Source organism: Rhizobium sp. NLR8a, assembly GCF_019685235.1.
Classification (GTDB): Bacteria; Pseudomonadota; Alphaproteobacteria; order Rhizobiales; family Rhizobiaceae; genus Rhizobium.
On the sequence record NZ_JABDWI010000003.1, the window covers coordinates 276,653 to 331,511 of the forward strand.

General features: G+C 62.2%; 58 protein-coding genes, 1 other RNA gene and 1 pseudogene (2 of these 60 cut by a window edge). 26 read left to right on the forward strand and 34 right to left on the reverse strand.

Features of this window, described 5'->3' with window-relative positions; genetic code table 11:
• From HJC04_RS07140 to HJC04_RS07165, 6 genes are all read right to left on the reverse strand, one after another.
• Positions 1-971, reverse strand: the 5' portion of a protein-coding gene (locus tag HJC04_RS07140) for an FGGY-family carbohydrate kinase (RefSeq protein WP_221145469.1). The gene continues 661 nt to the left of window position 1, outside the view; 971 of the gene's 1,632 nt are visible here — the first part of the coding sequence; the start codon lies at positions 969-971; its stop codon lies off the left edge, out of view.
• Between the two features lie 166 nt (positions 972-1,137).
• A complete protein-coding gene (locus HJC04_RS07145; RefSeq protein WP_210630728.1) occupies positions 1,138-1,854 on the reverse strand; it encodes an HAD family phosphatase in 717 nt (238 codons plus the stop codon).
• 3 nt (positions 1,855-1,857) lie between these two features.
• Entirely contained in the window at positions 1,858-2,586 is a 729-nt protein-coding gene (locus tag HJC04_RS07150; RefSeq protein ID WP_221145470.1) for a glycerophosphodiester phosphodiesterase family protein, read from the reverse strand.
• 27 nt (positions 2,587-2,613) lie between these two features.
• The gene (locus tag HJC04_RS07155) at positions 2,614-3,534 is read right to left on the reverse strand and encodes an ABC transporter permease subunit (protein WP_210630724.1); all 921 of its coding nucleotides are present in this window, start codon (positions 3,532-3,534) and stop codon (positions 2,614-2,616) included.
• A gap of 2 nt (positions 3,535-3,536) precedes the next feature.
• A complete protein-coding gene (locus HJC04_RS07160; protein ID WP_221145667.1) occupies positions 3,537-4,502 on the reverse strand; it encodes an ABC transporter permease subunit in 966 nt (321 codons plus the stop codon).
• Between the two features lie 13 nt (positions 4,503-4,515).
• A complete protein-coding gene (locus HJC04_RS07165; protein ID WP_210630722.1) occupies positions 4,516-5,874 on the reverse strand; it encodes an extracellular solute-binding protein in 1,359 nt (452 codons plus the stop codon).
• A 150-nt stretch (positions 5,875-6,024) separates the two neighbouring features.
• Here HJC04_RS07165 and ugpC point away from each other — a divergent pair, with 150 nt between their 5' ends.
• Together ugpC and HJC04_RS07175 are read left to right on the forward strand one after the other, a co-directional pair.
• On the forward strand, positions 6,025-7,059 hold the full coding sequence (ugpC, locus tag HJC04_RS07170; RefSeq protein WP_221145472.1) for a sn-glycerol-3-phosphate ABC transporter ATP-binding protein UgpC: 1,035 nt from the start codon (positions 6,025-6,027) through the stop codon (positions 7,057-7,059).
• Positions 7,060-7,150: 91 nt separating this feature from the next.
• Positions 7,151-8,155 carry a sugar-binding transcriptional regulator gene (locus tag HJC04_RS07175; RefSeq protein ID WP_221145474.1) on the forward strand — a complete coding sequence of 335 codons (1,005 nt, stop codon included), beginning with the start codon at positions 7,151-7,153 and terminating at the stop codon, positions 8,153-8,155.
• Between the two features lie 31 nt (positions 8,156-8,186).
• Here the strand turns inward: HJC04_RS07175 and HJC04_RS07180 are convergent, their stop codons facing one another.
• From HJC04_RS07180 to HJC04_RS07190, 3 genes are all read right to left on the reverse strand, one after another.
• A complete protein-coding gene (locus HJC04_RS07180; RefSeq protein ID WP_210630717.1) occupies positions 8,187-9,869 on the reverse strand; it encodes a hypothetical protein in 1,683 nt (560 codons plus the stop codon).
• Entirely contained in the window at positions 9,869-10,927 is a 1,059-nt protein-coding gene (locus HJC04_RS07185; RefSeq protein WP_210630715.1) for a glycosyltransferase family 2 protein, read from the reverse strand. Before HJC04_RS07185 ends, HJC04_RS07180 begins: the two co-directional genes overlap by 1 nt.
• Positions 10,928-11,027: 100 nt before the next feature.
• Positions 11,028-11,936, reverse strand: a complete 909-nt coding sequence (locus tag HJC04_RS07190) for an AraC family transcriptional regulator (protein ID WP_210630714.1) — start codon at positions 11,934-11,936, stop codon at positions 11,028-11,030.
• Positions 11,937-12,138: 202 nt separating this feature from the next.
• Here HJC04_RS07190 and HJC04_RS07195 point away from each other — a divergent pair, with 202 nt between their 5' ends.
• Positions 12,139-13,185, forward strand: coding sequence for an NAD(P)-dependent alcohol dehydrogenase (locus HJC04_RS07195; RefSeq protein ID WP_221145476.1), 1,047 nt, complete (start codon positions 12,139-12,141; stop codon positions 13,183-13,185).
• 112 nt (positions 13,186-13,297) lie between these two features.
• Here the strand turns inward: HJC04_RS07195 and HJC04_RS31645 are convergent, their stop codons facing one another.
• From HJC04_RS31645 to HJC04_RS07215, 5 genes are all read right to left on the reverse strand, one after another.
• Entirely contained in the window at positions 13,298-13,591 is a 294-nt protein-coding gene (locus HJC04_RS31645; protein ID WP_282615061.1) for a LysE family translocator, read from the reverse strand.
• The gene (locus HJC04_RS32075) at positions 13,474-13,905 is read right to left on the reverse strand and encodes a LysE family translocator (protein WP_282615032.1); all 432 of its coding nucleotides are present in this window, start codon (positions 13,903-13,905) and stop codon (positions 13,474-13,476) included. Before HJC04_RS32075 ends, HJC04_RS31645 begins: the two co-directional genes overlap by 118 nt.
• Complete coding sequence (locus HJC04_RS07205) at positions 13,833-15,098, reverse strand: NAD(P)/FAD-dependent oxidoreductase (RefSeq protein ID WP_210631593.1); 1,266 nt, start codon at positions 15,096-15,098, stop codon at positions 13,833-13,835. The genes HJC04_RS32075 and HJC04_RS07205 overlap by 73 nt, the downstream gene beginning before the upstream one ends.
• Positions 15,099-15,276: 178 nt before the next feature.
• Positions 15,277-15,816, reverse strand: coding sequence for a BA14K family protein (locus HJC04_RS07210; RefSeq protein ID WP_210630710.1), 540 nt, complete (start codon positions 15,814-15,816; stop codon positions 15,277-15,279).
• 173 nt (positions 15,817-15,989) lie between these two features.
• Complete coding sequence (locus HJC04_RS07215) at positions 15,990-16,454, reverse strand: Lrp/AsnC family transcriptional regulator (protein WP_210630708.1); 465 nt, start codon at positions 16,452-16,454, stop codon at positions 15,990-15,992.
• 155 nt (positions 16,455-16,609) lie between these two features.
• Between HJC04_RS07215 and HJC04_RS07220 the strand changes: the two genes are divergently transcribed.
• From HJC04_RS07220 to HJC04_RS07235, 4 genes are all read left to right on the forward strand, one after another.
• Positions 16,610-17,329: an aspartate/glutamate racemase family protein gene (locus HJC04_RS07220; RefSeq protein WP_221145477.1), complete on the forward strand. Its 720-nt coding sequence runs from the start codon at positions 16,610-16,612 to the stop codon at positions 17,327-17,329.
• Positions 17,330-17,567: 238 nt separating this feature from the next.
• The gene (locus HJC04_RS07225; protein ID WP_221145478.1) at positions 17,568-18,485 is read left to right on the forward strand and encodes a helix-turn-helix domain-containing GNAT family N-acetyltransferase; all 918 of its coding nucleotides are present in this window, start codon (positions 17,568-17,570) and stop codon (positions 18,483-18,485) included.
• A 61-nt stretch (positions 18,486-18,546) separates the two neighbouring features.
• Complete coding sequence (locus tag HJC04_RS07230; RefSeq protein ID WP_221145479.1) at positions 18,547-19,170, forward strand: TetR/AcrR family transcriptional regulator; 624 nt, start codon at positions 18,547-18,549, stop codon at positions 19,168-19,170.
• A gap of 108 nt (positions 19,171-19,278) precedes the next feature.
• Positions 19,279-20,493, forward strand: coding sequence for an MFS transporter (locus HJC04_RS07235; RefSeq protein WP_221145480.1), 1,215 nt, complete (start codon positions 19,279-19,281; stop codon positions 20,491-20,493).
• Positions 20,494-20,592: 99 nt separating this feature from the next.
• Here HJC04_RS07235 and HJC04_RS07240 read toward each other — a convergent pair whose 3' ends face one another.
• Entirely contained in the window at positions 20,593-21,009 is a 417-nt protein-coding gene (locus tag HJC04_RS07240; protein ID WP_210630699.1) for a helix-turn-helix domain-containing protein, read from the reverse strand.
• A 122-nt stretch (positions 21,010-21,131) separates the two neighbouring features.
• Between HJC04_RS07240 and HJC04_RS07245 the strand changes: the two genes are divergently transcribed.
• Entirely contained in the window at positions 21,132-22,037 is a 906-nt protein-coding gene (locus tag HJC04_RS07245; protein WP_221145481.1) for an SDR family oxidoreductase, read from the forward strand.
• A gap of 350 nt (positions 22,038-22,387) precedes the next feature.
• On the opposite strand, the gene HJC04_RS07250 is transcribed toward HJC04_RS07245, so the two are convergent.
• A complete protein-coding gene (locus HJC04_RS07250) occupies positions 22,388-23,140 on the reverse strand; it encodes a pyridoxine 5'-phosphate synthase (protein WP_210630696.1) in 753 nt (250 codons plus the stop codon).
• 431 nt (positions 23,141-23,571) lie between these two features.
• Between HJC04_RS07250 and HJC04_RS07255 the strand changes: the two genes are divergently transcribed.
• Positions 23,572-24,264, forward strand: coding sequence for a MerR family transcriptional regulator (locus tag HJC04_RS07255; RefSeq protein WP_221145482.1), 693 nt, complete (start codon positions 23,572-23,574; stop codon positions 24,262-24,264).
• Positions 24,265-24,317: 53 nt separating this feature from the next.
• Here the strand turns inward: HJC04_RS07255 and HJC04_RS07260 are convergent, their stop codons facing one another.
• Positions 24,318-25,445, reverse strand: coding sequence for an ATP-dependent RecD-like DNA helicase (locus HJC04_RS07260; protein ID WP_210630692.1), 1,128 nt, complete (start codon positions 25,443-25,445; stop codon positions 24,318-24,320).
• A gap of 84 nt (positions 25,446-25,529) precedes the next feature.
• Complete coding sequence (locus HJC04_RS07265; protein ID WP_221145483.1) at positions 25,530-26,456, reverse strand: LysR family transcriptional regulator; 927 nt, start codon at positions 26,454-26,456, stop codon at positions 25,530-25,532.
• Positions 26,457-26,587: 131 nt separating this feature from the next.
• On the opposite strand from HJC04_RS07265, the gene HJC04_RS07270 reads away from it, so the two are divergent.
• The 4 genes from HJC04_RS07270 to HJC04_RS07285 all read left to right on the forward strand — a co-directional run bounded on the left by HJC04_RS07270 (position 26,588) and on the right by HJC04_RS07285 (position 29,949).
• The gene (locus tag HJC04_RS07270; RefSeq protein ID WP_085778718.1) at positions 26,588-27,067 is read left to right on the forward strand and encodes a carboxymuconolactone decarboxylase family protein; all 480 of its coding nucleotides are present in this window, start codon (positions 26,588-26,590) and stop codon (positions 27,065-27,067) included.
• 66 nt (positions 27,068-27,133) lie between these two features.
• Positions 27,134-27,889, forward strand: a complete 756-nt coding sequence (locus HJC04_RS07275) for an SDR family oxidoreductase (protein ID WP_210630687.1) — start codon at positions 27,134-27,136, stop codon at positions 27,887-27,889.
• 66 nt (positions 27,890-27,955) lie between these two features.
• Positions 27,956-28,372, forward strand: a complete 417-nt coding sequence (locus tag HJC04_RS07280) for a cupin domain-containing protein (protein WP_210630685.1) — start codon at positions 27,956-27,958, stop codon at positions 28,370-28,372.
• Positions 28,373-28,467: 95 nt separating this feature from the next.
• Positions 28,468-29,949: a cyclic nucleotide-binding domain-containing protein gene (locus tag HJC04_RS07285; RefSeq protein WP_221145484.1), complete on the forward strand. Its 1,482-nt coding sequence runs from the start codon at positions 28,468-28,470 to the stop codon at positions 29,947-29,949.
• Here the strand turns inward: HJC04_RS07285 and HJC04_RS07290 are convergent, their stop codons facing one another.
• The gene (locus tag HJC04_RS07290; protein ID WP_210630681.1) at positions 29,950-30,438 is read right to left on the reverse strand and encodes an Rrf2 family transcriptional regulator; all 489 of its coding nucleotides are present in this window, start codon (positions 30,436-30,438) and stop codon (positions 29,950-29,952) included. It abuts the gene before it with no gap.
• A gap of 236 nt (positions 30,439-30,674) precedes the next feature.
• Between HJC04_RS07290 and HJC04_RS07295 the strand changes: the two genes are divergently transcribed.
• Genes HJC04_RS07295 through HJC04_RS07305 form a run of 3 tightly spaced genes read left to right on the forward strand, consistent with a single transcriptional unit; the run spans position 30,675 to position 32,381 of the window.
• Positions 30,675-31,055 (forward strand): hypothetical protein, encoded by a 381-nt coding sequence (locus HJC04_RS07295; RefSeq protein WP_221145485.1) that lies wholly within the window; start codon positions 30,675-30,677, stop codon positions 31,053-31,055.
• A 31-nt stretch (positions 31,056-31,086) separates the two neighbouring features.
• Positions 31,087-31,602, forward strand: a complete 516-nt coding sequence (locus HJC04_RS07300; protein ID WP_210630677.1) for an RNA polymerase sigma factor — start codon at positions 31,087-31,089, stop codon at positions 31,600-31,602.
• Entirely contained in the window at positions 31,599-32,381 is a 783-nt protein-coding gene (locus HJC04_RS07305) for an anti-sigma factor (protein WP_210630676.1), read from the forward strand. Before HJC04_RS07300 ends, HJC04_RS07305 begins: the two co-directional genes overlap by 4 nt.
• Before the next feature lie 3 nt (positions 32,382-32,384).
• Here HJC04_RS07305 and HJC04_RS07310 read toward each other — a convergent pair whose 3' ends face one another.
• From HJC04_RS07310 to nthA, 3 genes are read right to left on the reverse strand one after another with little or no spacing between them, the layout of a single operon-like run.
• Entirely contained in the window at positions 32,385-32,756 is a 372-nt protein-coding gene (locus HJC04_RS07310; protein WP_210630674.1) for a nitrile hydratase accessory protein, read from the reverse strand.
• Positions 32,743-33,402 carry a nitrile hydratase subunit beta gene (gene nthB / locus HJC04_RS07315; protein ID WP_221145486.1) on the reverse strand — a complete coding sequence of 220 codons (660 nt, stop codon included), beginning with the start codon at positions 33,400-33,402 and terminating at the stop codon, positions 32,743-32,745. The genes HJC04_RS07310 and nthB overlap by 14 nt, the downstream gene beginning before the upstream one ends.
• On the reverse strand, positions 33,399-34,046 hold the full coding sequence (nthA, locus tag HJC04_RS07320; protein ID WP_210630672.1) for a nitrile hydratase subunit alpha: 648 nt from the start codon (positions 34,044-34,046) through the stop codon (positions 33,399-33,401). Before nthA ends, nthB begins: the two co-directional genes overlap by 4 nt.
• 208 nt (positions 34,047-34,254) lie before the next feature.
• Between nthA and HJC04_RS07325 the strand changes: the two genes are divergently transcribed.
• Together HJC04_RS07325 and HJC04_RS07330 are read left to right on the forward strand one after the other, a co-directional pair.
• Entirely contained in the window at positions 34,255-35,526 is a 1,272-nt protein-coding gene (locus HJC04_RS07325; protein WP_210630671.1) for an SDR family oxidoreductase, read from the forward strand.
• Positions 35,526-36,002 carry a DUF2269 domain-containing protein gene (locus HJC04_RS07330; RefSeq protein ID WP_221145487.1) on the forward strand — a complete coding sequence of 159 codons (477 nt, stop codon included), beginning with the start codon at positions 35,526-35,528 and terminating at the stop codon, positions 36,000-36,002. The genes HJC04_RS07325 and HJC04_RS07330 overlap by 1 nt, the downstream gene beginning before the upstream one ends.
• Here HJC04_RS07330 and HJC04_RS07335 read toward each other — a convergent pair.
• Positions 35,994-36,576, reverse strand: a pseudogene (locus HJC04_RS07335) (LysE family translocator). The gene HJC04_RS07330 and the pseudogene HJC04_RS07335 overlap by 9 nt on opposite strands.
• 79 nt (positions 36,577-36,655) lie before the next feature.
• Between HJC04_RS07335 and HJC04_RS07340 the strand changes: the two are divergent.
• Positions 36,656-37,504, forward strand: coding sequence for an aldo/keto reductase (locus HJC04_RS07340; RefSeq protein ID WP_210630669.1), 849 nt, complete (start codon positions 36,656-36,658; stop codon positions 37,502-37,504).
• Between the two features lie 195 nt (positions 37,505-37,699).
• Here the strand turns inward: HJC04_RS07340 and ilvN are convergent, their stop codons facing one another.
• Both ilvN and HJC04_RS07350 read right to left on the reverse strand, forming a co-directional pair.
• Positions 37,700-38,272 carry an acetolactate synthase small subunit gene (gene ilvN / locus HJC04_RS07345; protein WP_210630667.1) on the reverse strand — a complete coding sequence of 191 codons (573 nt, stop codon included), beginning with the start codon at positions 38,270-38,272 and terminating at the stop codon, positions 37,700-37,702.
• An 80-nt stretch (positions 38,273-38,352) separates the two neighbouring features.
• On the reverse strand, positions 38,353-40,143 hold the full coding sequence (locus HJC04_RS07350) for an acetolactate synthase 3 large subunit (RefSeq protein WP_221145489.1): 1,791 nt from the start codon (positions 40,141-40,143) through the stop codon (positions 38,353-38,355).
• 323 nt (positions 40,144-40,466) lie between these two features.
• Between HJC04_RS07350 and HJC04_RS07355 the strand changes: the two genes are divergently transcribed.
• Complete coding sequence (locus HJC04_RS07355) at positions 40,467-42,491, forward strand: ATP-binding protein (protein WP_221145491.1); 2,025 nt, start codon at positions 40,467-40,469, stop codon at positions 42,489-42,491.
• Here HJC04_RS07355 and HJC04_RS07360 read toward each other — a convergent pair.
• A complete protein-coding gene (locus HJC04_RS07360; RefSeq protein WP_221145668.1) occupies positions 42,476-43,390 on the reverse strand; it encodes a dihydrodipicolinate synthase family protein in 915 nt (304 codons plus the stop codon). The two genes, HJC04_RS07355 and HJC04_RS07360, sit on opposite strands and share 16 nt — an antisense overlap.
• An 18-nt stretch (positions 43,391-43,408) precedes the next feature.
• Positions 43,409-44,023, reverse strand: a complete 615-nt coding sequence (locus HJC04_RS07365) for a LysE family translocator (protein ID WP_221145500.1) — start codon at positions 44,021-44,023, stop codon at positions 43,409-43,411.
• Positions 44,024-44,118: 95 nt separating this feature from the next.
• Between HJC04_RS07365 and HJC04_RS07370 the strand changes: the two genes are divergently transcribed.
• Positions 44,119-45,582, forward strand: coding sequence for a PLP-dependent aminotransferase family protein (locus HJC04_RS07370; RefSeq protein WP_221145502.1), 1,464 nt, complete (start codon positions 44,119-44,121; stop codon positions 45,580-45,582).
• Positions 45,583-45,630: 48 nt separating this feature from the next.
• Here the strand turns inward: HJC04_RS07370 and miaA are convergent, their stop codons facing one another.
• On the reverse strand, positions 45,631-46,527 hold the full coding sequence (gene miaA / locus HJC04_RS07375) for a tRNA (adenosine(37)-N6)-dimethylallyltransferase MiaA (RefSeq protein WP_221145504.1): 897 nt from the start codon (positions 46,525-46,527) through the stop codon (positions 45,631-45,633).
• Here miaA and serB point away from each other — a divergent pair.
• Entirely contained in the window at positions 46,526-47,416 is an 891-nt protein-coding gene (gene serB / locus HJC04_RS07380; protein ID WP_210630661.1) for a phosphoserine phosphatase SerB, read from the forward strand. The genes miaA and serB overlap by 2 nt on opposite strands.
• A gap of 129 nt (positions 47,417-47,545) precedes the next feature.
• On the opposite strand, the gene HJC04_RS07385 is transcribed toward serB, so the two are convergent.
• The 5 genes from HJC04_RS07385 to HJC04_RS07405 all read right to left on the reverse strand — a co-directional run bounded on the left by HJC04_RS07385 (position 47,546) and on the right by HJC04_RS07405 (position 52,994).
• Positions 47,546-49,264: a DegQ family serine endoprotease gene (locus tag HJC04_RS07385; protein WP_221145506.1), complete on the reverse strand. Its 1,719-nt coding sequence runs from the start codon at positions 49,262-49,264 to the stop codon at positions 47,546-47,548.
• 200 nt (positions 49,265-49,464) lie between these two features.
• A complete protein-coding gene (gene hflC / locus HJC04_RS07390) occupies positions 49,465-50,424 on the reverse strand; it encodes a protease modulator HflC (protein WP_221145509.1) in 960 nt (319 codons plus the stop codon).
• Between the two features lie 5 nt (positions 50,425-50,429).
• Positions 50,430-51,518 (reverse strand): FtsH protease activity modulator HflK, encoded by a 1,089-nt coding sequence (gene hflK / locus HJC04_RS07395; protein WP_210630657.1) that lies wholly within the window; start codon positions 51,516-51,518, stop codon positions 50,430-50,432.
• Positions 51,519-51,667: 149 nt separating this feature from the next.
• Complete coding sequence (locus HJC04_RS07400) at positions 51,668-52,186, reverse strand: dihydrofolate reductase (protein WP_210630655.1); 519 nt, start codon at positions 52,184-52,186, stop codon at positions 51,668-51,670.
• Positions 52,187-52,199: 13 nt separating this feature from the next.
• Entirely contained in the window at positions 52,200-52,994 is a 795-nt protein-coding gene (locus HJC04_RS07405) for a thymidylate synthase (RefSeq protein ID WP_210630654.1), read from the reverse strand.
• Between the two features lie 111 nt (positions 52,995-53,105).
• Between HJC04_RS07405 and ssrA the strand changes: the two genes are divergently transcribed.
• The 4 genes from ssrA to HJC04_RS07425 all read left to right on the forward strand — a co-directional run bounded on the left by ssrA (position 53,106) and on the right by HJC04_RS07425 (position 54,684).
• Positions 53,106-53,468, forward strand: a transfer-messenger RNA (tmRNA) gene (ssrA, locus tag HJC04_RS07410).
• Positions 53,469-53,595: 127 nt separating this feature from the next.
• Positions 53,596-54,111, forward strand: coding sequence for an SspB family protein (locus tag HJC04_RS07415; protein ID WP_064803733.1), 516 nt, complete (start codon positions 53,596-53,598; stop codon positions 54,109-54,111).
• A 50-nt stretch (positions 54,112-54,161) separates the two neighbouring features.
• Positions 54,162-54,356 (forward strand): DUF4169 family protein, encoded by a 195-nt coding sequence (locus tag HJC04_RS07420; protein WP_221145511.1) that lies wholly within the window; start codon positions 54,162-54,164, stop codon positions 54,354-54,356.
• A gap of 103 nt (positions 54,357-54,459) precedes the next feature.
• Entirely contained in the window at positions 54,460-54,684 is a 225-nt protein-coding gene (locus HJC04_RS07425; protein WP_064706123.1) for a ribbon-helix-helix domain-containing protein, read from the forward strand.
• Positions 54,685-54,740: 56 nt separating this feature from the next.
• On the opposite strand, the gene HJC04_RS07430 is transcribed toward HJC04_RS07425, so the two are convergent.
• Positions 54,741-54,859, reverse strand: partial view of an AsmA family protein gene (locus HJC04_RS07430; protein WP_221122670.1) — the 3' end only. 3,592 nt of this gene lie beyond the right edge of the window; the window shows 119 of its 3,711 coding nt (coding positions 3,593-3,711); its start codon lies off the right edge, out of view; it ends in the stop codon at positions 54,741-54,743.

The following is a 54,859-nucleotide window of genomic DNA, read 5'->3' on the forward strand; positions in this document are numbered from 1 at the left end:
TGGCCGCCTTCGTTCAGCCACAGGCCCGGCACCATCGCCGAATAGTAAGGTCCCCAGACACCGGGCACGAAAGACGGTTCTGCCGTCGACGTCATCGTGCAGGAAGAGGTCCCGAAAACATAAGCAAGATTTGCTTCCGGATCGGCACCGACGGTTCCGACACCGCCGGCATGGGCATCGATCAGCCCGGCTGCTACGGCCGTGCCCGGCGTCAGGCCGAGCTCCTTCGCCGCTGCCGCAGTCAGTCCTTGGCCGAGTGCCGAACCGGGCTCGACAATGACTTTTCCGATGCGGGCAAACCCTTCGTCTGCCAGCACGCCGAGACCGATCTGATGAAAATAACCGCTGTCCCACCGCTTTTCATGAGCGAGATAGGTCCATTTGCAGGTGACTGTACAGGTCGAGCGCGACAGATCGCCAGTCGCCCGCCAGGTAAGGAAATCCGCAAGATCGAAAAACTGCCAGGCAGCATCAAAGACGCCAGGGCGGTTTTCCCTGAGCCAGAGAAGTTTGGGTGTTTCCATTTCGGGCGAAATACGACCGCCGACATAACGCAGCACCTCATGCCCAAACGCATTGATGCGCTCCGCCTGCGAGACGGCGCGATGGTCCATCCAGACGATGATGTCCCGGTCCGGATCTTCCGAAGGCCCGATGGGAAGCGACTTGCCGCCTTCGCCGAGGACGACGAGCGAGCAGGTGGCGTCGAATCCGAGCCCGACCACGGAAGCCGGGTCGACGCCGGCTGCGGCAACCGCCTCTCGCACGGCCGCGCAAACGGCGCTCCAGATTTCGCTGCTCGATTGTTCGACGATGGAACCGGCTTCATGAAACAGGCTGATATTTCGCTTGGCGGAGGCAAGCATGCGGCCGGCCATATCGAACAGGCCGGCTCGAGCGCTGCCGGTGCCGACATCGACGCCGATGACATATTTAGCGCCGGCTTCCGCTGTATGAGATGTGTCGCTCATGGTCTCTCGTTTCAGATCGCCAAGGATCGGGTTGATTAGCGGCTGGGGTCGAATTTCGAAGTCTGTTGTCTGGAAAGAGTCCCGCCTCCAGGGAGGCTGACATTACGCGGTCACGGCGACATGGCAAGGAGGCTGGGCACCGAGCGCGCCCACCGCCCGGGGCGCCTCACAGCCTCCCTCCGACATTTTCCAGAATGGCGGTAAGCTCCCCTGCCCCTGTCGCAACGGCGGTGGCTCCGGCGGCATCGAGCACGGCGCGGCGGCCGGGCCTCGGATCGGCCGGATCGACGAATCCGATGGCCGTCATGCCTGCGGCGATTGCCGCCGTCACACCATGAACGCTGTCGTCGATCATGATGCATCTCGCCGGCCGGGCCCGAAAACGCTCGGCGCAATATAGCAGCAGATCGGGCGCCGGCTTCGGCCGGGAGACGAATTCGGCGCTGAACACGTCTTCGCCGAAGGCGCTCCAGAGATCGAGTTTGCCCAGGCTGTTGCGCAACCGCCGCATCGTGCTGTTCGATGCGACGCATTTAGGGCGGTCGAGACTGTTGACGACCTCGGCGATGCCGGCAATGGGCGTCAGCGAGCGCGCGAATTCCTCGAACAGGTGAAGATGCCATTTCTCGAACAGCGCGGCGACGTCGATGATCCCGTATTCACGCCGGCACATCTCGGCGATGATGCTTTCCGAATTTCCGGTGAATTTGACATGCGCCTCGGCTGCGGTGATCGCAATGCCTGCGCCCTGGAGCGTATCTGCCAGTGTGCGGCTGGCGATCGGCTCGCTGTCGATCAGCACGCCGTCGCAATCGAAGATCACGAGGTCGATGCTGTCCACGGCGCCTGGGATGCCGGGATAATCGATGCGGCTATTGAGCATGTCTCAACCCCGCGCCTGCAAGGCGAGATCCGGACGGTCCGTCGTGATCTGCCGGATCGGTTTGGCAAGCCAATAGTCGAGATCGCTCAGTTCGTTCGGAACCCAGGCGCCGAGGCGGTCCAGCGGCACAATTTGGGTGATCTCGTCCCACTTCGCCTGCAGGAGAGATTTTTCGACGGCGATGATATGCGAGCATCGCTTCATCAGGCTGAGGCCGCTCGCAAGGCCGAGGCGTTCGGCGGACTTGGTGTCGAAGGACGACAAGATGCGAATTCCAGGAGCGACCTTGCGAATATCGGCAAGCACATCGGGATGAAAGCTCGTCAGGATCGAGCGCTCCACAAGACCAAGCCGCTCGACGGCGGCAAATGCCGTGGCGGCGAGCCCCTCGTAAGGCGTCCCATCGGCCTGGGTCTTCAGCTCGATATGAAGCTCGAGGGGCGTGTTCTTGAAGACGGCGAGGACCTCTTCCAGCGCCGGGATCGTTTCCCCAACGCTTTCCTTGAGACGGATTTCGCGATGTTGTCGGGGGCCGAGATCGGCGACCATGCCCTGCGCATCGGTCGTGCGATCGAGCGTCGGATCATGAATGACCAGCATTTCTCCCGATCGTGTCAGGTGGATGTCGAATTCCACGCCATCCACCGGCATTTGCGCAAGTTTACGGAAGCCCGAGAGGCTGTTCTCGGGCCAGAGATTGCGGCCACCGCGGTGGCCGATGATATGCACCATCGTCTGAATATCCTTGAGATTCGGCGTTTACTTCCCGGAGTCCACCAGCCCCTTGGTGAACCAGCGTTGCATGAAGAGAATGACGGCTGCCGGCGGAAGCATGACGAGCAGCGCAGCACTCATCGCAATGTTCCAGGCGGGTGCGGAGTCGGAGACCGGAACGAGTTGCTTCAGCCCGAGCACCGCTGTTCCCATCTCTTTGTCCGTGGTGAAGAGCAGCGGCCACAAATACTGGTTCCAGCCATAGAGGAACAGGATGATCGACAAGGCCGCGATGTTGGCGCTCGACAGCGGAAGAAGGATATCCTTGAAAAATTTCAGCGGACCGGCGCCGTCGAGCTTGGCCGCCTCGCAAAGCTCATCCGGAACTGTCAGGAAGAACTGTCGGAACAGGAATGTTGCGGAGGCGGAGGCAATCAGCGGCAGGATCAGGCCGGCATAGCTGTTGACCATGTTCCATTTCAACGAGGCTTCGATGCTGTATCCTGTCAGCCGTTCCACGACGCCGGAAAGCCCGACGGTCCCGACCAGCCAGCGGATCGGGCCGGCGGCATCGGCGACCGCCTCGTAGGTCGGAATGATGCGGACCTCGACCGGAAGCATCAGCGACACGAAGATGAGCCAGAAGGCCGTCATGCGAAATGGGAAGCGGAAATAGGTCACGCCGAATGCGGCGATCAGCGAGATCGCCAGCTTGCCGATGACGATGCCGGCGGTGACGATGATCGAATTCAGGAACAGCTGGGAGAATTCGCCCTGTTGCCAGGCCGCTGCCAGGTTTTCAAAGAAATGCCTGCCCGGCACCACCGGGAACGGCGCCTGCTGAACCTCTTGCAAGGTGAGCGACCCGGCGACGAAGGCAAAATAAAGAGGCAGGCAGACGAAAACCGCGCCGACGAGCAAGATCGCGTGGCAGAAGATCGACAGACCGAGATGACGTTCGGGCATGACTACACCTGGTAATTGACCTTGCGCTCGAGGGAGCGGAATTGAACGATGGTGAACAGGACGGCGATCAGCATCAAAAGCACCGACTGGGCGGCCGACGAGCCGAGATCCAGTTGCACGAAGCCGTCCTGATAGACCTTGTAGACCAGGCTGTTCGTCGCCCCCGCTGGGCCGCCGCGCGTGACCGCATCGATGATGCCGAAGGTTTCAAACAAGCCGTAGACGAAGTTCATCACCACGAGGAAGAAGATCGTCGGCGAGATCAGCGGAAGCGAAATCGTGAAAAAGCGCCGGACGGGTCTTGCGCCGTCGAGCTTTGCCGCTTCCAGAAGCGAGACAGGCACGGCGAGCAATGCGGCGACGAGAAAGATGTAGTCGTAGCAGACATTCTTCCAGACGGAAGCGATGGTCACCAGAAGCTGCGCATCGAAAGGCCGCCGGTTCGGATCCCATTCGAAGCCGAACCCGTGCAGAAGCTGCGCGATCGGCCCCACCGCCGGATTGAACAGGAAGGCCCAGATCACGCCCGATATGACAGGCGCGATCGCATAGGGAAGCAGGATGATGCTCTTGTAAATCCCCCTACCTCTGATCACGAAATCGGTCGCGAAGGCAAAGAGCCCGGCAAGCAGAAGCGTTGCGGCGTTCTGTGCAACGGTGAACCACAGCGTGAACAGCGCGCTGGCGCGATACTCCGGGCTTGCAAACAGATTGTAGAAATTGGTGAGCCCGACGAAAATCTGCGTGCCGCCGAAGGGATCGACCTGAACGAAGGCCAGCGACAGCGCCTTGTAGGATGGGATGAAAAAGAAGAACAGCAGGATCACCAGTTGCGGCGCAACCAGGCCGAAGGCGAGCCACGGCTTGCTGAAGTGGGCGGACTTCAACCCGGCCTCCGACGGCTGCGCAACCGAGCGGCCCGTCGACGGAAGATCGGGGATACGAAGGCGCCGGGCGGCGCCTTCCATCTTTCCCAGGGTTCTACTTTGCTGCATGAAGCTGCTCATACTGGCGGAGGATCTGGTTTCCGCGGGCCGCCGCGGCATCCAGCGCCTGCTGTGGTGTCTTCTGGCCGGTCCACACACCCTGAATCTCTTCCACCAGAAGCGCCATCGCCTGATTATGATTGCCGAAGCGGAAGCCGCGCGAATTATCGGTCGGGGTGCCGCGCGTGAGCTGGAGAATGGCGATCTCGCGGGTCGGGTGGTCCTTGAAGTAGCCCTCGGACTTGGCCTGCTCATAGGCGGCATTCGTAACCGGGACGTAGCCTGTCTGCTTGCTCCACCAGACCTGCGTCTTCGGCGAGGCGACGAAATTCAGGAAGGCGGCCGCGCCGGCGTATTCTTCCTCGGTCTTGCCTTTGAGAACCCAGAGCGCACCGCCGCCAATGGTGCTGTTTTTCGGCTCGACGCCTTCCTCATGCGGCAGGAACGTTGCGCTCCAATTGAATTTCGCGCCGCTCTCGACGGCGGCATGCGCCGCGGTGGAGGCCACATAGGTCGAGCAGGTTCCAGAGGTGAACAGTTGGTCTGGCGAGAGGCCCTGCCCCGCGATCTGCAGGATGCCGGCGTCCATCCACGTCTTGAGGCGCGTCACCTGACCCACCAGCAAGGGGCTCTTGTTGAAGATGAATTCGGTGTCGAGGCCGCCGAAACCATTCGCCTTGGTGCCGTAAGGCTGATCCTGGATCGCGGCATAGTTCTCGATCAGGCTCCAGTAGAAGTCGTTCGCAAGCGCCATCTGGCATTTTGAAACGCCTTTGTCCTTGATGGCGCGCAGCTGCTTGTCGAGCTCCTGCCAGGTCTCGCCCGGCTTGTCGAACCCGGCTGCCTTGAAGTGATCGGCATTGTACCAGAAGATCGGCGTCGAGCTGTTGAAGGGCATTGCCGCCGGCTTCCCGTCGACGAGATAAAAACCGGCGACCGGAGCGACGAAATCGTTCCAGTCGATCTTGTAGTCTTCCTTCTCCATCAGCTCCGGCACCGGAATGATCGCGCCGGAATTGTACATGGTCAGAAAGCCGCGCTCGGCCGCCTGGATCAGCACCGGTTGCTGATGGACGCGGTAGGCTGCCACCATTGCCGCCATGGTCTCTTCATAATTGCCTTTGCCGATGCCGACGACCTCGTATTTGTCCTGCGAGGCGTTGAAGTCCTTAATCAACTGATTGGTGATTTCAGCCAGGCGGCCGCCTGCCGCATTCCACCATTCGATCTTGACGCGATCGGCTGCGCTGGCGTCGCCCGCATTTGCCAATCCGAGCGTCATCAGTGCAGCGCCCGCCGCGAATGACCGGATCGTCAGCCCCATGCGGGACCTTATCGAAGACATTGCCGTCATTTGGTTTTCCTCTCCATTGCCTTGTTCGCCGACCGGGCGTCGAGCGTCGGTCAACCCCTCCCAGAGTGGCGATAAAACAAGGTTGGGGTCACTTGTTACAAATGTCAATAGCATGTTACAAATGTATGACGATCCAGGAGGAAGGATGCCATGGCCGCTATCGAACTGATCGACCTGAGGAAGAATTACGGACCGGTTCCCGCGGTAAAAGGGATCAATCTGACCGTCGCGGACGGCGAAATGATCGTATTGGTCGGGCCATCAGGATGTGGGAAATCGACCTTGCTGCGGATGATCGCGGGGCTCGAAGCCATAAGCTCCGGGCACCTCAGGATATCAGGCAACGACGTTGGCCGTGTCGATCCGGCCGACCGCAACATTGCGATGGTCTTCCAGAACTACGCGCTCTATCCTCATATGACCGTTCGGCAGAATCTCGAATATGGACTCAAGAACCGCCGCGTTCCTCGCCCCGAGATCGACCGGCGGATCGCTGACGCCGCCGACATTCTGGAAATCGGCGAATTCCTCGAGCGCCGCCCTCGTCAGCTCTCAGGCGGACAGCGCCAACGCGTTGCCATGGGCCGCGCCATCGTCCGCGATCCAGCCGCCTTCCTCTTTGACGAACCGTTGTCCAATCTGGATGCGAAGCTTCGCGTGCAAATGCGCGTCGAAATCCGCAGGTTGCAGCGGCAGCTCGAGACGACCAGCCTCTATGTGACGCACGACCAACTCGAGGCGATGACCCTCGCCGACAGGCTCGTCGTCATGAACGGCGGCCGAATCGAGCAGATCGGGACACCGATCGAGGTGTATCGCCGTCCCGAAACCGTCTTCGTTGCCGGCTTCATCGGTTCGCCGCCGATGAATCTGATCGAACTGGATGAACTCGGCCTCAGCGACATCGCGCTTCCGAAAGACACCGATCTCGTCGGCGTCAGACCTGGTTCGATCAACCTCGGGGTCGGATCGGCGCATGATCTCCGGTTCGACGCCTATGTCGAATTGATCGAAACCGTTGGCGATGAGAACAACGTGCATCTGCGCATCGACGACAGCCGGAAGCACATCGTCGCGAGCGTGCCTAGCGATCGGCGTCTGCAGGAACACGACCGCATTTCGTGCCATGTACGCATGGAAGGTTTGCATCCCTTCAACAAGTCGACCGGCCGGCGAACCGACTGACCGCGGTGAAGCGGCCGACGACGGGCCCCTGCGATTGACAAGCGCCGGGGATTTGAGATCCATGGCGTCGAACGGAGGCGCAGATTATTGCATGTCACAGAACAGAAGTGCTTCTTCCGCGCCCGTTGCGCTGCCGGACGAGCAGATGCAGGTGCGCGTCGTCTGGCTCTATTACATGGAGGGACGCACCCAGGGTGAAATCGCCGAAGCGCTTTCGACCAACAGGCTTCGCGTCAACAAGATCATCGCCGAGGCGCGCCGATCCGGCCTTGTGACGATCACCCTCAATTCCCGGCTGACCTCCTGTATCGCCCTGGAGCAGCAGCTGGCGGCAGAATTCAACCTCAATCGGGCAATTATCGTACCGACGCCGGAGGATGCGGAACTGATCCCCGTCCTGCTCGGCCAGGCGGCCGCCGATTATCTCGTCCAGTTGCTGAACGGCGGCAATATCCGCGGCGTTGGCGTCGGGTGGGGAGCGACGCTCCGCGAGATGGTGCGTCATATGCCCTCCCTCAAACGGCCTGATATCTGCGTCAATTCGGTCATGGGCGGGCTGACGCACGGCATCGAAATCAATACCTTTGACATTGCGAGCGACCTTGCTCGCCAGCTCAATGCCGAATGCTCCTATCTTGCTGCGCCGATCTACGTCGGCAGCCCGGAATCGCGGACGGCAATCATCCAACAGGATGTTTTTGAATCGGCCTTTCGACAGATCGAGACCAATGACGTCATCGTGCTCAGCATCGGCGACATGACCGAGCGTTCGCTGCTGATGCGCTACGGCTTGCCGCGCAACATCAACATTGAGGAATTGCTCGCAGCCGGTGCCTGTGGCGACGTGCTCGGCCAGTTCGTCGATAAGATCGGGCGGCCGATCGACCATGCGATAAACAGGTGCGCGATCGCTCCCGAGTTGGAAGCTCTGCGCTCCATTCCCAATGTCGTCTTCGCGTCAGGCGGCTGGAACAAGGCGCAGGCTATCGCAGCCGTGCTGCTGTCCGGCCTCGGCAACGTGTTGATTTGCGATGAAGACACTGCACGACAGGCACAACAGCTTGCTGGCGAGCTCAGGACGAGCGGCAGTTCGTAGAGCCGGACATGCACGGCATCGGCAGCTAAGTCTAAGACGCCCTGGCGCAACCGGCCGGGAGCGAGAGAGGCTCCGCCGGCGTTACCTTGTCGATCGCATAAAGCTTGGCGAAACCGGCATCCTCGATAAGCGTCAGCCCCGCCGGCATTGAGTTGCCGACGTAGCGGTCAGGGATATCGGCATTGGCGACGAGGATGAAATCGAAACGCCTGCGCCAATCCGAAAGATAGGGCGTAAAGCCCTCATACTCCCGCATCATTGCCGGGCATGAAAGTACGCCGATCGACACCAGATTGCCCTCGGGAACCGCGATATGAGACCATGGCGGCAGGACGGAAAGCGGCTGCTTGCCTTTTGCCGTGAAGAGCGTCGGCACGAAAGCATGCGAGAACGGCACGGCGAGCGTCGGCAGATGCCGGAAGGTATCCAATCCCCAGGCGAAGTGCCGATTGGAATGGGCAAGGCTGCTGGCGGTCTCCGGTTCATGCCCCAGGGGCAGCACGGCCGCGCCGGCAGGCATCTTTCTCAGCGCAGTCTCGACAGCCGCGACATCTTTCTGCGCCAGCCACCAATTCCAGCCGATCCAGGCGGCTCGGCCGAAGACCGCAAGGTTGATGATCAGCGCCAGCGACAGCGCCTGCCGGCGCGTCAAATTGGCAAACGGGCACACCATCGCCATGGCCACGAGTGCTGTCATGATCGGAAAGCGCCAGCTGATCCAGCCGGTGCCGAGAGCGTGTCGTGGCGAAATACAGGAAAGAAGCAACAATCCGCAGGCGGTGACCGCAAGCCCTGCATGCACCTGAATGTCGCCCGTCCGTGCGGCCCGCGTGCAGATGAGGATCAGTGGCAGAATCAGCACGACGTCAACCAACGGAAGATAAGTCGTGATGGCGGAGACAATGTTTATCAGGATCAGGATGACGCCATCGTTCCAGGCAAGTCCAAGGCCGCTCCCGCCGGCATCCGGTAAAGCAGCAGTACGGAGGTACAAAGCGAGCGGCGGTAGGGCGCAGACACTGACCACGAGCGCCAAGCGGCCGGCAAGCCTTGCCAACCCCACCCTCGATCGCAATATGTCGATGCGCCAGGAAAATTCGAGGCCGCAGACGATGGCGATATAGAACCCGAGCGAGAAGATGTGCATCACTGTCAGCAGCAATGCGGCGGCGAGGCGCCAGGCAAAAATCCAGACCGGATTTCCGCCCTGCAGCCGCAGATCGATGCACGAGAAGAACAAGGCCATGCCGAGGCCGATCTGAAAATTGATGAAGCCGCCGATCATCGTGGCGCACCAGCTAAACGAGAGCATGGCGATCTGCCAGTAGTGCCGGCCGCCGAACAGCGCGCGGTGCAGCCCGATCGCACCAAGCGGCGGCAACACGATCGCCAGAAAAAGCAATGCCCGCGCCAGCCTGTCGGCGCCGACGAGCGGCCCCAGCCAGACGGCGACAAGATCGATTCCGACATTGGTGAAGGTGCGGTTCCAATCGATCGCATAGATCTCAGGGAACGGCTGTTCGCCGATGCCGCCCGAAAGCAGCCAGATCCGGGCGTAGTGATTGGCGTAGTCGAGAACCGGCGGGAAGTGAAACAGGCCGACCAATGCAGCCGCAAGCGTGACGAACACGGCGATCGCTATGGTGGAGTCTTGCCGGGCGATCAAATCCTCCGGCCCGGCCGCGGCATGAATAGGCGCAGCAATTCGATTCATTATTTGGTCCGGTTGCTCCTTTGCGGCCGCGGCGGCTCTGTCGGCGCGAAGGCCGAATCCAGCGCCGCGCGCCGGTCGCCGGCGCTCATTTCCGAAAAAGCCGTCGGCAGTTCGGCATGGTAGCTGCCCCGCAGGATCGTCTCGACGATGAACATCGGCCGCCGCTTGCTCTCCTGGACGAGACGACCAAGATACTCGCCGATGATGCCGATGCAGATCAGCTGGATGGCGCTGAATACGCTGACGGCGGCCATGATCGACGACCAGCCGGTGACGGTCTCGCCCTGCAGCCAGCGAACAAGGGTATAGACGAGCAGCGCCACCGCCACACCGGCGCTGATCATGCCGAGCCATGTGGCGATGCGCAGCGGCGTCGTTGAAAAGCTGGTGATCGCATCGAGCGCGAAATTGATCATCTTGCGCAGTGGATATTTCGTCGTGCCGGCAAAACGGGCGTCCCGCTCGTAAGGCAGAGCCACCTGCCGGCCGCCGATCCAGCTGACCATGCCGCGGATGAAACGATCGCGCTCCGGCATCGCCAGCAGGATATCGACGACGCGCCGGCGCATCAGCCGGAAATCGCCGGTGTCACGCGGAATGGTCACGGAAGCGAGTCTCGAGAGCGTGCGATAGAAGAGCGACGCGGAGGCGAGCTTGAACCAGGTTTCGCCCTCGCGACGCGTGCGCTGGCCGTAAACGACATCGGCGCCGCGCTCCATGATCGGCATCATCATCAACAGCAGTTCGGGCGGGTCCTGAAGATCGGCGTCGATCAAAAGCACGCGCTCGCCCCGCGACGCCGAAAGGCCGGCCGTCGATGCCAGCTGATGGCCGTGATTGCGCAGGAGACGGACGCCGAGCACCTGCGGCACTTTTGCCGCCAGATCCGAAATGATCTCCCAGGTGCCGTCCGACGAGCCGTCATCGACCAAAATGAGCTCGAAGGCGTCGCCGGCGACGCTCTGCGCAGCGGCGGCGGCGCGGCGGCAGAATTCGCGCAGGCCGTCTTCCTCGTTATGACAAGGCGCGACGATGGAAAGTAACGGTGCTTGCGTCATGCGGACGGCGGTGCCTGCTTGTTTGATGGCGCCAGCCTAGCCGGGAAAGGTCAAACATCCTTTAATGGCTGGCCGGCAGCCGCGCCGACGCCCCTCAGCGCTATTCCGCCGCGATGATCTCGCGCACGCCGTCGACATCGCGGGCCGGCGACGCGCCATAGAGGCGGCTATATTCGCGGCTGAATTGCGACGGGCTCTGATAACCGACGCGGTGGCCAGCCGTGCCCGCGTCGAGCCGCTCGACGAGCATCAGCCGGCGCGCCTCGTGCAGACGAAGCTGCTTCTGATACTGGACGGGCGTCATCGCCGTCACCGACTTGAAATGGTGATGGAAGGACGACACGCTCATATTGACGCGCTCGGCAAGGTCTTCGATGCGCAGCGGCCGCGCGAAATTCTCTTTCAGCCAGGCAACGGCGCGCGCAATCCGGTTGCTGTGGCTGTCTGCCGTGGCGATGTTGATCAGCCGCGCGCCGTGCGGCCCGGTCAGCACCCGGTAAAGGATTTCCTGCTCGATCAGCGGCGCCATGGCCGGAATGTCACCTGGACGATCGAGCAAGCGCAGCAGGCGGACGGCGGCATCCATCAGCTCCGGCGGCGCGACGTTCACCACCATCCCGCGCTGCCCATCGGTATGGGCGGCCGGGCGCGGAACGTCGATGCGGCTGAGCAACTCCAGCAGCTTCTCGGAATCGATTGCCAGCCCAAGACAGAGATGCGGCACCTCGGGGCTCGCCTCCGTGACCCGCCAAGCGACCGGCAGGTCGAGCGAGGTCAGGAGATAATCGCCGGTCCCGTAGCTGATCTGCTCCGTCCCAAGCTGCAGGCTCTTGGCGCCCTGCAGCACGAAGGCGAAACAGGGCCGATAACTGCTGTGCAAGGGATCGCTCGGCTTGGACCGGCGACTGACATGAAGATTGCCGATGGCAGTCGAGAACTCGCCGTCGCTGGGCGCAAAGCGCATCGCGATGTCGACGATTTCCTGATAGGGGCTGAAGGGCAAAGTCATGCGGCAACTCTTTCTGTCAACTGTCTGAGCCGGCGATACCGTCTCTATCTAGAGTGCCACGGCCGTTTCGCAAACAGATAGGCGCCTCACTTTTGCAGGATCGTGCAAAAAGCTGAGAGGATCGCTCTACCCCTCTCCCGTCGTTCCGGGCAATAGTCCGCCATCCCATTCAACCCCTCCCAAAACGAAAAGGAAGGTTCCCATGCCGATTGCAAGAGGCTACGCCGCCACCGACGCTTCCAAGCCGCTGACTCCTTTCACCTTCGAGCGCCGCGACCCCAGACCAGATGATGTCGTCATCGACATCAAGTTTGCCGGTATCTGCCATTCAGACATCCACACCGTCCGCAACGAATGGAAGAACGCCGTCTATCCGATCGTGCCCGGCCATGAGATCGCCGGCATCGTCACGGCCGTCGGCTCCGCTGTCACCAAGTTCAAGGTCGGCGACCGCGTCGGCGTCGGCTGCTTCGTCGATTCCTGCATCGGCTGCGCCGAGCGCGACCTCGATCGCGAACAGTACATGCCGGGTCTCAGCGGCACCTACAATGACTTCGAAGCCGACGGCAAGACGCGCACCCAGGGCGGTTACTCCGACTCGATCGTCGTCAAGGAGGGCTATGTCATGTCCATCCCCGACAACCTGCCGCTCGACGCCTCCGCGCCGCTGCTCTGCGCCGGCATCACCCTCTATTCGCCGCTGCGCCACTGGAATGCCGGCCCCGGCAAGAAGGTCGCGATCGTCGGCATGGGCGGCCTCGGCCATATGGGCGTAAAACTGGGTTCGGCCATGGGCGCCGATATCACCGTTCTCTCCCAGAGCCTTTCCAAGAAGGAAGACGGGCTGAAGCTCGGCGCCAAGGAATATTACGCCACCAACGACCCGGAAACCTTCAAGAAGCTTGCCGGCACGTTCGATCTGATCATCTGCACCGTCAGCGCCGAGATCGACTGGAACGCCTATCTCGGCCTTCTCAAGGTGGACGGCTCCTTCGTGGTCGTCGGGGCGCCGGAGAATCCGATCCCGGTGCATGCCTTCTCGATTATCCCCGGCCGCAAGAGTATCTCCGGCTCGATGATCGGCTCGATCAAGGAGACCCAGGAAATGCTGGATTTCTGCGGCAAGCACAACATCGTCTCCGAGATCGAGAAGATCGACATCGACCAGGTCAACGAAGCCTATGAACGCGTCCTGAAGAGCGACGTCCGCTACCGCTTCGTCATCGACATCGCCTCGCTGGCGGCCTGAAGATAGGGGGAGGCGGCTGCTCCGACAGCCGCGCCAATGTGACATGCCGGCAGCCGCCGAAGTCGGAAAGCTCGACTTCGGCGGCGGTCTTCGTGTCTGCTGAAGATGACGGCTATCGGGCAACTCGGGCATCCCCTGAAAAGGCGAGCCGGAGGCCGAGGAGGACCATCATGATACCGGCGAACCTCTCCTGCCATACGATCGGCATCGGACGGCGCGAGAGCCAGCCGCCGAGCGTGCTCGCGCCGAATGCGACGGAACTGAGGATGACGAAATTTGAAAGTTTCGTCACCGCCCCGAAAACAAGAAGCTGAACCGCCACCGGCCAGGAACTCTCAGGATTGACGAATTGCGGAAGGAAGGCAAAGAGAAAGACGAGCGCCTTCGGATTGGTGAGATTGTTGATCGTGCCCTCGCGAAGCGCTGCCGCAGTCGAGACGGACCGCGCCGCCGCCCTTGCGCCGGCGCCGTGTCGGCCTGCTCCGCAATAAGGTTGGCGCCCAGCCAGGCCAAATAGGCGGCTCCCGCCCAGCGCAGAATGTCGAAAGCAAGCGGCGAGGCTTGAAGCAGCGAGGCAACGCCCAGGATCAGCAACGAGACCTGGATGGCCCCGGCAAGGACGGTTGTGACTTGCCCCAAGAAGCAGCCTACCCCTCCTCCCGCATCGTCTCCCGCTGAGTGATCAGCCGGGCGCTGTGCTGGCCGCTCAGATAAATCCACAGCCAGCTCCAGGCGACGGAGAAGCGCGAGCGGGTGCCGATCAGGAAGTAGATATGGGCAAGGCCCCAGATCCACCAGGCAATCCAGCCTTTGAGCTTGATCCGGCCGAAATCGATGATCGCGGCACTCTTGCCGATCGTCGCCAGACTGCCCTGGTGCCAGTATTTGAAGGGCGCCGGTGCCGGCTTGCCCGAAAGACGCGCGCGGATGACCTTGGCGACATAAGCGCCCTGCTGCTTGGCGGCGGGTGCGATACCCGGCACCGGTTTGCCGTCCTCGCGCATCACGGAGGCCGTGTCGCCGATGACGAAGACATCGGGCAGGCCGGGCGCGCTCAGATCCTTTTCGACAACCACACGCCCCGCCCGGTCGGCCGGCACGTCAAGCCACCGGGCGGCCGGCGAAGCCGTAACGCCGGCGGCCCAGACGATCGTCCGGCTAGGGATGAAGGTCTCCCCGATCTGCACGCCGTCGGCGCCGCACTCCGTCACCGGCTTGCCGAGGAGGACCTCGACCCCGAGTTTCTCCAGCGCCTTTTGTGCATAAGCCGAAAGCTCCTGGGCGAAGGTCGGCAGCACCCGCGGGCCGGCCTCGACCAGCACGACGCGGGTCTTGCGCGTATCGATGTTGCGGAATTCGTCCGGCAGCGTGAAATGCGCGAGCTCGGCGATAATGCCGGCAAGCTCGACCCCGGTTGGCCCGGCGCCGACGATGGTGAAGGTCAGCAGCGCATCGCGTATCGCCGGATCGGCCTCCATCTCCGCCTTCTCGAAGGCGAGCAGCACCCGCCGGCGGATCGTCGTCGCGTCCTCCAGCGTCTTGAGGCCGGGCGCCACCGGCTCCCATTCGTCATGGCCGAAATAGGCATGTGTCGCCCCGGTCGCCAGCACCAGCGTGTCGTAACCCAGAGTCATGCCGCTGCGTAACGAGACCGTCTTTGCGCCACTGTCGACATCGGTGACTTCGCCGAGCAGCACCGTCACGTCGGGCCGATCGGCATAGAGGCGGCGAATCGGCCAGGCGATTTCCGAGGTGGATAGAATGGTCGTCGCCACCTGATAGAGCAGCGGCTGGAAGAGATGGTGGTTGCGCCGGTCGACGAGCGTGATCTTCACGCCTGCGTCTCTCAACCCGTTGACGAGCTGCAGCCCGCCGAATCCGCCGCCGACAACGACGACGTGATGATCGCCCATGACCTGCCCCTTTTGCGCCATTTCGCTGAAAGACAATGTGGGCCTCGGCGCAAAGCTTGCCAACCGCCGTTTCGGCATGTCTCCCCTGCGCCGATCGCAGCCGAAAAGGCCGCCCGACGGATCCGAAGAAGTTGGGCGGCCTGAAACCAGTTCATAACGCAGATGGCGTCAGTGCCGATCAATAGGGACCAATGCACTGACGACGGGGGCCAGAATAGGGCTGGAAGGTATTGTCATACGCTCTGTACGAACGATACCGGGCATAGCACCAGCTCTCGTGGCTGCCGCCCCCTCCATAGTAGGCAGACGACGCATAGGCCCGATAGGGCCGGCCATAATAGCCGCCGTAATACCCGAAAGGCCGGCGGTAGTAGCCGTAGGGCGAGCCATAATAGCGGTAAGGCGAACCGTAATAGCCGTAGGGTGAACCGTAGTACGAGCCGTAATAGGGCTGCGCCAACGCGCCGCCAATGATGGTGCCAACGGCCAGACCGCCCAAGGCCCAGCCCCAGCCCGATCCATTGTGGTGATGATGGCCGTGATACCCGCCTCCATGATAACCGCCACCCCAATGACCGCCGTGGCCACGCCACTGCACTTGCTCGATTTGCTGCTGTGCTTCGATCCTGGGTGGGTTGATAGCCGGAAACGCCTGAGCCGGCGTGACGCCGGGGGCACCCACGATCAAGGCCAACGTGACGATTGCCAGCTTTCTCATGACTGTTCTCCTCTTCCTCCAAGAGGAGGAATATCCTCCCCTCCTCCTGAACCAAAGGTGAACATAATATAACGAAAAACGTTCGGTATCGAGACAAATTAATCGCTGCCGATGGCACTGAGGATTATCAGCTCCTCCTGCATTCCGACCTTATTTTTTCCGCATGGCACGGTTCACCGGGCGTAACCCACGGGTATCGCCATTCCATGTTTCAATTCTTCCATGGAGATCGACGCCGAGACGTCGAAGAGTTCCAGCTTGCGCACGATCTGCTTGTAGATCACGTCGTAGTGCTCGACGCGCGGCAGCACGATCTTCAGGATGTAATCGTGATTGCCGGTCAACCGGTGGGCCTCGACGATCTCGGGAATGTCGCTGATGATCCGGCGGAAGCTTTCCGTCCATTCATCGGAATGATGCGCAGTCTTCACCAGCGCGAAGACCGTCGTCGGAACGCCCATCCTTTCGCGGTCGAGCACGACGATGCGCCGGGCGATATGGCCGCTTTCCTCCAGCCGCTGGATGCGCCGCGAGCAGGCCGACACCGAAAGCGCTACGCGCTCGGCAAGGTTGGTTACGGAGATGCCCGCATCCTTCTGCAGCATATCGAGAATACGTCTGTCGCGATCATCCAGCATGTGTGAGAAGTGAACCTTCCGCCTTAATTTTGCGCCATCACTCCAAACCGCGCAAAATAATAGCACACATTAGACGCGCAGGACAAACAACGCAAACACATCGCGCCGGCATTGCGGCATCATTTTCGAAAGTTGAAACATGGGAGCGTGAAGAGATGGAAACGATCGGCCTGATCGGCGGCATGAGTTTCGAAAGTTCGGCGGTCTATTACCGGCTGGTCAACGAGATGGTGCGCACCCGCAAGGGTGGTCTCGCCTCGGCCGAGGTCATAATGCATTCGGTCAATTTTGAAGAGATCGTCGCGCTTCAGAAGGCCGGCAACTGGGATGGAGCCGCCCGCCGCCTCGCCGACGTGGCCTTGCGCCTGCAGATCGCCGGGGCCAATTGCGTCCTCATCTGCACCAATACCATGCACCTGATCGCCGAGGAAGTCGCGGCAAGGATTTCCGTGCCGCTGATCCACATCATCGACGAAACGGCGAAATCGCTGCATGCGGCCGGCCGCAAGCGCCCGCTGCTGCTTGCCACCCGCTACACGATGGAGCACGGCTTCTACGCCGACCGCATGAAGAACCTTGCCATCGACATCATGGTGCCCAACGCCGCCGACCGCACCACTGTGCACGACATCATCTTCAACGAACTGTGCGCCGGCAAGGTGCATGACCGCTCGCGCGAGAAGCTCATCGATATCATCGACCGCGCCGTGGAAAACGGCGCCGACAGTATCATCCTCGGCTGCACCGAGATTTGTCTGATCCTCGATCCCGACCGTCTGCCGCTGCCGGGCTTCGACACCACGGCGATCCATGCACGGGCTGCGGTCGAATTCGTCCTTGGCGCAGAGGAAGATGTGGAAGAGGAAGCCGCTTGATGCAGGTCGACATGTAGTTGACTCAGTCAACTAAATGCATGACAATAGTCTTCATACGGAGACTATTGTCAGTGTGTTGACTCAGTCGGCCAACCCTTCTTTCGACATGCTCGGGCTTGTCCCGAGCGTCTGCTTCCGGTCGATAGGGTGGCAGATCCTCGGCACAAGGCCGAGGATGACGGCGAGCGAGGAGCGGGCCTTATCAGCAGTCTGGCGAGATCTCCCCCTGGAGATCACCATGTCCGACATCGCCCTCATCGAAACCGCCCGCGACTTCAACCGCTTTTACACGAATTTCCTCGGCCTCCTGAACAAGGCCTATCTCGACTCGCCCTATACACTGACGGACGCCCGCATCCTTTTCGAGATCGGCTCGCATGCGGGCGTCAGCGCCACCGCACTCGCCCGCGACCTGCATCTCGATCCGGCCTATCTCAGCCGCATCCTCAAGCGTTTCCGCGCCGAAGGGCTGATCGATACCAGCGCCGATCCAGCCGATCTGCGGAGCCAGATCATCACTGTCACCGACCGGGGACGCAAAGAGTTCGAAGAACTCGGCCGGCGCGCCAATGCGCAGATCGCCGCCCGTTTCGACACGCTTGCAGCCAGCGAGCCGCAGGCTGTCGTCTCGGCCATGAACACGATCCGCGTCCTGCTCGACCCGGCGGCAAAGCCCGTGCCGGCGATCATCCGCGCCCATCGCGCCGGCGATATCGGCTGGATCGTCGAGAGCCAGAGCCGCTTCTATACCGACGAATATGGCTGGGACCTGCGCTTTGAGGCGCTGATCGCCGAGGTCGCCGGCAAATTCCTCGCCAATTTCGATCCCGAGAAGGAATATTGCTGGATCGCCGAGCGCGGCGGCGTCAATATCGGCTCGGTCCTCGTCACCAATGGCGGCGACGGCATCGCCAAGCTGCGCCTGCTCTATGTCGACAAATCCGCCCGCGGGCTCGGGCTCGGCAAGCTACTGGTCGAGGAATGCATCCGATTCGCCAGACACAAGGGCTATCGCCAGCTTTCGCTCTGGACGAACGACATGCTGGATACGGCCCGCGCGATCTACATCAAGGCCGGCTTCCGACTTGTCTCCGAGGAGAGACATCAGATGTTCGGCCCGGAGGCGAACGGGCAGACATGGGTACTCGATCTCTGAATTTGCTGCATAGCAGAAAATTCCGCTTGATTTGGAAATGATCGTTCCCTAATTAGGGGCCATGATCATCGCCGACCTCACATCAGATCAAAAAACCCGCAGCCGTGGCCGTCCGCGGGAGTTCGATATGGACGCGGCCCTGGATGCGGCCCTGCGGGTCTTTTCCGAACGCGGCTATCACGCCACCTCCATCAGCGATCTGGCCGAGGGGATGGGCCTTGCCTCGGGCAGCATCTACAAGGCGTTCAAGGACAAGCGCGGTATCTTTGTCGCCGCTTTTTCCCGTTATCGCCAACTCGGCCGGCGGCGCCTGGAAGCGATGATTGCGTCTGCGGAAACAGGCCGCGAAAAGGTCTTCCAGATGGTGATGTATTATACGGAGCTCTCCCATGGCGAGGCCGGCCGCAAAGGCTGCCTCGTCGTCGGCGGTGCCAATGACTTCGCCCTGCTCGACGATGAAACGGCCGCCCATGTCGCCACTGCCTTTGCCGCTGACGAGAAGCTGATGGCCGATCTCATCCGCATCGGCCAGGCCGACCACACCATCCCGCAGACGGTGGACCCTGATGCCGCCGCCCTCGCCTTTCTCTGCTTTACCAAGGGCTTGCGCGTCATCGGCAAAACAGGACGCAGCAGGCAGGAGATGGTTGCCGCAGCCGAAGCGGCGATGAAGCTCGTGACCTGAACGGGTACGTCCAGACGATCGAAATAGTGGCATCCGCTCAAGGATCGGGTGGCCGAAGACAGCATTTTTGCATTCAACTCTCACGATCTTTGAATACCGGAGTTTCTGATGAGCATTTCAGCCACCACGCCGGATAAAGCCATTCCACGCGCACTATCCCCCTGGCTCACCTTCCTTTTCGCCGCCGCCTGCGGGCTGGTCGCCGCCAATCTCTATTACGGCCAGCCGCTTGCCGGCCCGATCAGTGCCGATCTCGGCTTCTCCCCTGCCGCAACCGGCCTGATCGTCACGCTGACGCAGATCGGCTACGGCCTCGGCCTGCTGCTGATCGTGCCACTCGGCGACCTCACGGAAAACCGCCGGCTGGTGCTGCTGCTGATCGCCGTCTCTGCGGTGGCACTGATCGGCGCCGCCCTGTCGACGACGCCTGCGATGTTTCTCACCGCCTCGCTCTCCATTGGCCTCGCCTCCGTCGCCGTCCAGGTGCTCGTACCCTTTGCCGCGAACATGGCGCCGGATGCCACACGCGGCCAGGTCGTCGGCAATGTCATGAGCGGCCTACTCTGCGGCATCATGTTGGCGCGGCCCTTCGCGAGCTTCGTCGCCGAGGCCTCCTCCTGGCACATGGTCTATTACGTCACGGCAGCGTTGATGCTCGTGCTCGCCATCGTGCTGCGCGCCAACCTGCCGGTCCGTGTGCCGAAGACGAGGCTCGGCTATGGCGAACTGCTGGCCTCCATGGCCCGTCTGGCCCTGACCTCGCGGGTGCTGCAGCGCCGCGCCCTTTACCAGGCCGGCATGTTCGGCGCCTTCAGCCTGTTCTGGACGACGACGCCGCTGCTGCTCGCGAGCCCGGCTTTTGGCTTGACGCAGAACGGCATCGCCCTCTTTGCGCTTGCCGGTGCCGCCGGCGCCGTCGCCTCGCCAATCGCCGGCCGCCTTGCCGACCGCGGCATGACCAGAATCGCCTCGACGATCGCCATGCTGCTCGGCATGGCCTCCTTCCTGATCAGCCACTTCGCAAGCGACGGTTCGCTCGCCGCCCTGATCCTTCTCACCGTTGCCGCGATCATGCTCGATTTCGGCGTCACGACCAATCTCGTCTGCGGCCAGCGCGCCATTTACGGCCTTAACCCGGAACATCGCAGCCGACTGAACGGCCTCTTCATGGCCACCTTCTTTGGCGGCGGCGCGCTCGGCTCGGCGCTCGGCGGCTGGGCCTATGCGACCGGCGGCTGGACGATGACGTCGTGGATCGGCTTCGCCTTCCCTGCGCTGGCCTTCCTGCTGTTCCTGACGGAAGGGCGTGGCAACAAAGCCTAGAGCATGTCTCGCAAAAGCGTGCAGCGGTTTTGCGATTAAGACATGCGGAAAAACAAAGACCTAAAGCATGATAGCGAATCTGAAAGATCGCGACATGCTTTAGCTCTCTGCAGAATCGAAGCGCAAGCGAGCGTCACGAACCGCTTCGTGGTTCGCTTCCGCCCAATTCAAGAGCTGCGACAGCGGCTGGTAGAGCGAACGGCCGAGATCGGTCATCGAATATTCGACGCTCGGCGGCTTGGTGGGGAAGACTTCGCGATTGACATAACCGTCCCTCTGCAGGTCGCGCAGCGTCTGCGTCAGCATGCGCTGTGAGATATCGGGGAGCATCCGCCGCAACTCGCCAAACCGGCAAGGCCGAGCCGCCAATATCTCAAGCAGCAACGTCGACCATTTGCCGCCGATATGCTGCATCATGTCCCTGACTGGGCAGTTGGAAAAATCGAGACCAGCGAGATCGATCTCGCGCCGCATCTCCGGCATCCTGTTCTTCAAACTGAGGACCTCGCCGCTCATCTGCTGGTTCCCTTTTGGTAACGTAGAGCCGAAAAACTGCCTGCTTTACACCGCCAAGTCAATTCCTATTCTAGTGTTAGTCTCTTTTTGAGACTGTCATCAAACGCAGAAGGAAATGACGTATGAGCGAAACCATCCTGGTCACCGGCGCCGCCGGACAGCTCGGCCAGCGTGTCATCCATCACCTCATCGACACCTACAAGGTCGCCCCAGGCAGGATCGTCGCGGCAACGCGCAGCCCGGAAAAGCTCGTTGAGCTGGCGAACAAGGGCGTCGCCACCCGCAAGGCCGATTTCGATGATGCGGCCAGCCTGGAGAAGGCCTTCGCCGGCGTCGACCGGCTGCTGATCATCAGCACCGACGCGCTCGATACCCCCGGCAAGCGCCTCACCCAGCACAAGGCTGCCGTCGCTGCCGCCGCCAAGGCAGGCGTCAAACACATTGCCTATACTTCGATGCCGTCCCCGGACAATTCGCTCGTCATCTTCGCACCCGACCACCTCGGCACCGAAAACGCTATCAAGGCGAGCGGCATCGCCTATACGATCTTCCGCAACGCCTGGTATCACGACAATTACCTGCACGGCATGCCGCACAACCTGCAAGGCGGCAAATGGTACAGCGCCACGGGCGACGGCAAGATCTCGACTATTGCACGCGACGACTGCGCCCTGGCGATCGCCGCAGCGCTTGCCTCCGGCACCTCCGAAAGCGCCACCTATACCCTGACCGGCACTGAACTGCTGACCAACCGGCAGGTCGCCGCCACCGTCTCCGGGGCCGCCGGCAAGCCGCTCGACGTGGTCGACGTCAATGACGAGCAGCTCGGCCAGGGCATCCGCGGCGCCGGCCTCCCCGGCTTCATCGCCGACATGCTGGTCTCCGCCGACGCCAACATCCGCGCCGGCAAGTTCGAGATCATGACCGAAGACTTCATCAAGCTGACGGGTAAACAGCCGCAGCCGCTGAAGGATTTCTTCGTGGCGCATAAGGCTGCGTTGACGGCTGCTGGCGCCGATGCCCATTGAACATTCCGCTCATCCCTGCGCGTGTCGCAGGGATGAGCGGTCAGGTTTTGAATGAGAAAACCTCGTTACTGCAAACGAGTCATTCACGGCGCGGACGCGCCGTGGCTCGATTCCTGTGACAAGCACAGGAATGAGGGGCGGAAAGGTAACGCTTCCCGTTACCTGCTGTCTCAATGACGACCGGAAATTCTGGCAACAGCGCTTATTTTGATCTCCCTCATTCCTGTGCTTGTCGCAGGAATCCAGTGCGCCCAAGTCCTTGGGCGCTGACGACCCAATACGCCCACTGCGCCTGCCGCCAGAAACGTCATGACTCGATTCCGGTCAAAACACAGAGGCAACGGCCTTCCTCAAACCTTCTGCCCGCATGCCCTGCAAAAACGCCTCACCGTTTCCGCCATGCCATATTCCAGCGCATCGGCAGTCAGTCCATGGCCAATGGAAACCTCGGCAAGCGCTGGAATGCGCTTCACCAGATCAGGCAGGTTTGCGACCGTCAGATCGTGCCCGGCATTGACGCCAAGGCCGATCGCCAGCGCCGCGTCTGCAGTCTTTCCCAGCGCTTCGAGGATGGGAGCCGCCCGTTCGGGCGCGTCGTAGCAGCCGCCATAGGGGCCGGTATAGAGTTCGATTCGGTCGGCGCCGACCGCCTTGGCGATCTTGACCGCTTCCGCATCGCCGTCGCCGTCGGCAAAGAGCGAGACCCGGCATCCCATCTTCTTCAGCCGGGCGACGACATCGGTGAGGAACGCCTGATGTTTGCGGAAATCCCAGCCGTGATCGGAGGTCGCCTGGGAGGGATCGTCGGGCACCAACGTCACCTGCTCGGGTGCAGCGCCGGCGCAGAGATTGAGGAATTCGTCAGTCGGGTATCCCTCGATGTTGAACTCGGCCTTGGGGAATTCATCGTCGATCAGGTTGCGGATAACGGGCAGGTCGGAAAAACGGATATGCCGCTGATCGGGGCGCGGATGCACCGTCAGGCCGCTGGCGCCTGATGCAAGGGCTATGCGCCCCAGGACTTCGACACTCGGCCAGGGCAGATCACGCCGGTTGCGCAGCATGGCAATAGCGTTGAGGTTCACGGAGAGCTTGGCTGGCATGGCGGGATTATCCATCGGTCTCGGAAACGGGTGGCCCCGCTTTTAAGCCAAGTGTCCGGCGATGGCCAACGAGAATCGCAGATGAATGCGACGCCGATCATTGATGGATCGGCATTACAACAGTGAGGAGCTACCAGGAATAGCAGTTCCCGCCGCTGCGAAGATGCGGCGGGTGCGGCGCGTGTTTTGCCAGAACCTTCGCGCAAAGCCTGCAAAGCACGCCGTCGCGTTGCTATCCCATTTAAAAGAGATTATTTTTAGCACTTCTAAAAAAGATCGTTCACGCATAACGTGGACATTGTGTCGCGTAAACGTAGGCCGCGTACTGCTTCTTTCCCCATGTAAGACGCTCAGAGGAAACCCCACTCGCCGCGACCGGGAAGCAACTGGCAAATCCGCATGAGGTGCAACAAGATGCCCTAGGAGGGTTCATGCCAGACGGTTCCAAACGCCTGTTTGCTGCCGCCGGTATCGTTTCGGAGGCCCGGTCGAAATACCGGTTCCTGCCTTCGGCCGCGCTGCCGCCGGATCTACCGGGAGGTCCGGTGCCTATCGCCGATATGGCCAACGCATTCGGCGTTACGCACAGGACATTGCATTTCTACGAAGAAAAGGGACTGATCTCGGCCAATCGCATCGGCCTGATGCGGGTCTATGGCCAGGACGACGTGATGCGCATGGCCGTCATCACAGTCTGCCGCGAGACAGGCATGCCGATCGCGGTTATCCAGGAGTTGATGGACGAGCTTCGCAAGGCCGATTCGCAGGAAACAGCCGAGGCGATGTTTCGCGAGGCCTTGCAGGTGCGCAAGCGCGAACTGACGGCCGAAATGTCGACGCTGCACCGCCAGCTCCAACAGGTCGGCGATCTCCTGGATTTCGACGACGGCATGGAGACGCCGCCGCTCAACGACAATCAGGACAGTTCCAGCCTGACCGCGCAGGAACTGCGTTGCCTGGAACTGATGGCAGAGGGCTATTCCACCCAGCGCATCGCCCGGGCGCTCGACCTGAAGCATGACGAGACCCGCGATCTCGAAGCCGGCATCATCCTGAAATTCCGTGCCAACAATCGCTTCCAGGCAATCGCCAAGGCGGTCCTGCTCGGCATCGTGCAAGCTTAGCCCGGGTCGTGCCCGGACGTTCGCCACCGTCCCCTTCCCCCGGCCGAGCGCTGTCAGCGAACGATCGTCAGCGTCTCCGCCGCGCGCGTGATCGCGGTATAGAGCCAGCGTTCCCGCGTATCGCGAAAAGCCCAGCTCTCATCGAAGAGCACGACGTCATTCCATTGCGAGCCCTGCGCCTTGTGGACGGTCAGGGCATAACCGTAGTCGAACTCGTCATAGCGCTTGCGGGTGTTCCAAGGAATCTCGCCTTCGACATCCTCGAAGGCTTGTTTCAGCAGCTTGATCTTGGCCGCCCCGCGATCCATGTCGTCGTCCTCGGGACGGACGAGCAGATTGATGCCGGGCTTCGTCGTTTCCTTCGACGAGGTCATCACCTGCCAGAGCGAGCCGTTGAGCAGGCCCTTGGCCGGATCGTTCCGGAGGCAGACGAGCTTGTCGCCGGTCTGCGGATAATCGGCGGAAAAACCCTTCAATTCGCGCAGCCGCTGATTATAGCGCCGCCGCGTGCGGTTGGTACCGACGAGCACCTGGTCGGCATCGAGCACGAGCTGCTGCGTCACCTCATTCTTCGAAATCACCTTGGCGGTGCCGTAGTCGCCATACATGATCTCATTGCCTTCGCGCACCTGCATGGCGAGCTTGATGATCGGATTGTCGCGCGCCTGCCGGTGGATATCGGTCAGAAGATAATCCGGGTCCTGGTTGGTGAAGTAGCCGCCGCCGCTGACGGGCGGCAGCTGGCCGGGATCGCCAAGCACCAGGATCGGCGTGCCGAAGCTCATCAGGTCCTTGCCGAGCGCCTCGTCCACCATCGAGCATTCGTCGACGATGATCAGTGCCGCTTTCGCCACCGGGCTCTGCCGGTTGATCGCAAACATCGGCGCAATCGAAGTCTTGCCGGTTTCCTCGTCCTCCACCGCCTCCTCGCCACGCGGGCGATAGATCAGCGAATGAATGGTCTTGGCGTTGGAGGCGCCGCGCGAACGCAGCACCTGCGCGGCCTTGCCCGTAAAGGCGGCAAACAGCACGTCGCCGTCGACATTCTCGGCAAAATGCCGGGCAAGCGTCGTCTTGCCCGTTCCGGCATAGCCGAACAGGCGAAAGAGCGGCGAGCGCCCTTCGTTCAGCCATTTCGAAACAGCCTTCAGGGCTTCGTCTTGTTGCGGCGCAAATTGCATGATCGGACGACTTGGCAGGATTCGCCGCTATTAGGCAAGGCGGAAACTGACACCGCATGGCCGATGGCGGCAGATCCTGCCAAATCACCCGTCCCAGCCCCGGTCCACGCCGCCTGCGCACATCGACGGGTCCTGCGCCATCGCATCCATCAGAAAATCCAGAACAGTCTTGACGCGCAGCGGCATGTTGCGTCGCGAGGGATAGACGACGGTAACCGGCAGCCGGCTCGGCTGAAAATCCTTCATCACCGGGATCAGCCGCCCGGCGGCAATGTCGGGCATGGCGATGACGTGGGAGAGCACCGCAAGCCCCGCGCCGGCAAGGACCGCCCTGTGAATGGCGACGGCGTTACAGGCCGTCAGCCGCGGCGATATCCTGACGGATATGTCCTCCGAGCCATTCGAGAAGGACCATATGTTGGCCTCGCCTGCCCTGCTGTAGCACAGGCATTCATGGTCCTTGATGTCCTTCGGGGCGCGCGGCGCCGCCCTGCGTGCGAGATAGGCGGGAGAAGCGACGAGGAAAGCCGTCGTCCAGCCGATCCGCCGGCAGACGAGGCTGCTGTCGGCGACCGGGCCAAGGCGCACTTCGAGATCCAGGCGCTCCTCGATCATATCCGAGCTCTGCTCCCTGAAAAGCAGCTCGACCAACAGCTTCGGATGGGCGGCGAGAAGATCGCCCAGCCGCTCGCTGAGATAGAGGCCGAGCGGTGCCGGAACGCTCAGCCGGACCTTGCCCGAAGCGACCACTCCATCCGATCCGGCGGCATCGCCGAGCTCCTCCACCGCTTCGAGAATCCTGAGCGCCATCGGCAGCATCCGTTCCCCTTCCGCCGTCAGTGACAGGCCGCTCGTCGTGCGATGCAGGAGGCGCGTGTTGAAATGACCTTCGAGTGCGGCAACCTGCCGCGAGACCGCTGGCTGGGTCACGTCGAGATCGTGTGCTGCCGCTGAAAACGAGCCCGTCTCCACGACGCGTTGAAAGCTCCGCAATGCCGAAACGATATCCATGATAGCCCCCTCATACTTTTGCGCATAGGCTTTATGCCGCCAGACTAGGCGAGAATGGCTTTACAGTCCAGAAATTAAGGATATCGTTTATCCATAAGGATGCAAAATATCCTTAATTAGAGGAAAAAGACATGACCCAGCGATTGAACTACGCCCAGCAGTCCCCCGAACTTTTCAAGAAATTCATGGAATTCAGCATGGCGCTCCGCAGCAGCGTGATCGACGAGAAGCTGCAGGCCCTGGTCGAGATCCGCGCTTCGCAAATCAACGGATGCGGCTTCTGCCTCGACATGCATGTGAAGCAGGCCAAAATCCTCGGCGAGAGCGAGCTGCGGATCTATCACGTCGCCATCTGGCGGGAATCGAACCTGTTCATTCCCCGCGAGCGCGCAGCGCTGGCCTGGACCGAAGCGCTGACGAAACTTCCCGAGGGCGGCGTGCCCGACGAGATCTATGAGCGGGTTCGCGGCCAGCTTTCCGAAAAGGAAATCTCCGACCTGACCTTCGTTGTCATGGCCATCAATGCCTGGAACCGCGTCAATGTCGGCTTCAAGACCGTGCCCGGCACGGCCGACAAAGCCTATGGCCTCGATAAGGCAGGCCTGAACTAAGCCTCGCAATTCATAGAAGATTCAATTTTGACGCTGCCGCGCCGCGGCAGCGAAAGGAGATCCCTTATGAAAATCGTCGTCATCGGCGGGACCGGCCTCATCGGTTCGAAGACTGTCGAGCGCCTGCGCAAACGCGGGCATGAGGTGATTGCCGCCTCGCCGAACTCAGGCGTCAACACGATCTCCGGAGAAGGGCTGGCGGAAGCGCTTGCGGGCGCCCAGGTCGTGCTCGACCTTGCAAATTCACCCTCCTTCGAGGACCAGGCCGTGCTCGAATTCTTTGAGACCTCGGGACGCAATCTTCTCGCCGCCGAAAAGGCCGCAGGCGTCAAGCACCATATCGCCCTTTCGGTCGTGGGCACCGAGCGCCTGCAGGAAAGCGGCTATTTCCGCGGCAAGCTCGCCCAGGAAAAGCTGATCGAGTCCTCGGGCATTCCCTATACCATTGTGCATTCGACGCAGTTCATGGAATTCCTGAACGGCATCGCCCAATCCGGCACGGTCGGCCAGACGGTTCGGCTGTCGCCCGCCTATGTGCAGCCGATCGCGTCCGATGATGTTGCCGACGCCATGACCGATGTGGCGCTTTCAGCCCCGGCCAATGCGACGGTCGAGATCGCAGGTCCCGAGCGCGCCCGCCTCAGCGAGCTCGTCGCCCGCTACCTGACGGCGGTGAAAGACCCGAGGACCGTCGAGGCCGATGCAGAGGCGCGATATTTCGGCGCAAGGCTGAACGATCAGTCGCTCGTCTCCGATGATAATCCGCGGCTCGGCACGATCACCTTCGAAGAGTGGTTCGCCAAATCGGCCCGGTCGAAGTGATTGGCCTGCCTCAGGACGCGGCCGCTCGGACGCGTCCTCTCCACCTCAGCAACAAAGGAGATTCCCATGATCAGAGCATCAATCATCGCCGCCGCGCTCGCCTTTCTCGCCGCGACCGGTGCCGCCGCCCACGACAGCAGCAAATCCGCGAAGGTGACGCTCGTCTATGAGCACGAACTGCCGAACGTGCCGGGCAAGAGCATCAAGGGCGTGCTGGTCGAATACGGCCCGGGCGGCTTTTCCGAAGGCCATACCCACCCGGATTCGGCCTTCATCTACGCCACCGTGCTCGAAGGATCGATCCGCAGCCAGGTCAATGACGGCCCGGCCAAGGTCTATCAGGCCGGGGAGAGCTTTTCCGAAATGCCGGGCGACCGCCATGGCGTCAGCGCCAACGGCAGCGAGACCGAGCCCGCCCGCCTGCTCGCCGTCTTCGTCGTCGACACCAACCAGAAGGAATTGACCTTCCCGCTGCAGAACTGACGACCCGCCATTGGCTATCCGCGCAAATCCCGCGCTTGCGCGGGCGGCCGACATGCTGAATCAGGTGCCGCCGCCCCTTCCGGAGACAGACAGAGATGATCTACGACGCGCTCTTCGGCAAGCCGCTGATATCCCTGATCGTGGTCGGCTTTGCCGGTATCTTCGTCTGGTACTTCCTCTCCAGCCAGCGGCCGACGACGCGGCTGGTGGTGCAGATCCTCTTTTTTGCGGTGATGACGCTGATCCTCGTCGGCAGCGGCATCGAACCACACCGTTTCCAGGGATATCAGTCCGAAGACCCGCAGGCCCTGCTCGTCATCGTCGCCAAATCGCTCTGGTGGGTCCACCTGGCATGGGCCGTCATCGGTTTCATCAGGCTTTATCTGGTGCTGGAGGGCAGTCCGCGGGAGGCCCGGCTGCTTCAGGATCTCGTCATCGGCGTCGTCTATATCGGCATGGCGCTCTCGATCCTCGCCTTCGTCTTCGGCGTGCCGATCGGCACCCTCGTCGCGACGTCGGGCGTGGTCGCCATCATTCTCGGTCTGGCGCTCCAGAACACGCTCGCCGACGTCTTTTCCGGCATCGCGCTCACGCTCGGACGGCCCTATGTCATCGGCGACTGGATCCTTTTGAGCGACGGCACGGAAGGGCGCGTCGCCGAAAGCAACTGGCGCGCGACGCACATTCTGACCGGCGCAAACAATGTCGTCGTCCTGCCGAACAGCTTTCTCGCGAAACTCGGCCTGACCAATGTGAGTCGGCCGGACGAGACCCATCTCCTGATCCTCACCATCCGCATCGCCCCGACACGGATGCCGGCATCGGTCCGCCAGGTCATGCTCTCCGCGCTCACGAGCTGCAATACGATCGTGCGCGAGCCGCCGCCGGTCGTCGCGTTGAAGGGGCTGGATGCCACCGCGCTCGAAGTCGAGCTGCAGTTCCGGGTGACGAGCCCCAGCCAGCGCGTGCCGGCGCGAAACGAGGTGCTCGATCTCGTCTATCGCTATTGCAAATCCGCCGGCCTGCTTCTCGCCGTCCCACCCGCGGCCAATGTCCTCGCGGCCGACCTGCCCACGGAAGAAAACGCCAAGCCGCCGAGCGTCACACCGCTTGCGCTGATCGAAGCCATTCCGGTCTTTGCGACGCTGACATCAAATGAAAAGCAGAAACTCGCCGAAACCACCGCTGTCCGGCAGTTCCGCAGGGGCGATGTGATCGTGCGGGAGGGCGAGATGCTGCCCGCGCTGATGATGGTGCGCGCCGGCATCATCGTGGCGCGGCGCGAAGGCGAAGAGCGCGGGCGGTTTGCGCCGGGCGATTTCTTCGGCGAGACCGGCCTGCTCGCCGGCATGCAGGAGATCTGCGCCTTGGAGGCCCTGACCCCGGTGACGGTCTATGAAATCGACCAAGAGGCCTTCGCGCCGCTGCTCACCGAACGCCCCGCTTTGGCCGAAGAGATCGCCGAAGCCCTCGCCGGCCGCGCCGAACGCTTCCGCGACGGCGCCGCCCTGCCTCCGGAACAGGTCCGCAACGCGCATGCCATCCTGAACACCATCAGAACCATTTTCAGGGCATGATCAGCCGGCGCGCTGGAGGACCCATTGAAACGTATTCTGCCAGATGTCCGCCGGCACCTCCTCGGATAAGGTGCCGACGAGATCGGAAAGCCGGACGGCTCTCAGCGTATTTCGCCAGGCCTCGTCGGCTTCCCACATGATGCGCGCGACCGCGCAAGGCTTGCTGTCGCAGTAGCCGGCGGGCCGGCACGGATTGTTCTCCCGGATATTCGTGCAGGTGAAGCTGCGCGCCTTTCCCTCGACCGCTTCGACGATGTCGAGGAAATTGATCTCGGACGGGGATCTCGCAAGCCTGTAGCCGCCGCTCGGGCCAAGCGTGGTATTGACGAGCGAGGCTTGCGAAAGGCTTTGCAGCGCCTTGGAGAGATATTCCTTCGGCAGACCATGAAGCTCGGCGAGCGCCTTGGTGGAGAGATACCTGCCCTCGGGCAGGCCCGCGAGAATGGCGCAGCAATGCAGCGCCCACTCGACCTGGCTTTTCAGGATCATTCAGCAACTCGCAATGGCTGGTTCCGCGAACCAAATTAAGGACATAGAATATCCGCAAGAGGACATGATGTAAATGACCGGCGATGATAGTGAAGACATCCACCTTCGCCGAGCAGATCGTCCCGCAACCGCCATTTTCCGCGAAAAACTTTCGCTCAGCCGGGAATAAATTTGCGTCGTCCCGTGTCTCATCTCAGGTATCGCAGCATTGCGAGCCCAACCTGAGGAGAGACATCATGACATCCGTGAAATTCCTGTCCGTCGCGGCGGCAGCCGCCCTTGCCGCGAGTGCTGCTTTCGCCGCCCCTCCTGTCAAGGAAGTCGAATCCACCAAGGGCAAGGTGCTTGCCGGCGAAAACGGCATGACCCTCTACACCTTCAAGAAGGACGCCAAGGGCGTTTCCAACTGCTACGACGATTGCGCCAAGAACTGGCCTCCGCTGATGGCGGCTTCCGATGCCAAGGCCGATGGTCCATATTCGATCATCGAACGCAAGGACGGCACAAAGCAATGGGCCAAGGACGGGATGCCGCTCTATTACTGGGTCAAGGACAAGAAGGCCGGCGACATCACCGGCGACGGCGTCGGCGGCAACTGGGATCTCGCCAAACCTTGATCGTAGAGGCCCTGATCACAAGAGAACCGGCGTGAAGACACCCGCACCCGAAACATTCGAGGGCCAGATCCTGGCCCTCCTCCCCTCGCTCAGGCGCTATTCGCGCAGCCTGACGCGCTCGGATGCCGATGGCGAGGACCTGCTTCAGGATTGCGTCGAGAAGATTCTGACGCGCCGCGGCCAATGGCGCGGCCTCAATCTGCGCGGCTGGGTCCTGACCATCATGACCAATCTCTACCGCAACGGCCGGCGCGGCAAGGCACGCGCCGGCATGGTCGAGCTTGATGCCGCGGAGGATATGGCAGCGCCCGAACCGCCGGCCGATCCGCTGGAGCGCGCCCGGCTCAACGATGCGCTGAACAGCCTTTCGGAGGAGCACCGCGCCGTGCTGATGCTCGTCGTCATCGAGGGATATAGCTACAGCGAGATCGCCGCCGCCCTCGATATCCCGATCGGCACCGTCATGTCGCGCCTGTCGCGCGCCCGCCGGCGCGTCGCCGAGCACCTGAAGGCCGACAACGTCATTACGCTTCGGAGGCCGAAATGAACGAGACCAACCCGATCGTCACCGAAGCCGATCTCCACGCCTATGCCGACGGGCAACTGCCTGAAATGGCCCGCGCGCGCATCGAAGCCTACCTCGCCGACAATTCGGACGAAGCGGCGATGGTCGCCGAATGGCAGGCGCAGAATGCCGGCATCCGCTCGCTGTTTTCAGGCTACGAGAAGGCCAGGAAGACCGATCCTCTGCTGGTCGCGCTCCCGCGCGCAGTCTCGCCCACGCGAAATCGCTGGGCACTCGCCGCCGCAACCCTCGTCGTCTTCGTCCTCGGCGCCGTCAGCGGCCATTACGGCCCGGGCCTTCTGGAAAAGCCGGATCTGCAGCTTACCGGCTCCGAAACCTTTCCGAAACAGGCCGAGACCGCCTTTACCGTCTATGCCGCCGAGGTCCGCCATCCCGTCGAGGTCTTCGCCGACGAGGAGGCTCATCTCGCCACCTGGCTCGGCAAGCGCCTGGCGATCGAAAACCTCAAGATCCCGAACCTGCAGCCGCTCGGCTTCAAGCTGGTCGGCGGCCGCCTGCTGCCGGTCGACGGCAAGCCGGGGGCGATGTTCATGTACGAGAACCAGGCCGGCGAGCGCCTGACCGTCATGGTCGGGCGCCATCGGGAAAACCGCACGACCAGCTTCCGCTTCGCCTCGTCAGGTAATCTCGAAACCTTTTACTGGATCGACGGAGAGCTCGGCTATGCGGTCACCGGCGAAATCTCGCGCGAAGCGCTGCGCGCGGTGGCCGAGGAGTGCTACCGGCAGTTTCCGTCGTGACGCTCAGCGCAGCGGATCGTTGCCAAGCTCGATCGGCTTGCCATGCGGCGTCGCTTCCGCCGCCCGCTGCCAGCTCTTTTGCAGATCAAGGATGGCGGAGGCATCCACCACGCCACGACTGACCAGCATGCCCGAAAGCGCCGCCACCCAGCAGTCGAAATAGTCGCTGCCGTCCTCGGCCCGGCCGGGCTGATGCAATTCGTTTGAGAGAGCCGCCGCCCACTCGCTCCAGGAAAACAGCCCCTTCTCATGCAGATGCACGGTCATGGCGAAAGCTTCGGCCGCCCAGGGTTCGGGGAAGACGGGATCACCCTCCGGCGACTTCGGCAGGCCCGGAGATTGCGAGAGCTGAGAGGGGTTTTCACACGCGCTCAAGATAGCTCTCCCACGCATCGATCGAGACCGTGAGCGACGGGTCGGCGCCCTCGCCCCAGACCTCAGTGCCGTCGAAGACGACGGTATAAAGCCATTGCGGGTTCTCGCCCCTGCCATGCGCATTGTCGTCGGGAAAGACGAAGGAACCCTGCACCGCTTCGACGATACCGGTCTTGGCCCTGGCATAACGCGGCAGGCGCGTATGGGTCGCCGGATTGAAACTCCTCGTCCGCACCGTCTCGCCGACCGCAAAGATCGGCGCGGCCTCGACAGGACGATCGCATGGCCCGCCTTTCGCGAGAACTGCCGGCACCATCTCTGCCTTCAGCACCCGTTTGGGCGCCGCCCCATCCTGCAGCCGATGCCCGGACAACAGCTCCTCGCGCGTCACAAAACCGTGCCGTTCGAGCAGGGTCTCGACGCCTCGTATCCAGATCTCGTAATAGCTCGCCGCGAGATAATCGGCCGGCGGAATGTTTTCGCGCGCATGCCGGCTTTCATCGATCGTCCAGGCCCCGAAAGCGCCGCAGGAAAGCGTGATGCCGAGCGCCCGCTTTTCCCATTCCATATGGAAATAAGGCTCGTCCTTTTCAGGCGCGACCGGCCCGAAACCCATCTGCCCGCCGAGATCGTGCGGTCCGTTCATGACAGAGCCTCCGGGCTGCCTGCAACAGCCGTCCCGATCATCGCATCGCGGCTGACGAGACCAGCCAACGCGGCCTCGTCCATGCCCTCCGTACCTTTGGGTCGCTCGGGGATGACGAGATAACGCAGCTCCGCCGTCGAATCCCAGACGCGGATCTTTTTCCCCTCAGGCAGCGTCAGCCCGAACTCGGCCAGCACGCCGCGCGGATCGATGACGGCGCGCGAGCGATAGGCCGGCGCCTTGTACCAGACCGGCGGCAGGCCGAGCACCGACCAGGGATAACAGGAGCAGAGCGTGCAGACGATGAGGTTATGGGTGTCGGGCGTATTGAAGACGGCGCGCATATGCTCGCCCTGCCGGCCGGTAAACCCAAGGCTCGCAATCGCCGCCGTCGCATCGCGCTTCAGCCAGTCCGCGAATTCCGGATCGCTCCAGGCCTTGGCGACGACACGCGCACCATTTCGCGGCCCCACCTTCGTCTCATAAGTCTCGACAATCGCATCGATCGCCGCCGGATCGATCAACCCCTTCTCCGTCAGCAGCGTCTCCAGCGCTTTGACGCGCGCCTGCATGTCGGAATAGTGATTGTCTCCGTCATGCCCATGGGCATGACGATGGAGATCGTCGTGGTCATGGTCGTGCAAGGCAATGTCCTCCCAGAACGGAGCGTCCGTTTCTTATCTCCGCGGTAGCCCGGACACCCCTTCCACCCAGCGGGGAGAAGGGGACTCGCGGCAAGGCCCGGCCCTTCCTCAAAGCATTCTCGCATAAACATCTCTTCTCTTTCTATCACACCCCAAAACCCCGCCAAGCCCTCCTATCCCCCTCGAACTTTTCCGCTAATCTCCTGCCATGAACATCCTGATTCTCGGCGCAACCGGCTTCATAGGCTCCGTCGTCGCGGCCCGGCTTGCGGCTGATGGGGATGCCGTGACCGGGCTCGGCCGCAATCCCGCACGAGCGCGCTTGAAGCAGCCGGCGATAAACTGGCGGCGGGCTGATCTCTCGCGCATGACGAAGGCTGAGGATTGGGAGGATATTCTTAAGGACCAGCATGTCGTCGTCAATTGCGCCGGCGCGCTGCAGGACGGCCTATCGGACGATCTGGCGGCCACTCAGGCAGAGGCGATGCTGGCGCTTTATGCCGCCGCGAAAGGCTCCCATCCTCTGATCGTGCAGATATCGGCAAGGACGGCCGGCGCGGCCGGCGAACTGCCTTTCCTCGCCACCAAGCGGCAGGCCGACGAGGCGCTGGCGGCAAGCGGCCTTCCTCACCTCATCCTGCGCCCTGCCCTCGTTCTCGGCCGCAACGCCCATGGCGGCTCGTCGCTCATCCGGGCGCTTGCCGCCTTTCCCCTGGCGCTGCCGCTCACCCATGCGCAAAGCCCGGTCGAAACGCTTTCCGTGGATGACGTGGCGGAGGCCGTGTCGCGGGCGGTCGCAGGCGATCTGCGCGGGGATATCGTTCTTGCCGCCGACGAGGTGCTGACGCTCGCCGATCTCGTGCGCCTTCACCGGCAATGGCTGGGCCTGCCGCCCGCCCGCGTGATTTCCCTTGGCGCCTGGCTTGCGCGGCCCGTGACCTGGCTCGCCGATGCCGCGGGCCTGCTCGGCTGGCGTTCGCCGCTGCGCTCGACAGCGACGACAGTCATGTCCGAAGGCATCAAAAGCGCGAAGGCGGAGAGCGGCCTTGCCGCGACATCAGCCGTGGCAACGCTTTCGGCCAATCCCTCCGGCGTGCAGGATCTCTGGTTCGCCAGGCTCTATCTCCTGAAGCCGCTGGTCATAGCAGGCCTGTCGGTCTTCTGGCTGCTCTCCGGCCTGATTCCGCTGCTGGCGGTGCAGAAGGCCTCCGCGCATTTCCTGCCCTTCATGCCCGAAGCGGCGGCGACGGTGCTGACGCTTGTCACTTGCCTCATCGATATCGCGCTCGGCGCCGCCGTCCTTGTCCGCCCGCTCGCCGGACGCGCCCTCCTCGGCATGCTCGCCGTCTCACTGGCCTATCTCACAGGCGGCACACTTCTCGAACCCGCCCTCTGGCTCGATCCGCTCGGCCCGCTCGTCAAGGTGCTGCCGTCCATCCTGCTGACGCTCACGGCGCTTGCCACCCTGGATGAACGCTGATGCTCGAGCAATGGCTACTGCTTGCCCATGTCATCGGCGCGACCGTGCTCTTCGGCACCGGCGCCGGCATCGCCTTTTTCATGGTGATGGCGCACCGCACGCGCGATCCCGTGCTGATCGCCCATGTCGCGGCAACCGTCGTCATCGCCGACACCGTCTTCACGGCGACCGCTGCCCTTCTCCAGCCGGTGAGCGGCTATCTCCTGGCGCGGTCGATCGGCTGGGACCTGTCGGAGGGCTGGATTGCGCTGTCGCTGCTGCTTTATGTCGTGACCGGCCTGTTCTGGCTGCCGGTCGTCTGGATTCAGATCCAACTGCGCGACCTCGCCCGCGCCGCGGCAAGCTCGGGAAGCGCTCTGCCGCCGAGCTATGACAGCCTCTACCGCATCTGGTTCGCCTTCGGCTTTCCGGCCTTCACGGCCGTCCTCGGCATATTCTGGCTGATGCTGACGAAACCCTCGATCGCTCTATTTTAGCATCGGCCAGAGGCTCGTCACCAGAAGCACCGCCATGCTGACATTGAACCATTTCAGCCGCACCGGATCGGACAGCCATTCCCGGAGCGCCGAACCGAAACCTGCCCAGGTCGAGACACTCGGCACGTTGACCACCGCGAAAGCCAGGCCGACGATCAGCACGCTCAAGAGGTAGAGCTCGGGATTGGTATAGGTCGCCATCGCGGTCACCGCCATCACCCAGGCTTTCGGATTGACCAATTGGAAGGCTGCCGCCGGGACAAAGGACATTGGCGCAGCGCAACTCTTACCCTCGCTGAGCGAGCGCGACGAGGCGATCTTCCAGGCAATCCAGACGAGATAGGCGCCGCCGGCGAACTTCAGCGCCGTATAGACCACGGGCATCGTGTGCAGCAGCGCCCCGATCCCGAAACCAACGCCGATCAGCAGCGAGAAGAAACCGGCGCCAATGCCGAACATATGCGGGATCGTTCGGCGGAGGCCGAAAATTCACGCCCGAGGCGAAGAGCATCATATTGTTCGGCCCCGGCGTGATCGAAGTGGTGAAGGCGAAGAGAACGAGGGCATCGCCGATGCCATCGCATCATTGTCATGGTGACAGGATTACTTGAAAGATAGCGGCGCAGCCCAATCTCTTCCCCAGGATCAAGACCATGCAGGACGACCCTATCCCATCGATCACATTCCCGAACGGCACGGAAGTGCCGGCGCTCGGCCAGGGAACCTGGGCCATGGGCGAGGATGCCGGCCATGCGAGCGCCGAGATCGAGAGCCTCAGAGCCGGCATCGATCTCGGCATGACGCTGATCGACACCGCCGAAATGTATGGCGACGGCGGCGCCGAAGAGATCGTTGGCGAGGCGATCAAGGGACGGCGCGACGAGGTCTTCATCGTCAGCAAGGTCTATCCCTGGAACGCCAGCCTGAAAGGCACGATCGAAGCCTGCGAACACAGTCTCGAACGCCTCGGCACCGACCGCATCGATCTCTATCTCCTGCACTGGCGCGGCAACTATCCGCTTGCCGAGACCGTCGCCGCCTTCGAGATGCTGAAGGCCTCCGGCAAGATCGGCGCCTGGGGCGTCTCCAACTTTGATACCGACGACATGGAGGAACTGCTTGGCGTGCCCGACGGCGCCAATGTCGCCGCTAACCAGGTGCTGTACAACCTCACCCGCCGCGGCGTCGAGTTCGACCTTTTGCCCTGGTGCCGGAGCCGCGGCATCCCCGTTATGGCCTATTCGCCAATCGAGCAGGGGCACGTCCTCCATCATCCGGAACTAATTCACATCGCAAAGGCCTACCAGGCGACACCAGCCCAACTGGCGCTCGCCTTCCTCCTGAAACGCGACGGCGTCATCGCCATCCCGAAGACCTCGAATGCCGAACGCGTTCGCGAAAACCGCGACTGTATCTCGCTTGATATCACCGACGAGGATTGGCAAGCGCTCGACGCCGCCTTCCCGCCACCGGCCAGGAAAAAGCCGCTGGAGATGCTGTGATCGACAGCGGCTACCCAGCTAAGAGCCCCTCATCCGGCTGCCGCCACCTTCTCCCCGCTTGCGGGGCGAAGGGGATATGCCGCACCGGCTTCATCCACCTCGACGTTGTATTTGGCACGTCGCCTCGCCCCGTTTACGGGGAAGGGTTAGGGTGAGGGGCAGCTTATCGGCACGGACCTGACAGCGGTAGCAGGCTCACATCCCCTGCGCGCCGCGGTTCATTGCCGCGATGCCGGTGCGGCAGACCTCGATCAGGCCCAGCGGCTTCATGATCGCGATGAACTGGTCGATCTTCGACGACTTGCCCGTTATCTCCAGGATAAAGTGGTCGATCGTCGCATCCACCACCTTGGCATGGAAGGCATCGGCAAGGCGCAGTGTCTCGGCGCGCATGTCGCCCTCGCCGATCACCTTGACCAGCGCCACTTCACGCTCGATCGGCCGATCCTGGCCGAGTTCACGGGCTCGTACCGTGAGATCGACGACGCGGTGCACCGGCACGATGCGCTCGAGCTGCGCCTTGATCTGCTCCAGCACGTGCGGCGTCCCGCGGGTGACGATGGTGATGCGGGAAAGATGTGCCTGGTGTTCGGTCTCGGAGACGGTGAGGCTCTCGATATTGTAGCCGCGGCCGGAGAACAGGCCGATGACGCGGGCAAGGACGCCGGGCTCGTTGTCGACGAGAACCGAGAGCGTGTGGCTCTCGACCGCGGTCGTTTCCGGAGAGATGAAATAGGCAGAGCCCGTGGGCTGAAGGTGTGCGTTCATGGTCCTGGGTTTCCTCTCGCCGCATAACCCCGAAAAATCGGCCACGATTTTCGGAAAGGATTATGCGCAATTATTAAGTCTTAGACGAGCTGGCGGCCCTTGGCGTCGATCGCGTTGGCAACCGCTTCGTCGGTAGCTTCGTCGGGCAGCAGCATCTCGTTATGCGCCTTGCCCGAGGGGATCATCGGGAAGCAGTTGGCGAGATTGGCGACGCGGCAATCGAAAATGACCGGCTTCTTGACCTCGATCATCTCGACGATGGCATCGTCGAGCTCGTCCGGCTTGTCGCAGCGCAGGCCGACCGCGCCATAGGCTTCCGCCAGTTTGACGAAATCGGGCATCGCTTCCGTATAGGAATGCGACAGGCGGTTGCCGTGCAGCAGCTGCTGCCACTGGCGCACCATGCCCATATACTGGTTGTTCATGATGAAGATCTTGATCGGCGCATCGTACTGAATCGCCGTCGACATTTCCTGGATGCACATCTGGATCGAGGCGTCGCCGGCAATGTCGATGACGAGGCTGCCGGGATGAGCTATCTGGACGCCGAGGGCGGCCGGCAAGCCGTAGCCCATCGTGCCGAGGCCGCCCGAGGTCATCCAGCGGTTCGGCTGCTCGAAACCGAAGAACTGTGCTGCCCACATCTGATGCTGGCCGACTTCGGTCGTGATGTAGGTGTCGCGGTCCTTGGTATGCGCAAAGAGCCGCTCCAGCGCATATTGCGGCATGATGACGTCGCTGTTCTTCGTATAGGCGAAGGAGTTTCGCGCGCGCCAGCGGGCGATATCGCTCCACCAGCCTTCGAGGCGATTCTTCTCCGGCTTCTTCGGCAGCGCCCGCCACAGGCGGACCATGTCTTCGAGGACATGGCCGACATCGCCGCGGATGCCGATGTCGACGCGGACGTTCTTGTTGATCGAGGACGGATCGATATCGATATGGATCTTCTTCGAGTTCGGCGAGAAGGCGTTGAGGCGGCCGGTGATGCGGTCGTCGAAGCGGGCGCCGATGCAGACCATGACGTCGCAATCATGCATCGCCATGTTGGCTTCGTAGGAGCCGTGCATGCCGAGCATCTTCAGCCAGTTCTTGCCCGAGGCGGGATAAGCGCCGAGACCCATCAGCGTCGAGGTGATCGGGAAATCGGTGAGCTCGACCAGCTCGCGCAGCAGCTTGGAGGCTTCGGGGCCGGAATTGACGACGCCGCCGCCGGAATAGATGATCGGACGGCGCGCATTCGCCATCATCTCGATCGCAGCGTGAATCTGGTTGAGGTCGCCCTGGATCTTCGGCTGGTAGCTCTTCTGGATCGCGTAATCGGCGGGCGGCGTGTAGGTGCCGGTCGCAAACTGCACGTCTTTCGGAATGTCGACGACGACGGGGCCCGGACGGCCGGACTGGGCGATGCGGAAGGCCTCATGAATGATGGCGGCGAGCTGATTGACGTCCTTGACCAGCCAGTTGTGCTTGGTGCAGGGCCGGGTGATGCCGACCGTGTCGCATTCCTGGAAGGCGTCGGAGCCGATCAGTGGGGTCGGAACCTGACCGGTCAGGCAGACGAGCGGGACCGAATCCATCAGTGCATCCTGCAGCGGCGTGACCGCATTGGTAGCGCCCGGACCCGAGGTCACCAGCATGACGCCGACCTTGCCGGTGGAGCGGGCGTAGCCTTCGGCCGCATGGCCGGCACCCTGCTCGTGGCGGACGAGAATGTGCTTGATCTCGTCCTGCTGGAAGATCTCGTCATAGATCGGCAGAACCGCGCCGCCGGGATAGCCGAAGATATGTTCGACGCCATTATCCTTCAGCGCCTTGAGAACGATCTCCGCCCCCGTCATCCGATTGCCTGCCGCCTGATTGTCCGTGCTCATCTGTGTCTGTTCCGTTTGATGCTGGGATTTGCGTTTGTGGCCGGGAGCCCGATTTCGGGCACAAAAAAAGGCCCCGGAGGACCTGTCATCTAGCGCATGGGTGGCTATCGCCGGATGGTTACACCATCCTGCCCATGCGCCTTCCCACCACGATAAGAGCCGTTGCGATTTTCATGGCGGGAAGTGATAGACAGAAAATTTCGCAGCGTCAACGCATGCCGCAACAAAAACTGCCTCGCGCCTCCGCAACCCCGAAATCGGTAGGATGAAGGATTTGTTAAAGGATCGACTTTATCCTTTAACGCTACCGTAAGGAGTAGCCTTTGCTCAACAACGACTTGCGCATGTCTGGCAAGGCAGGCGAGCACGATCGACGAGACGGCCACGCGCCGGGAAATCGCTTTCTCGGCCGCGTCGTTGCATGCAGCGGCTCCAGGGCGACGATTGCCGCGGTCGCCGAACAGGGCGGCACCGATCTTACCGAACTCTGGTCCGTCGGCCGGCTGATTTCGATCAGCGTCGGCCGCAACCGCGTCGTCGCTCTCGTCTATTCGATGAATACCGGTAGCCATGCCTGGGGCGAAGGCGAGGACAATTATTTCAAGATCGAGACGGAGCTTCTCGGCGAAGTCCGCGTCGACGAAGACGGGCGCGAGGAATTCTCGACCGGCATCTCGCGTTACCCCTATCTCGGCGCCATCGCTCATCGCATCCGCGCCGCCGACCTGATGCGCATCTATGATGCCGGAACGGGCACGACGGCCGTCATCGGCAAACTGACCCAGGACGAAAGCATCGATGCGGCAATCCACATCCCCTCGATGCTCTCCAAGCATTTCGCCGTCGTCGGCTCGACTGGCGTCGGCAAATCGACCGCCGTATCGCTGCTGCTGCACAAGGCGATCGCCGCCGATCCGAAGCTGCGCGTGCTGATCCTCGATCCGCACAATGAATTCGCCGCCGCCTTTCCCCAGCACGCTGTCACCATCGATACCGATACGCTCGACCTGCCCTTCTGGCTGATGCGGCTCGAAGAGTTTGCCGAAGTCGTCTTCCGCGGCCGCCCGCCGGTGCCCGAAGAGCTCGACCTGCTGCGCGACATCATGCCGGAGGCCAAGCGCGCCTTCCGCGGCAGCGACAATTCGCTGGTGCGCCGCACCACGGAAAAAAGTTCGATCACCGCCGACACACCCGTTCCCTACCGCATGGCCGATCTCCTGGCGCTGATCGACGAACGCATCGGCCGTCTGGAAGGCCGCGCGGAAAAGCCCTCCCTGCGTTCGCTGAAGATGCGACTCATCGCCGCGATAAACGATCCGCGCTATCACTTCATGTTCTCCAACAACACGATCAGCGACACGATCACCGATACCATCGCTCAGATCTTCCGCATCCCGGGCGATAGCAGGCCGATCTGCACCTTCCAGCTCGCAGGCATCCCCTCCGAGGTCGTCAACTCGGTTGCGTCAGTGCTCTGCCGCATGGCTTTCGAAGTGGCGCTGTGGAGCGACGGCGCCATCCACATGCTCGTCGTCTGCGAGGAAGCCCACCGCTACATTCCCTCCGATCCGACACTGGGCTTCGTGCCGACGCGCCAGGCGATCGCCCGCATCGCCAAGGAAGGCCGCAAATACGGCGTCTCGCTCGGCATCATCACCCAGCGGCCGGGCGAGCTCGACCAGACCATCCTGTCGCAGTGCTCGACGCTGTTTGCGATGCGCCTTGCCAATGACCGCGACCAGGAAATCATCCGCTCGGCGATCCCGAATTCGTCGATCTCGACGACAAGCTTCATCTCCTCGATCGGCAATGGCGAGGCGATTGCCTTCGGCGAGGCGATCAGCGTGCCGATGCGCATGCGCTTCTCCCGTGTCGACGAGAACCTGCTGCCGAAGGCCGCCAGCGCCAACAACAAACATAGCGAGGAAGATCCCGACACCGTCGATCTGCGCAAGATCGTCACCCGCATGAGGGCGGTGACCGTCGGGCCCGATATTTCGAATTTCCAGCAGAGCGTTGCGGCATCCATGCCAGGTTTCGACGAGGCGCTGGAAGCCGCCGAGGTTTTCGACACAACACCCGTCCCCCCGCCCCCGCCGGCTTCGGCGCCACTCGAATCCTACCGGCGCGAATTGCTGCCGCAGGCGCCGCGGCTGGACCCGGCCGAGCCGACCCCGACCGATCCGCGGCTGGACGCGCTGCGCCGCGAACTGCGTCGCGAGGAGCCGGTCTTTCCCCGGCCGGTGCCGCCGACAGACCAGTCGCCGATCACCCGCCGGGAACCCGGCACGTCACTGCGCGAAAGCATCCTGAAAAAGCCGCTGAGCAGCCTTTACAACAAGGATTGATGCTCCAGCGCGATCAACGGCCGGGCAGTATCGAGCACATGTTGGAGATCCGCCGACCCAAGCGGCAGGAGCGGCCGCGGGAGCTCCGTACGGACATCATGGAGATGCTCGGCCAGCATATAGACCACGCGGATGCTTCCATGCGCCTTGAACACCGCCCAGAGCGGCTGCAGAAGACCATCGAGCCGACGCGCCTCGCCGTCATTGCCAACCATGGCGGCCTTGGTCAAAGCAAGCGCCGTGCGCGGGAGCAGCCCGCCGATGACGCTGTACCACGCGTCTGCACCTGCAAGCAGCGCCTCCGCCGCACCCCAGTCACCGCTGTAGCCGATCGCGAGATCGGTCTTTTTCCGTAATGTCGCAAGCTCCGCTCGCAAGTCGCCGTCAACAGGCAGCGGCATTTTCACCGCCTTGATCGTCTCGATATCGGAGAGGCGCTGCAGAAGCTCGCGGCTGAACGTGAAGTGTGTCGTGCCGGGGTTGTTGTAGATGCAAAGCGGCAACTTGGTCGCCTTCGCCACAGCGAGGAAGTGCTGATAGACCTCTTCCTGGGTCAGCGGCGTATACGACACAGGCGCAAGCAGAAGCGCATCGGCGCCGGCAGCCTCGGCATCCCTGGCAAGATCGACGGCATGATCCGTCCTCAGTGCGCCGGCGCCGACAACCAGCGGAACACGGCCCTTGACGCATTCGACCGCCGCCTTGACGGCCCGCAGCCGCTCCTCACGGGTGAGATAGACGTAAATTCCGGTACTGCCGAGAAGACCGATGGAGGCCACACCTGCCTCGCAAAGGCGTTCCAGCAAGCGGCCGATGGCCTCGGCGTCGACCCGGCCATCCGGACCGGCAGGCGTCGGCGGAAAGGCCGAGAGGCCATGAAACGGTGAAGAAGACATGATGCAATCCTCAAAACGCGGTCAATGGGAGAACAGCAGGCGCGAACCCGCGCCGGCGAAGAAAACGGCAAGGCTTGCTTCGATCCAGCGGCGCGCCCGCGCGTAGCCGCGCACCAGTGGCGCCGTCGAGAAGAGCACGGCATAACCGGAAAATATCGAGACCCCGAGAAGCACGCAGCCGCCGAAAGCCAGAAGGGCCATTTCAGGCGAAGCGACGGGCTTGAGGCCGAGAGACATGATCGCCACCCAGGCCAACACCGCCTTCGGGTTTCCGAGATGCATCAGGATTCCACGCCGATACAGCGCGCCGAGCGCGGTGGCAGGCCGGGGGACCTCGCCTGTCGGCGCCTCCACGGCAACGGCCGAGCGAGCGGCCTTCCAGGCGAGCCAGAGCAGGTAGAGCCCGCCCGCGAGCTTGAGGAGGATGAGGGCATGAGCATAGCGGACCAGCAATGTGGAAATGCCGGTGACCGCGATCAGGCCCCAGCAGGTCGACATCGTGATTACCCCGGCGGCAAGCGCCAGCGCCGGCTGGCGCCCCTGGCTCATGGCCACGTTCATGATGGCCACGTTGCTTGGCCCAGGGCTGCCTGCGGCGATGACATAGGCGATATAGACGACGAGAAGATCTTGCATGTCCCTTTTCCGGAAGCTGTTGATGCGCTTCCTTCTCCCAGGAAATTGGTTCATAATGAAGCGCCATTTTCAAGAATCTTCATGGACCACTCTCAATGTCGAAGCGGCGCAGCAGCATCGCAATCCCATCGCTCAATGTGCTCGACAGGACGGCGAATATCGGCCGCCAGCTTGCCCAGGCGCTAAGGAGCGCGATCGCCCGCGGCGAGTTGAGACCGGGCGAGCGCCTGCCTTCGACGCGCACGCTTGCGGCATCCCTAAAGATCGCCCGCGGCACCGTCGTCGAGGTTTTCGATCAGTTGACCGCCGAGGGTTATCTCGAAGCGAGAGTGGGAGCCGGAACCCGTGTTGCCGCGGCTCTGACGGACGCGTCTCCAGCCATCCCGCCGGCACCGGCCGAACCGGCCGCCGACGATGCGATCGACCTGCCCGCCCCGGCGGCCCGGCTGATATCAATCGCCCGCGCGCTCACCTCTCACCCGCCCGTTCCCTTCGCCATATCAGTCCCGGCAGCCGGTATTGCGCCTGACGATAATTGGCGCCGTCTCGGCAATCGGGTGCGTGCTTCGAAGCAGGCTGCCCCGTCAGGCTATCAGGATCCGATGGGCCTGCTCGAGCTGCGCCTCGCCATTGCCGAACACGTCCGCCGTGCGCGAGCCGTCCATTGCGAACCGGAACAGGTGATCGTCACATCAGGCACCCAGCAGGGTCTCTACATGGCCGGCCGGGTCCTGCTGTCGCGCCACGACCCCGTCTGGGCCGAGGATCCCGCCTATCCCGGACTCACCGCCGTGCTCGACGATCTCGACGTCCGGACGCATCGCCTGCCGGTCGATGCACAGGGAATGAACGTCGAACGCGGGCTCGAGTTATGTCCAGAAGCGCGCGCCGCCTTCGTGACGGCGTCACACCAATATCCGATCGGCATGCCGCTCAGCATGACGCGGCGCAACGCCCTGATCGCGTGGGCCGACAGGAACCGCGCCTGGATCGTGGAGGACGATTACGACAGTGAACTGCGTTATGCCGGACACCCTTTTCCTTCGATGCAGGGGCTGCGTCCGTCGCGTGTCATCTATCTCGGCACCTTCAGCAAGGTCCTCTTTCCTTCGCTGCGCCTCGGTTACGCCATCGTCCCGCCGCCGCTCGCAGAAGCCTTCGCCGGAGCACGCGCCATTCTGGACCGGCATTCTCCGATAGCCGAACAGCACGTTCTGGCGGCCTACATGAGGGAAGGTTATTTCGAAGCGCATATCAGGCGCATCCGAAGTCTCTATGCCGAACGCCGCGCTATTCTGCTCGCGGCGCTCGAGCGGGCTTTGCCGCAGGGGTGCCAGGTTCAGCCGAGCGATCAGGGCATGCACGTTCTTCTGTGGCTGCCAGAGGAGATGGATGACGTGCGACTTGCGGCGCGCGCCCTCTCGGCCGGCCTCGCGGTGCGGGCGATCTCTCCGATGTATGCCGCGCAGCCTGCGCGCGCTGGCCTGATGCTGGGTTTCGGCGGCTTCCCACAGGCGCAACTGGAGGCGGCGGTAGGCGAGCTCTCCAGACTTCTGTAAGCGCTTATCGCGTAAACTGGAGCGGGAGGTCCGCAACGGGGATGACAACTAGACGGTCAGCCTTTGCCAGCTCTCGTCCATCTGGTTGCGGAACCAGGTCATTTGCCGCTTGGCATATTGCCGTGTCGCCGCAGCCCCCTTCTCCAGCATCTCATCGCGCGTCATCTCGCCCTTCAGCATCGCCGCGATCTGCGACACGCCAATGGCCTTCATGACAGGCGCTTCGGCCGGCAGGCCGAGCGCAAGCAGCGCCTTCACCTCGTCTTCCGCACCCTGTTGCAGCATCTTTTCGAAACGGCCGTTGATGCGGGCATGCAGCACCGCCCGGTCCGGCAGAACGACGATCTTGAGGGCCTCGTCGGCATCGATCACCACAGGCCCGGACCGGCCCTGGAAATCGGCGATCGAGCGTCCCGTCGCTTTGATCACCTCCAGCGCCCGGACGATGCGCTGGCCGTCCTGGCGGTTGAGGCTTGCCGCCATGACGGGATCGACGTCGGACAGCTCGGCGTAAAGCGCGTCCGGCCCTTCTTCTACGAGTCGCGTGCGTAATTCTTCCCGCAGTGCCTCGGGGATATCCGGCATGTCGGAGAGACCACCGGTCAGCGCCTTGAAGTAAAGCCCCGTGCCGCCGACGAAGACCGGCAGCTGCCCGGCGGCCCTGAGCGCCGGCAAAAGCGCCGAGACATTACGCAGCCACGCGCCTGTGGAATAGCCGGCCCCCGCCGGCACGTGGCCGTAAAGATGATGCGGCACGCCTTGCATCTCCTCTGCCGACGGACGCGCGGTCAGCACCCGCAATGTATCGTAGACCTGCATGCTGTCGGCATTGATAACGGCGCCGTCATGGCGTTTGGCCAATTCGACGGCGAGCGCGGACTTGCCGCTGGCGGTCGGCCCGGTTATCAGGATCGCGTTCTTTACGCTCAGAAGGTTTTCCATCATGGCCCTCGTTGCCACGCTTGTTGCCAATCCGTCAAATCCCGTTCTGACCGCCGACGTCGCCGAACAGGCGGCTGAGGCCGTCACGGCTTCCGGCCTCTACTGGCTGGCCGACGGCATTGCCTGTGACATCGCGCTGCGCGACGGCACGGATGCGCAAGCCGCCGAGGCCAATATCCTGGCGGTCATCGCCAGTGCGCCAATCGACCTCGTCATCCAGGAGCAGGACAGCCGCCGCAAGAAGCTGCTGATCGCCGACATGGACTCGACTATGATCGGCCAGGAATGCATCGACGAACTTGCCGCCGAAGTCGGGCTGAAGGAAAAAGTCGCCGCGATCACTGCGCGCGCCATGAACGGTGAGATCGCCTTTGAGCCCGCCCTGCGTGAGCGGGTCGCTCTGTTGAAGGGCCTGCCACTATCGGTCGTCGACGAGGTCATCGCCCGGCGTATCACGCTCACTCCGGGTGGTCCGGAACTGATTGCCACGATGAAGTCGAAAGGCCATTACACCGCCCTTGTCTCCGGCGGCTTCACCGTCTTCACTAGCCGCATCGCCGCCAGCCTCGGCTTTGATGAGAACCGCGCCAACACGTTGCTCGAAGAGGGCGGCATCCTTTCCGGCTTTGTCGCCGAGCCGATCCTCGGCAAGCAGGCGAAGGTGGATGCGCTGAACGAAATTTCGACAAGCCTCGGCATTTCGCCACAAGAGGCAATTGCCGTCGGCGACGGCGCCAACGACCTCGGCATGCTGCAACTCGCCGGCTCCGGCGTCGCCCTTCACGCTAAGCCCACCGTTGCCGCCCAGGCACAAATGCGCATCAATCACGCCGACCTGACGGCACTTCTTTACATCCAGGGTTACCGGAAGACGGATTTTGTGACGGGTTGAAGGCCGAAGCACGCCTCTCCGCCCTCATTCCTGTGGTCTCAGGGCTTTGCCCGAGGGATGTCACAGGAATGAGCAAGGAGAGATTGGGCGAGAACAGGAAAGCTGCGCCTAGTCGCCGCCGTAGCTCGCTCACTCCATCGGCACCGCCACGAACCGCAGATCGCCATTGGCCGATGCGATCATCAGCTGGGCGTTGCGCCGGCCTTCCTGTTTCAGCGATTTCACCTTTGCGGCAACCGCGTCCGGGGACTTCATGAACTCCTGCGCCACCTCGACAATAACGTCCCCTGGCTTCAACCCCTTTTCGGCCGAGGCGGAGCCGGGCTCCACCTCCGTCACGACGACGCCGTCGACGCTCTCGGCGATGCCGAAAGCCTTGCGTGTTTCGGGACTGAGGAGCGACAGCGACAAGCCGAGCACGTTCTTCGGCGTGGCCGCATCCGGCGATACCTGGCCCTGTTGGTGCTGATTCGGCGCCGGTGCGCCCGGTACGGGCGCTGCCTGGTCGCCGGTATCCGGCTGGTCCATATCGTCGTTCTCGCCGGGATCAGGGGTGATCACGCCGTCCTGCGAGCCATCGGGCGCCGCATCGCCGGATGCCGCCTGATCGCTGTCTTCGAGCCGTCCGAGCTTCACCTTGACGGTCTGCTCCTTGCCGTCGCGCAGCACCACGACGTCGACCTCTTTTCCGACCGTGCTTTCGGCCACGACGCGCGGCAGGTCGCGCATCTCATTGACCGTCTTGCCGTCAAATTTCAAAATGACGTCGCCCGCCTTGATCGAGCCGTCGTCGACGGGACCGCCCTTGATGACGCCGGCGACCAGCGCGCCCTTGGCGGTGTCGAGTCCGAGGCTGTCGGCGATGTCGTCGGTCACCGGCTGGATGCGCACGCCGAGCCAGCCGCGCCGCGTCTCGCCATACTGGCGCAACTGCTCGACGACGCCGGAAGCAAGTTCGGACGGTACCGAGAAGCCGATGCCGATCGAGCCGCCGCTCGGCGAGATGATCGCCGTGTTGATGCCGATCACTTCACCCTTCATGTTGAAGAGCGGCCCCCCGGAGTTGCCCTTGTTGATCGCCGCATCCGTCTGGATGAAGTTGTCGTAGGGGCCGGCATTGATGTTGCGGCCGCGCCCGGAAATGATGCCGACCGTCACCGAACCGCCGAAGCCGAACGGATTGCCGATCGCCATGACCCAGTCGCCGATGCGCATCTCGCTGGAATCGCCGAATTTCACCGATTTCAGCGGCGTCTTCGGCTCGACCTTCAGCACCGAGAGGTCGGTCTTCGTATCCGTTCCGATCAGCTTCGCCTTGAGCTTCGAGCCGTCGGCGAAATTGACCTCGATGTCGTCGGCCCCCTCGATCACGTGGTTGTTGGTGACGATATAACCGGCCGGATCGATGACGAAACCGGACCCAAGCGAGCTGACATTATGGTTGGGGCCTTTGTTGCCCTGCTGTTTGTTGAAGAAATCGTTGAAGAATTCCTGGAATGGCGACCCGTCAGGCGCACGCGGCGCCGGGCCGACCCCCTCGTCATCCTTCACATTCTGCGAGGTCGAGATATTGACCACCGCATCGAGCAACCCTTCGGCGAGATCGGCAACGGAAGCGGGACCGTTGGACGGCACGGTGGTCTGAACCGGTGGGGTCTGCTGCGGTTCGGCCGGTGCGGACGGCGCCGGAGCGGGTGCAGCCGGAACGGGCGCGGCAACCCCGGGCGCTGCTGTTTCAGGCGTGGTTTGCGCAAAAGCAATCCCGCTCATGCCGGCTTGCGCCAAGATGGCGGCGCTGGCCAGAAGCGCGAGCGTTCGTCTGAAGGGCGAGCGAATCGTGGTGGCCATCAAGCTTCCTCATAAGCGGTAAATGCGCACATTGAGCACCAGCATAAGGCGGAATGATGGAGGGTGAAATCACCTTTTCGCGAAATCCCCGTGCAATCTGACGGACCATCACAAAAGTCCGGCCTTGGCTCTTGAAACCGAAAAGGGTCGGCGCTGGGCCGACCCTTTCTCGATGTTGGCGGGAAGCAGATCCCGTGTTTTCAGTTTGCCGGCGGGGCTGGCGCCGCCGGAGCGGTTGCTCCGGGTGTTGCGGGAGCCGGCGCGCCCGGGCTGGCCGCCGCGGGGCCGGCGGCCTTGTTGAAATAGCGGAAGAATTCCGAATCCGGCGACAGGACCAGCGTTGTGTCCTGCGACGAAAGCGCTGCTGAATAGGCTGCCATCGAGCGATAGAACTCGAAGAAGCCCGGGTCTCTTGAGAATGCATCGGCGAAGACGCGGTTGCGTTCGGCGTCGCCCTGGCCACGCAGGATCTCGGAGTCGCGCTGTGCGCCGGCAGTCAGCTCAACGACCTGGCGGTCGGCAATGGCGCGGCGGCGCTGACCTTCCTCGTTGCCCTGCGCGCGCAGAAGCTCAGCTTCTGCCAGTCGCTCAGCCCGCATGCGGTTATAGGTGCGCTCGGAAACATCCTGTGTCAGGTCGGTCCGGCTGATGCGCACGTCGTCGAGCGTGATTCCGAGCGTCTCCGCATCGGCTTGCAGCTCGTTGCGAACCTCGAGCATCATCGCCACGCGCTCCCGGGAGAGCGCGGCTTCGATGCTGCGCACGCCGTAGACCCTGCGCAAGGCGGAATCGAGACGCGTGCGAAGCCGCGCTTCCGCCGCCTCCCTGTCGCCCGAGACCGTTTCGCGGAAACGGCGCGCGTCGTTGATGCGGTAGATGAGGAAGGCGTTCACCTCATAGAAGGCTCCGCCGGAAACCTGGACACGTATGTTGTCAAGATCGAAGCGCAGTTCCTGCTTCGGCACGTATTGCACCCTGTCGGCATCGGCAAAGGCGAAAGGCAGTTTGAAATAGATGCCTGGGTCAGTCTTGACCGACTGGATTTCACCAAAGCGAACGACGATAGCCTGTTCGCGGGCGGTCACGACGAAGACCGAGGAATAGATCCCGACCAGCATGACCGCCAGAAGGACCAGAATTACGGGAAGTCTGTTCGACATGGGTCTCAGCCTCCCTGCTGCTGTTGTTGCTGCGTCGGCTTGCCGACCTCATTGAGAGGCAGATAGGGCACGGCGCCCGCCTTTTGGTCTATGATCACTTTCTTGGAACCCTTCAGGACCTGTTCCATCGTCTCCAGGAACAGCCGCTCCCGCGTCACGTCAGGAGCCTTGGAATATTCGTCGTAGATCGAAACGAAGCGTTGCGCTTCACCTTCAGCCTCCTTGACGATCCGGTCCTTGTAGGCGGCTGCGGCTTCGCGGATGCGGGCCGCGTCACCGCGGGCCTGGCCGAGCTTCTGGTTGGCGTATTGGTTCGCCTCCTCCACGAGACGCTGCTTGTCCTGATCGGCACGCTGCACTTCCTCGAAGGCATCGGCCACGTCACGCGGCGGTGCGACGTCCTCGATCGTCACGCGGTTGATCGCAATGCCGGCGCCGTAGCGATCCATCGTATCCTGGATGATGTTGCGCACTTCGGTTTCGATCGGCCCGCGATTATCGCGGAAGGCATCCTGCGCCGGGCGCCGGCCGACGATTTCGCGCATGGCGCTTTCGGAAACCTGCTGCAGCGTTTCAGCCGGATTTTCGAGACGGAAAAGATAGGATTTCGGGTCGTTGATTGTGTAGAGCACGGAGAACTGCACGTTGACGATGTTCTGGTCGCCGGAGAGCATCAGTCCAGCCGTCGAATTGCTGTTGTTGCGTCCGCCAATATTCTGTTGCTGCTCGGTCACCTTCACGATCTCGACCGCGTCCATCGGCCAGATGCGGAAATGCAGGCCGGGCATGGAAATTTCCTCTCGCGGCTTGCCGAAGCGCAGTTCGACGCCGCGTTCGTCCGGCTGGACGGTGTAGACGCACTGGATCAGCCAGAAAACGGCGACGATCGCCACGACGATCGCCGCCACCCCACCATTGAAACCGCCGGGAACGATATTGCGCAACTGATCCTGGCCGCGCCGGATGATGTCTTCCAGATCGGGCGGTCCGCCCTTGCCGCCACGCGGGCGGTTCGGCCCCTGGCCCCATGGTCCCTGATTGTTACCGCCGCCGCCCCAAGGGCCGCCGCCGCCATTCTGATTGCTCCAGGGCATCAAAACCTCGTTGTTCGTTAAGTCTTCCCCGCATCCGGGACCGTGGGGGCTGACCGGCCGATGCGTTGGTGACCGTTATAAGTATCGCCGCACCGGCTTTCAACGCAGCGTGAGAAACTTGGTCAATTTAATTGGAAAATAGTTCGTTTTCAGGCGTGACGGCGTTCATAGACGACGTAGCGAGTGGGATAGCTGTCCCTTTCGCCGGCCGGCACCACGATCGTCTCCGCCGCCTGCCAGAGATCGGGATCGATCGCCGGAAACGACGCGTCGCCGTCGAGGTCGGCCTCGACATGGGTGATGCACATTCGGTCGGCAAGATTGATCGCCTGCGCGTAGATCTGGCCGCCGCCGATGATGCAGATCTCGTCGGCGCCGGTTTCGCGCGCCAGCCTTCCAGCCGCGTCCATTGCCTCAGGCAGTGAATGCGCCATACTGACATCGGGATGATCGATCGCCGCTTGCCGCGAGATCACCACGTTCGGCCGTCCCGGCAGCGGCTTGCCGATCGAATCATAGGTCTTGCGGCCCATCACCACAGGCTTGCCCAGCGTCAGCGCCTTGAAGCGCTTGAGATCGCTCGACAGGCGCCACGGCATGTCGCCGTCGCGGCCGATTGTACCGTTGTGGGCAACGGCGGCGATGATGGTCCTGCGAAAGTCGGCCATGAAATGTCCCGGATCAGACGGCGATCGGCGCCTTGATGCTGGCATCGGCCTCGTAGCCGATCAGCTCGAAATCATCGAAGGTGAAGCCGAAGATGTCTTTCACATCGGGGTTGATGCGCATGAAGGGCAGCGGCTTCGGCCGGCGTGTCATCTGCAGCTTCGCCTGGTCGAAATGGTTATGATAGAGATGCGCATCGCCGAGCGTGTGGACGAAATCGCCGGGTTTGAGCCCGGTCACCTGAGCCACCATCATCGTCAGCAGCGCATAGGAAGCGATATTGAAGGGCACGCCGAGAAAGATGTCGGCGGAGCGCTGGTAAAGCTGGCAGGAGAGCCTGCCGTCGGCAACATAGAACTGGAACAGGCAATGACAGGGCGGCAGCGCCATGTTGTCCACTTCGGCCGGATTCCACGCCGAGACGATGTGACGGCGCGAATTCCGATTGTTGACGATGCCTTTGACCAGATTGGCGATCTGGTCAATATGGCCGCCGTCCGGTGCCGGCCAGGAGCGCCATTGGGCGCCATAGACCGGCCCGAGGTCGCCGTTTTCATCGGCCCACTCATCCCAGATCGAGACGCCGTTCTCCCTGAGATAGCGGATATTCGTTTCGCCCTTCAGGAACCACAAAAGCTCGTGGATAATCGAGCGCAGATGCAGCTTCTTCGTGGTCAGCACGGGAAAGCCTTCTTCTAGGTCGAATCGCATCTGATAGCCGAAAACCGAGCGGGTGCCGGTGCCCGTGCGGTCGCCCCGGTCGGAGCCCTTTTCCATCACATGCTTCAGAAGATCAAGATATTGCTGCATGGCGCGCTGATTCCGTTTTCCCCAGTTTAAGCCTTCGCCTTCACGAAACCAATCGCCGGCACGCATTTTCCCGTTCTTTCTGCCGCCGGAGATAAAGCTTTTATGACGTTTGCCCTTTCCTTGGGCAAAGGAAATCACTATATGAAACCTGCCGGCTTCCGGGCCGGCTATGGCAATAAATGAGCGGTGTAATAAACCTATTGGACCCGGGGGCGGTACCCGGCGCCTCCACCAAAAACCGGCGGCATCAAAGGCCGGCTTTTGATGGGGGCGAAACAGGATCGACAAGGGTGTAAAGATCGACTTTTTGCTCGGCATTGTACCGCCGTTATCGGGCTAAAATTGTAGTTGCAAACGACAACTATGCGGAAGCTCGTCTCGCTGCTTAATCGCGGTGTGACACTTCAATCAAAGTCCTAGTGGTTCGCACCTCTAGGCGGGGTCCGAAGGCACCTGGCAACAGAAGCCTTCACCTTCTCCCTGCTGACGAAATCATGTATGCTGATCTCTAGCGTGACTCGGCTCCGGACTTTCCCAAGGCGCCTGAACGTGCCATATACCTTGTGAAAAGACTTCAGAACCGACGAAAGACAGGAAAAGCATGGGGCAGGATCATATCCGCTACGACATTCTGGCGCAGGATGCACTTCGCGGCGTCATCCGCAAGGTTTTGGCGGAGGTGGCAACGACGGGCCGCCTGCCCGGCGACCATCACTTCTTCATCACCTTCCTCACGGGCGCCGCCGGCGTGCGCATCTCGCAGCACCTGAAGTCCAAATATCCCGAGCAGATGACCATCGTCATCCAGCATCAGTTCTGGGATCTCAAGATCACCGAGACGCATTTCGAAATAGGCCTCTCCTTCTCCGACGTTCCTGAAAAACTGGTCATTCCGTTCAATGCGATCCGCGGCTTCTATGATCCCTCCGTCAATTTCGAGCTCGAATTCGACGTGCCGCTCGCTGACGGCGAGGAGCTGCCGTCCGGTGAGATCACCGCCTATCCCGTCGACGCGGCAGGAAAGCCTGACGAAGCCGCCGGCGCAAAACCGGCCGACGGCGAAGAGAAGAAACCGGGCTCCGTCGTCTCGCTCGACTCCTTCCGCAAGAAGCAGTGATTTCAAAGGGAGGCTCAGCCTCCCTTTTTCATAAGGATCAAGTCTCGCGCATGAGCGCCGAAATCATCAATCTGCGTCAGTTCCGCAAGAAGCAGGCCCGCTCCGAAAAGGAGAAGCAGGCCGAGCAGAACCGCATTTCCTTCGGCCGCACCAAGGCCGAAAAGCAGCTTACCCGCAGCCTGAATGAGAAGGCCGACAAGGCTCACCGCCACGGCCGGATCGAGACGGATGACGACGGCGCATGAAGCTTCACGCAAAGCTTGAAGAGCAGGAAACGACTCTGCGATCAGCCACTTGCGCGATTTCTTTGAATCGATCCTCCAAGCCGATTGCGATGTGAACCGGCTGATGATCCGCAAACACTCGGCGACACTGCATGGCCATCGCACCAGCTTTTCGCTGGAAGATGAATTCTGGGCCGAGCTGAAGACGATTGCGGCAAGCCGTTCGATGTCGCTTGCCGCCCTGATTTCCGAGATCGACGACCACCGCCCGCCGGACAGTAACTTGTCCTCGGCGCTGCGGCTCCATGTGCTTTCGTGGGCGAAGGCCGGCTGTGGCCGCCAGCCGTGACGCCGGGAATTCAAATAAAAACCTAAGATCTCAGGGGAGGCAAACCCCAAGCGTCTTCATTGAGCCTGAATGCCAGGCAGCTGGTCGAAATCGAGCTGACCCGGCTGCGTCTGCCCAGAGCGCCGGGCCGCTTCCGCCTCGGCGGCCGCCCTCGCCTGCGCATCGGCCTTGGCTT

What these genes read in the sequence shown, in the direction of transcription:
- HJC04_RS07155 (WP_210630724.1), bottom strand. Translation starts at nt 3,534, where the DNA reads ATGCCCGAACGTCATCTCGGTCTGTCGATCTTCTGCCACGCGATCTTG.
- HJC04_RS07290 (WP_210630681.1), bottom strand. Translation starts at nt 30,438, where the DNA reads ATGATCCTGAAAAGCCAGGTCGAGTGGGCGCTGCATTGCTGCGCCATT.
- HJC04_RS07235 (WP_221145480.1), top strand. Translation starts at nt 19,279, where the DNA reads ATGAGCATTTCAGCCACCACGCCGGATAAAGCCATTCCACGCGCACTA.
- HJC04_RS07150 (WP_221145470.1), bottom strand. Translation starts at nt 2,586, where the DNA reads ATGGTGCATATCATCGGCCACCGCGGTGGCCGCAATCTCTGGCCCGAG.
- HJC04_RS07330 (WP_221145487.1), top strand. Translation starts at nt 35,526, where the DNA reads ATGCTCGAGCAATGGCTACTGCTTGCCCATGTCATCGGCGCGACCGTG.
- HJC04_RS07265 (WP_221145483.1), bottom strand. Translation starts at nt 26,456, where the DNA reads ATGGATATCGTTTCGGCATTGCGGAGCTTTCAACGCGTCGTGGAGACG.
- HJC04_RS07260 (WP_210630692.1), bottom strand. Translation starts at nt 25,445, where the DNA reads ATGCAATTTGCGCCGCAACAAGACGAAGCCCTGAAGGCTGTTTCGAAA.
- HJC04_RS07340 (WP_210630669.1), top strand. Translation starts at nt 36,656, where the DNA reads ATGCAGGACGACCCTATCCCATCGATCACATTCCCGAACGGCACGGAA.
- HJC04_RS07420 (WP_221145511.1), top strand. Translation starts at nt 54,162, where the DNA reads ATGAGCGCCGAAATCATCAATCTGCGTCAGTTCCGCAAGAAGCAGGCC.
- HJC04_RS07415 (WP_064803733.1), top strand. Translation starts at nt 53,596, where the DNA reads ATGGGGCAGGATCATATCCGCTACGACATTCTGGCGCAGGATGCACTT.
- HJC04_RS07325 (WP_210630671.1), top strand. Translation starts at nt 34,255, where the DNA reads ATGAACATCCTGATTCTCGGCGCAACCGGCTTCATAGGCTCCGTCGTC.
- HJC04_RS07205 (WP_210631593.1), bottom strand. Translation starts at nt 15,098, where the DNA reads ATGGGCGATCATCACGTCGTCGTTGTCGGCGGCGGATTCGGCGGGCTG.
- ilvN (WP_210630667.1), bottom strand. Translation starts at nt 38,272, where the DNA reads ATGAACGCACACCTTCAGCCCACGGGCTCTGCCTATTTCATCTCTCCG.
- HJC04_RS07225 (WP_221145478.1), top strand. Translation starts at nt 17,568, where the DNA reads ATGTCCGACATCGCCCTCATCGAAACCGCCCGCGACTTCAACCGCTTT.
- HJC04_RS07400 (WP_210630655.1), bottom strand. Translation starts at nt 52,186, where the DNA reads ATGGCCGACTTTCGCAGGACCATCATCGCCGCCGTTGCCCACAACGGT.
- HJC04_RS07195 (WP_221145476.1), top strand. Translation starts at nt 12,139, where the DNA reads ATGCCGATTGCAAGAGGCTACGCCGCCACCGACGCTTCCAAGCCGCTG.
- miaA (WP_221145504.1), bottom strand. Translation starts at nt 46,527, where the DNA reads ATGATGGAAAACCTTCTGAGCGTAAAGAACGCGATCCTGATAACCGGG.
- HJC04_RS07245 (WP_221145481.1), top strand. Translation starts at nt 21,132, where the DNA reads ATGAGCGAAACCATCCTGGTCACCGGCGCCGCCGGACAGCTCGGCCAG.
- HJC04_RS07210 (WP_210630710.1), bottom strand. Translation starts at nt 15,816, where the DNA reads ATGAGAAAGCTGGCAATCGTCACGTTGGCCTTGATCGTGGGTGCCCCC.
- HJC04_RS07305 (WP_210630676.1), top strand. Translation starts at nt 31,599, where the DNA reads ATGAACGAGACCAACCCGATCGTCACCGAAGCCGATCTCCACGCCTAT.
- HJC04_RS07160 (WP_221145667.1), bottom strand. Translation starts at nt 4,502, where the DNA reads ATGGAAGGCGCCGCCCGGCGCCTTCGTATCCCCGATCTTCCGTCGACG.
- HJC04_RS07350 (WP_221145489.1), bottom strand. Translation starts at nt 40,143, where the DNA reads ATGAGCACGGACAATCAGGCGGCAGGCAATCGGATGACGGGGGCGGAG.
- HJC04_RS07175 (WP_221145474.1), top strand. Translation starts at nt 7,151, where the DNA reads ATGTCACAGAACAGAAGTGCTTCTTCCGCGCCCGTTGCGCTGCCGGAC.
- HJC04_RS07425 (WP_064706123.1), top strand. Translation starts at nt 54,460, where the DNA reads ATGATCCGCAAACACTCGGCGACACTGCATGGCCATCGCACCAGCTTT.
- serB (WP_210630661.1), top strand. Translation starts at nt 46,526, where the DNA reads ATGGCCCTCGTTGCCACGCTTGTTGCCAATCCGTCAAATCCCGTTCTG.
- HJC04_RS07250 (WP_210630696.1), bottom strand. Translation starts at nt 23,140, where the DNA reads ATGCCAGCCAAGCTCTCCGTGAACCTCAACGCTATTGCCATGCTGCGC.
- HJC04_RS07145 (WP_210630728.1), bottom strand. Translation starts at nt 1,854, where the DNA reads ATGCTCAATAGCCGCATCGATTATCCCGGCATCCCAGGCGCCGTGGAC.
- HJC04_RS07295 (WP_221145485.1), top strand. Translation starts at nt 30,675, where the DNA reads ATGACATCCGTGAAATTCCTGTCCGTCGCGGCGGCAGCCGCCCTTGCC.
- hflC (WP_221145509.1), bottom strand. Translation starts at nt 50,424, where the DNA reads ATGTCGAACAGACTTCCCGTAATTCTGGTCCTTCTGGCGGTCATGCTG.
- HJC04_RS07240 (WP_210630699.1), bottom strand. Translation starts at nt 21,009, where the DNA reads ATGAGCGGCGAGGTCCTCAGTTTGAAGAACAGGATGCCGGAGATGCGG.
- HJC04_RS07365 (WP_221145500.1), bottom strand. Translation starts at nt 44,023, where the DNA reads ATGCAAGATCTTCTCGTCGTCTATATCGCCTATGTCATCGCCGCAGGC.
- HJC04_RS07270 (WP_085778718.1), top strand. Translation starts at nt 26,588, where the DNA reads ATGACCCAGCGATTGAACTACGCCCAGCAGTCCCCCGAACTTTTCAAG.
- HJC04_RS07215 (WP_210630708.1), bottom strand. Translation starts at nt 16,454, where the DNA reads ATGCTGGATGATCGCGACAGACGTATTCTCGATATGCTGCAGAAGGAT.
- hflK (WP_210630657.1), bottom strand. Translation starts at nt 51,518, where the DNA reads ATGCCCTGGAGCAATCAGAATGGCGGCGGCGGCCCTTGGGGCGGCGGC.
- HJC04_RS07370 (WP_221145502.1), top strand. Translation starts at nt 44,119, where the DNA reads ATGTCGAAGCGGCGCAGCAGCATCGCAATCCCATCGCTCAATGTGCTC.
- nthB (WP_221145486.1), bottom strand. Translation starts at nt 33,402, where the DNA reads ATGAACGGACCGCACGATCTCGGCGGGCAGATGGGTTTCGGGCCGGTC.
- HJC04_RS07405 (WP_210630654.1), bottom strand. Translation starts at nt 52,994, where the DNA reads ATGCAGCAATATCTTGATCTTCTGAAGCATGTGATGGAAAAGGGCTCC.
- HJC04_RS07280 (WP_210630685.1), top strand. Translation starts at nt 27,956, where the DNA reads ATGATCAGAGCATCAATCATCGCCGCCGCGCTCGCCTTTCTCGCCGCG.
- HJC04_RS07255 (WP_221145482.1), top strand. Translation starts at nt 23,572, where the DNA reads ATGCCAGACGGTTCCAAACGCCTGTTTGCTGCCGCCGGTATCGTTTCG.
- HJC04_RS07220 (WP_221145477.1), top strand. Translation starts at nt 16,610, where the DNA reads ATGGAAACGATCGGCCTGATCGGCGGCATGAGTTTCGAAAGTTCGGCG.
- HJC04_RS07275 (WP_210630687.1), top strand. Translation starts at nt 27,134, where the DNA reads ATGAAAATCGTCGTCATCGGCGGGACCGGCCTCATCGGTTCGAAGACT.
- HJC04_RS07385 (WP_221145506.1), bottom strand. Translation starts at nt 49,264, where the DNA reads ATGGCCACCACGATTCGCTCGCCCTTCAGACGAACGCTCGCGCTTCTG.
- HJC04_RS07230 (WP_221145479.1), top strand. Translation starts at nt 18,547, where the DNA reads ATGATCATCGCCGACCTCACATCAGATCAAAAAACCCGCAGCCGTGGC.
- HJC04_RS07165 (WP_210630722.1), bottom strand. Translation starts at nt 5,874, where the DNA reads ATGACGGCAATGTCTTCGATAAGGTCCCGCATGGGGCTGACGATCCGG.
- HJC04_RS07180 (WP_210630717.1), bottom strand. Translation starts at nt 9,869, where the DNA reads ATGAATCGAATTGCTGCGCCTATTCATGCCGCGGCCGGGCCGGAGGAT.
- HJC04_RS07285 (WP_221145484.1), top strand. Translation starts at nt 28,468, where the DNA reads ATGATCTACGACGCGCTCTTCGGCAAGCCGCTGATATCCCTGATCGTG.
- ugpC (WP_221145472.1), top strand. Translation starts at nt 6,025, where the DNA reads ATGGCCGCTATCGAACTGATCGACCTGAGGAAGAATTACGGACCGGTT.
- HJC04_RS07185 (WP_210630715.1), bottom strand. Translation starts at nt 10,927, where the DNA reads ATGACGCAAGCACCGTTACTTTCCATCGTCGCGCCTTGTCATAACGAG.
- HJC04_RS07190 (WP_210630714.1), bottom strand. Translation starts at nt 11,936, where the DNA reads ATGACTTTGCCCTTCAGCCCCTATCAGGAAATCGTCGACATCGCGATG.